This window comes from Massilia sp. Se16.2.3, assembly GCF_014171595.1.
In the GTDB taxonomy this organism is placed as follows: Bacteria; Pseudomonadota; Gammaproteobacteria; order Burkholderiales; family Burkholderiaceae_D; genus Telluria.
Map to the genome: position 1 here is coordinate 5,061,455 of NZ_CP050451.1, position 56,412 is coordinate 5,117,866.

Annotated in this window: 54 protein-coding genes, 2 tRNA genes and 4 pseudogenes (2 of these 60 only partly in view); 27 read left to right on the forward strand and 33 right to left on the reverse strand. The window is 63.0% G+C overall.

All coding sequences use genetic code 11. From position 1 onward, the window contains the following. The 3 genes from G4G31_RS23220 to G4G31_RS23230 all read right to left on the reverse strand — a co-directional run. Nucleotides 1–665 carry the 5' portion of a branched-chain amino acid ABC transporter permease gene (locus tag G4G31_RS23220; protein ID WP_182989577.1) on the reverse strand. The gene continues 271 nt to the left of window position 1, outside the view, so 665 of the gene's 936 nt are visible here — the first part of the coding sequence; it begins with the start codon at nt 663–665; the stop codon falls past the left edge of the window. A gap of 215 nt (nt 666–880) precedes the next feature. Next, the gene (gene ispH, locus G4G31_RS23225) at nt 881–1,828 is read right to left on the reverse strand and encodes a 4-hydroxy-3-methylbut-2-enyl diphosphate reductase (protein ID WP_182989578.1); all 948 of its coding nucleotides are present in this window, start codon (nt 1,826–1,828) and stop codon (nt 881–883) included. Between the two features lie 11 nt (nt 1,829–1,839). After that, nucleotides 1,840–2,295 carry a peptidylprolyl isomerase gene (locus G4G31_RS23230; protein ID WP_182989579.1) on the reverse strand — a complete coding sequence of 152 codons (456 nt, stop codon included), beginning with the start codon at nt 2,293–2,295 and terminating at the stop codon, nt 1,840–1,842. A gap of 243 nt (nt 2,296–2,538) precedes the next feature. Here G4G31_RS23230 and G4G31_RS23235 point away from each other — a divergent pair, with 243 nt between their 5' ends. The 5 genes from G4G31_RS23235 to G4G31_RS23255 all read left to right on the forward strand — a co-directional run bounded on the left by G4G31_RS23235 (nt 2,539) and on the right by G4G31_RS23255 (nt 5,542). Further along, nucleotides 2,539–3,015 (forward strand): RDD family protein, encoded by a 477-nt coding sequence (locus G4G31_RS23235; RefSeq protein WP_182989580.1) that lies wholly within the window; start codon nt 2,539–2,541, stop codon nt 3,013–3,015. A 114-nt stretch (nt 3,016–3,129) separates the two neighbouring features. Continuing rightward, nucleotides 3,130–3,801: a DNA repair protein RadC gene (gene radC / locus G4G31_RS23240; protein WP_182989581.1), complete on the forward strand. Its 672-nt coding sequence runs from the start codon at nt 3,130–3,132 to the stop codon at nt 3,799–3,801. Between the two features lie 173 nt (nt 3,802–3,974). After that, the gene (gene rpmB / locus G4G31_RS23245) at nt 3,975–4,211 is read left to right on the forward strand and encodes a 50S ribosomal protein L28 (protein WP_005665737.1); all 237 of its coding nucleotides are present in this window, start codon (nt 3,975–3,977) and stop codon (nt 4,209–4,211) included. Nucleotides 4,212–4,221: 10 nt separating this feature from the next. Continuing rightward, a complete protein-coding gene (rpmG, locus tag G4G31_RS23250; RefSeq protein WP_182991897.1) occupies nt 4,222–4,392 on the forward strand; it encodes a 50S ribosomal protein L33 in 171 nt (56 codons plus the stop codon). Between the two features lie 142 nt (nt 4,393–4,534). After that, complete coding sequence (locus G4G31_RS23255) at nt 4,535–5,542, forward strand: hypothetical protein (protein WP_182989582.1); 1,008 nt, start codon at nt 4,535–4,537, stop codon at nt 5,540–5,542. 105 nt (nt 5,543–5,647) lie between these two features. On the opposite strand, the gene G4G31_RS23260 is transcribed toward G4G31_RS23255, so the two are convergent. From G4G31_RS23260 to G4G31_RS23280, 5 genes are all read right to left on the reverse strand, one after another. Further along, complete coding sequence (locus tag G4G31_RS23260; protein ID WP_182989583.1) at nt 5,648–6,856, reverse strand: fatty acid desaturase; 1,209 nt, start codon at nt 6,854–6,856, stop codon at nt 5,648–5,650. A 226-nt stretch (nt 6,857–7,082) separates the two neighbouring features. Next, entirely contained in the window at nt 7,083–8,363 is a 1,281-nt protein-coding gene (locus tag G4G31_RS23265; RefSeq protein WP_182991898.1) for a mechanosensitive ion channel family protein, read from the reverse strand. Nucleotides 8,364–8,377: 14 nt separating this feature from the next. Further along, on the reverse strand, nt 8,378–9,679 hold the full coding sequence (locus G4G31_RS23270) for an RsmB/NOP family class I SAM-dependent RNA methyltransferase (protein WP_182989584.1): 1,302 nt from the start codon (nt 9,677–9,679) through the stop codon (nt 8,378–8,380). Nucleotides 9,680–9,694: 15 nt separating this feature from the next. Then, nucleotides 9,695–10,339 carry a phosphoribosylglycinamide formyltransferase gene (purN, locus tag G4G31_RS23275; RefSeq protein WP_182989585.1) on the reverse strand — a complete coding sequence of 215 codons (645 nt, stop codon included), beginning with the start codon at nt 10,337–10,339 and terminating at the stop codon, nt 9,695–9,697. A 78-nt stretch (nt 10,340–10,417) separates the two neighbouring features. Next, a complete protein-coding gene (locus G4G31_RS23280) occupies nt 10,418–10,816 on the reverse strand; it encodes a barstar family protein (protein WP_182991899.1) in 399 nt (132 codons plus the stop codon). 510 nt (nt 10,817–11,326) lie between these two features. On the opposite strand from G4G31_RS23280, the gene G4G31_RS23285 reads away from it, so the two are divergent. The 4 genes from G4G31_RS23285 (at nt 11,327) to G4G31_RS23300 (ending at nt 14,613) form a co-directional block, all read left to right on the forward strand. After that, nucleotides 11,327–11,698: a glycine zipper 2TM domain-containing protein gene (locus G4G31_RS23285; RefSeq protein WP_308621891.1), complete on the forward strand. Its 372-nt coding sequence runs from the start codon at nt 11,327–11,329 to the stop codon at nt 11,696–11,698. Between the two features lie 110 nt (nt 11,699–11,808). Then, on the forward strand, nt 11,809–12,615 hold the full coding sequence (locus G4G31_RS23290; protein WP_182989586.1) for a spermidine synthase: 807 nt from the start codon (nt 11,809–11,811) through the stop codon (nt 12,613–12,615). 24 nt (nt 12,616–12,639) lie between these two features. Next, on the forward strand, nt 12,640–14,466 hold the full coding sequence (locus G4G31_RS23295) for a GspE/PulE family protein (protein WP_182989587.1): 1,827 nt from the start codon (nt 12,640–12,642) through the stop codon (nt 14,464–14,466). A gap of 71 nt (nt 14,467–14,537) precedes the next feature. Then, a tRNA-Lys gene (locus tag G4G31_RS23300) sits at nt 14,538–14,613 on the forward strand. Between the two features lie 61 nt (nt 14,614–14,674). Here the strand turns inward: G4G31_RS23300 and G4G31_RS23305 are convergent. The 9 genes and pseudogenes from G4G31_RS23305 to G4G31_RS23345 all read right to left on the reverse strand — a co-directional run bounded on the left by G4G31_RS23305 (nt 14,675) and on the right by G4G31_RS23345 (nt 26,633). Then, the gene (locus tag G4G31_RS23305) at nt 14,675–16,666 is read right to left on the reverse strand and encodes a DUF2235 domain-containing protein (protein ID WP_210283921.1); all 1,992 of its coding nucleotides are present in this window, start codon (nt 16,664–16,666) and stop codon (nt 14,675–14,677) included. A 7-nt stretch (nt 16,667–16,673) separates the two neighbouring features. Then, nucleotides 16,674–17,246: a DUF3304 domain-containing protein gene (locus tag G4G31_RS23310; protein WP_182989589.1), complete on the reverse strand. Its 573-nt coding sequence runs from the start codon at nt 17,244–17,246 to the stop codon at nt 16,674–16,676. A 329-nt stretch (nt 17,247–17,575) separates the two neighbouring features. Next, nucleotides 17,576–17,827, reverse strand: coding sequence for a hypothetical protein (locus G4G31_RS23315; RefSeq protein WP_182989590.1), 252 nt, complete (start codon nt 17,825–17,827; stop codon nt 17,576–17,578). Between the two features lie 61 nt (nt 17,828–17,888). Then, a complete protein-coding gene (locus tag G4G31_RS23320; protein ID WP_182989591.1) occupies nt 17,889–18,770 on the reverse strand; it encodes a DUF4123 domain-containing protein in 882 nt (293 codons plus the stop codon). Beyond that, entirely contained in the window at nt 18,767–20,032 is a 1,266-nt protein-coding gene (locus G4G31_RS23325) for a type VI secretion system Vgr family protein (protein ID WP_182991900.1), read from the reverse strand. Before G4G31_RS23325 ends, G4G31_RS23320 begins: the two co-directional genes overlap by 4 nt. A 214-nt stretch (nt 20,033–20,246) precedes the next feature. Beyond that, nucleotides 20,247–22,214, reverse strand: coding sequence for a DUF2235 domain-containing protein (locus G4G31_RS23330; RefSeq protein WP_182989592.1), 1,968 nt, complete (start codon nt 22,212–22,214; stop codon nt 20,247–20,249). Next, nucleotides 22,174–22,692, reverse strand: a complete 519-nt coding sequence (locus G4G31_RS23335) for a DUF3304 domain-containing protein (RefSeq protein ID WP_182989593.1) — start codon at nt 22,690–22,692, stop codon at nt 22,174–22,176. Before G4G31_RS23335 ends, G4G31_RS23330 begins: the two co-directional genes overlap by 41 nt. A gap of 202 nt (nt 22,693–22,894) precedes the next feature. Continuing rightward, on the reverse strand, nt 22,895–23,773 hold the full coding sequence (locus G4G31_RS23340; RefSeq protein WP_182989594.1) for a DUF4123 domain-containing protein: 879 nt from the start codon (nt 23,771–23,773) through the stop codon (nt 22,895–22,897). Beyond that, nucleotides 23,770–26,633: pseudogene (locus tag G4G31_RS23345) on the reverse strand (type VI secretion system Vgr family protein). Before G4G31_RS23345 ends, G4G31_RS23340 begins: the two are co-directional and overlap by 4 nt. Here G4G31_RS23345 and G4G31_RS23350 point away from each other — a divergent pair. The 4 genes from G4G31_RS23350 to G4G31_RS23365 all read left to right on the forward strand — a co-directional run bounded on the left by G4G31_RS23350 (nt 26,575) and on the right by G4G31_RS23365 (nt 29,498). After that, nucleotides 26,575–27,378, forward strand: a complete 804-nt coding sequence (locus tag G4G31_RS23350) for a hypothetical protein (RefSeq protein WP_229425211.1) — start codon at nt 26,575–26,577, stop codon at nt 27,376–27,378. The pseudogene G4G31_RS23345 and the gene G4G31_RS23350 overlap by 59 nt on opposite strands. An 89-nt stretch (nt 27,379–27,467) precedes the next feature. Then, nucleotides 27,468–27,543 (forward strand) — tRNA-Lys (locus tag G4G31_RS23355). Between the two features lie 61 nt (nt 27,544–27,604). Then, nucleotides 27,605–28,201 carry a YigZ family protein gene (locus tag G4G31_RS23360; protein ID WP_182989595.1) on the forward strand — a complete coding sequence of 199 codons (597 nt, stop codon included), beginning with the start codon at nt 27,605–27,607 and terminating at the stop codon, nt 28,199–28,201. A gap of 124 nt (nt 28,202–28,325) precedes the next feature. Next, nucleotides 28,326–29,498, forward strand: a complete 1,173-nt coding sequence (locus G4G31_RS23365) for an MFS transporter (protein WP_182989596.1) — start codon at nt 28,326–28,328, stop codon at nt 29,496–29,498. A gap of 16 nt (nt 29,499–29,514) precedes the next feature. Here the strand turns inward: G4G31_RS23365 and G4G31_RS23370 are convergent, their stop codons facing one another. Both G4G31_RS23370 and G4G31_RS27220 read right to left on the reverse strand, forming a co-directional pair. Beyond that, nucleotides 29,515–30,324, reverse strand: a complete 810-nt coding sequence (locus G4G31_RS23370) for an HDOD domain-containing protein (protein ID WP_229425212.1) — start codon at nt 30,322–30,324, stop codon at nt 29,515–29,517. 178 nt (nt 30,325–30,502) lie between these two features. Continuing rightward, nucleotides 30,503–31,771, reverse strand: coding sequence for a BON domain-containing protein (locus G4G31_RS27220; protein ID WP_229425213.1), 1,269 nt, complete (start codon nt 31,769–31,771; stop codon nt 30,503–30,505). Nucleotides 31,772–32,053: 282 nt separating this feature from the next. Here G4G31_RS27220 and G4G31_RS23380 point away from each other — a divergent pair, with 282 nt between their 5' ends. Together G4G31_RS23380 and G4G31_RS24675 are read left to right on the forward strand one after the other, a co-directional pair. Then, entirely contained in the window at nt 32,054–32,773 is a 720-nt protein-coding gene (locus tag G4G31_RS23380; RefSeq protein WP_202033684.1) for an SDR family oxidoreductase, read from the forward strand. Continuing rightward, nucleotides 32,767–33,012 (forward strand): hypothetical protein, encoded by a 246-nt coding sequence (locus G4G31_RS24675; RefSeq protein ID WP_202033686.1) that lies wholly within the window; start codon nt 32,767–32,769, stop codon nt 33,010–33,012. The genes G4G31_RS23380 and G4G31_RS24675 overlap by 7 nt, the downstream gene beginning before the upstream one ends. Before the next feature lie 42 nt (nt 33,013–33,054). Here G4G31_RS24675 and G4G31_RS23385 read toward each other — a convergent pair whose 3' ends face one another. The 8 genes from G4G31_RS23385 to G4G31_RS28755 all read right to left on the reverse strand — a co-directional run bounded on the left by G4G31_RS23385 (nt 33,055) and on the right by G4G31_RS28755 (nt 41,752). Continuing rightward, nucleotides 33,055–33,738: a hypothetical protein gene (locus tag G4G31_RS23385; RefSeq protein WP_182989597.1), complete on the reverse strand. Its 684-nt coding sequence runs from the start codon at nt 33,736–33,738 to the stop codon at nt 33,055–33,057. Nucleotides 33,739–33,822: 84 nt separating this feature from the next. After that, nucleotides 33,823–35,451 (reverse strand): methyl-accepting chemotaxis protein, encoded by a 1,629-nt coding sequence (locus G4G31_RS23390; protein ID WP_182989598.1) that lies wholly within the window; start codon nt 35,449–35,451, stop codon nt 33,823–33,825. 162 nt (nt 35,452–35,613) lie between these two features. Beyond that, nucleotides 35,614–37,347, reverse strand: a complete 1,734-nt coding sequence (locus G4G31_RS23395; protein WP_182989599.1) for a hypothetical protein — start codon at nt 37,345–37,347, stop codon at nt 35,614–35,616. Nucleotides 37,348–37,457: 110 nt separating this feature from the next. Next, the gene (locus G4G31_RS28740) at nt 37,458–37,985 is read right to left on the reverse strand and encodes a TolC family protein (protein ID WP_308621898.1); all 528 of its coding nucleotides are present in this window, start codon (nt 37,983–37,985) and stop codon (nt 37,458–37,460) included. After that, a complete protein-coding gene (locus tag G4G31_RS28745) occupies nt 37,949–38,932 on the reverse strand; it encodes a TolC family protein (RefSeq protein WP_308621901.1) in 984 nt (327 codons plus the stop codon). The genes G4G31_RS28740 and G4G31_RS28745 overlap by 37 nt, the downstream gene beginning before the upstream one ends. Before the next feature lie 25 nt (nt 38,933–38,957). After that, entirely contained in the window at nt 38,958–40,562 is a 1,605-nt protein-coding gene (locus tag G4G31_RS23405; RefSeq protein ID WP_182989600.1) for a DHA2 family efflux MFS transporter permease subunit, read from the reverse strand. A 9-nt stretch (nt 40,563–40,571) separates the two neighbouring features. After that, nucleotides 40,572–41,234 (reverse strand): efflux RND transporter periplasmic adaptor subunit, encoded by a 663-nt coding sequence (locus G4G31_RS28750; RefSeq protein WP_308621904.1) that lies wholly within the window; start codon nt 41,232–41,234, stop codon nt 40,572–40,574. After that, nucleotides 41,231–41,752, reverse strand: a complete 522-nt coding sequence (locus G4G31_RS28755) for a biotin/lipoyl-binding protein (RefSeq protein ID WP_308621906.1) — start codon at nt 41,750–41,752, stop codon at nt 41,231–41,233. The genes G4G31_RS28750 and G4G31_RS28755 overlap by 4 nt, the downstream gene beginning before the upstream one ends. Before the next feature lie 129 nt (nt 41,753–41,881). On the opposite strand from G4G31_RS28755, the gene G4G31_RS23415 reads away from it, so the two are divergent. From G4G31_RS23415 to G4G31_RS23445, 11 genes and pseudogenes are all read left to right on the forward strand, one after another. Continuing rightward, the gene (locus tag G4G31_RS23415) at nt 41,882–42,538 is read left to right on the forward strand and encodes a TetR/AcrR family transcriptional regulator (RefSeq protein ID WP_182989601.1); all 657 of its coding nucleotides are present in this window, start codon (nt 41,882–41,884) and stop codon (nt 42,536–42,538) included. Nucleotides 42,539–42,666: 128 nt separating this feature from the next. Then, on the forward strand, nt 42,667–42,852 hold the full coding sequence (locus tag G4G31_RS23420) for a hypothetical protein (RefSeq protein ID WP_182989602.1): 186 nt from the start codon (nt 42,667–42,669) through the stop codon (nt 42,850–42,852). Nucleotides 42,853–43,247: 395 nt separating this feature from the next. Continuing rightward, a complete protein-coding gene (locus tag G4G31_RS27790) occupies nt 43,248–43,823 on the forward strand; it encodes a polyprenyl synthetase family protein (RefSeq protein WP_267873635.1) in 576 nt (191 codons plus the stop codon). Beyond that, nucleotides 43,756–44,217 carry a polyprenyl synthetase family protein gene (locus G4G31_RS27795; RefSeq protein ID WP_267873636.1) on the forward strand — a complete coding sequence of 154 codons (462 nt, stop codon included), beginning with the start codon at nt 43,756–43,758 and terminating at the stop codon, nt 44,215–44,217. The genes G4G31_RS27790 and G4G31_RS27795 overlap by 68 nt, the downstream gene beginning before the upstream one ends. A 629-nt stretch (nt 44,218–44,846) precedes the next feature. Further along, entirely contained in the window at nt 44,847–45,617 is a 771-nt protein-coding gene (locus G4G31_RS27225) for a glycosyltransferase (protein WP_229425214.1), read from the forward strand. Between the two features lie 14 nt (nt 45,618–45,631). Beyond that, nucleotides 45,632–45,796 carry a lycopene cyclase family protein gene (locus G4G31_RS27230; protein WP_229425703.1) on the forward strand — a complete coding sequence of 55 codons (165 nt, stop codon included), beginning with the start codon at nt 45,632–45,634 and terminating at the stop codon, nt 45,794–45,796. 20 nt (nt 45,797–45,816) lie between these two features. Continuing rightward, a complete protein-coding gene (locus G4G31_RS27800) occupies nt 45,817–46,299 on the forward strand; it encodes a lycopene cyclase family protein (protein WP_267873680.1) in 483 nt (160 codons plus the stop codon). 26 nt (nt 46,300–46,325) lie between these two features. Then, a complete protein-coding gene (locus G4G31_RS27805; protein WP_267873681.1) occupies nt 46,326–46,814 on the forward strand; it encodes a lycopene cyclase family protein in 489 nt (162 codons plus the stop codon). Next, nucleotides 46,807–47,961, forward strand: a pseudogene (locus tag G4G31_RS23440) (phytoene desaturase); the annotation flags it as partial. The gene G4G31_RS27805 and the pseudogene G4G31_RS23440, both read left to right, overlap by 8 nt. A 68-nt stretch (nt 47,962–48,029) precedes the next feature. Continuing rightward, on the forward strand, nt 48,030–48,296 hold the full coding sequence (locus G4G31_RS27235) for an FAD-dependent oxidoreductase (RefSeq protein WP_229425215.1): 267 nt from the start codon (nt 48,030–48,032) through the stop codon (nt 48,294–48,296). 103 nt (nt 48,297–48,399) lie between these two features. Then, the gene (locus tag G4G31_RS23445; protein ID WP_229425665.1) at nt 48,400–49,389 is read left to right on the forward strand and encodes a phytoene/squalene synthase family protein; all 990 of its coding nucleotides are present in this window, start codon (nt 48,400–48,402) and stop codon (nt 49,387–49,389) included. On the opposite strand, the pseudogene G4G31_RS27240 reads toward G4G31_RS23445, so the two are convergent. Continuing rightward, nucleotides 49,374–49,715 (reverse strand): annotated as a pseudogene (locus G4G31_RS27240) (beta-carotene hydroxylase); the annotation flags it as partial. The gene G4G31_RS23445 and the pseudogene G4G31_RS27240 sit on opposite strands and share 16 nt — an antisense overlap. A gap of 122 nt (nt 49,716–49,837) precedes the next feature. Between G4G31_RS27240 and G4G31_RS23455 the strand changes: the two are divergent. Continuing rightward, the gene (locus G4G31_RS23455) at nt 49,838–50,269 is read left to right on the forward strand and encodes a DUF2141 domain-containing protein (protein WP_229425216.1); all 432 of its coding nucleotides are present in this window, start codon (nt 49,838–49,840) and stop codon (nt 50,267–50,269) included. Between the two features lie 169 nt (nt 50,270–50,438). Here the strand turns inward: G4G31_RS23455 and G4G31_RS23460 are convergent, their stop codons facing one another. The 5 genes and pseudogenes from G4G31_RS23460 to aceF all read right to left on the reverse strand — a co-directional run. Next, on the reverse strand, nt 50,439–50,756 hold the full coding sequence (locus G4G31_RS23460) for a hypothetical protein (protein WP_182989603.1): 318 nt from the start codon (nt 50,754–50,756) through the stop codon (nt 50,439–50,441). Nucleotides 50,757–51,025: 269 nt separating this feature from the next. Further along, nucleotides 51,026–51,897: pseudogene (locus G4G31_RS23465) on the reverse strand (NAD(P)-dependent oxidoreductase). A 642-nt stretch (nt 51,898–52,539) separates the two neighbouring features. Continuing rightward, nucleotides 52,540–53,019 (reverse strand): DUF5063 domain-containing protein, encoded by a 480-nt coding sequence (locus G4G31_RS23470; protein WP_182989604.1) that lies wholly within the window; start codon nt 53,017–53,019, stop codon nt 52,540–52,542. A gap of 472 nt (nt 53,020–53,491) precedes the next feature. Further along, nucleotides 53,492–55,372, reverse strand: coding sequence for a dihydrolipoyl dehydrogenase (gene lpdA, locus G4G31_RS23475; RefSeq protein ID WP_182989605.1), 1,881 nt, complete (start codon nt 55,370–55,372; stop codon nt 53,492–53,494). 12 nt (nt 55,373–55,384) lie between these two features. After that, nucleotides 55,385–56,412, reverse strand: partial view of a dihydrolipoyllysine-residue acetyltransferase gene (gene aceF / locus G4G31_RS23480; RefSeq protein WP_182989606.1) — the 3' portion only. Its footprint extends 310 nt past the window's final position; only the last 1,028 of its 1,338 coding nucleotides appear in the window; the start codon falls outside the window, past its right edge; its stop codon occupies nt 55,385–55,387.

The window sequence follows — 56,412 nt, forward strand, 5'->3', positions numbered from 1 at the left end:
TAGTTGGCGCCCCACATGACCCCGGCCACGGCAGCCAGCGCCGCGCCGATGGCAAAGGTGGCGACGATGACGCTGTTCGAATCCACGCCCATCAAACCGGCCACGCGCGGGTTTTCGGCGACGGCGCGCATCGCACGGCCCATTTTCGTGCGTTCCACCAGCAGCACCAGGCCAACCATGGCAATTGTCGCCAGCGCCAGCAGCAGCACCTGGGTAGGCGAAATCATGGCCCCGGCAATCACGATCGGGTCGGACGGCAGCAATTGCGGAAACGGCAGCGGGCTGCGGCCCCAGAAGCGCATCGCCATCACGAAGGTCTGCAGCAGGATCGAGACACCGATGGCGGTGATCAGGGGCGCCAGGCGCGGGGCATTGCGCAGGCGCCGGTATGCCACGCGTTCGATCAGGATATTGACCAGCATTGCGACCGGAATCGCACCCAGCATGGCAATGGCCAGTTGCAAGTAGCCCGGCAGGCCGGGGAATGCGCCTTCCAGCAATTGCAGGATCGAAAAGGCGACCATGGCACCGATCATCATGACGTCGCCATGCGCGAAATTGATGAGGTTCAATACTCCGTAGACCATCGTATAGCCGAGCGCGACAAGGGCGTACATGCTCCCCGTCACCAGCCCGTTGAGTATCTGCTGGACAAAAGTCTCCATCGTTTCCGCTGCCTCTTTCTTTCGATAACAAAAACGGCACCACGGAAAGTCCGGGGTGCCGCTCCTTGAGGTCGTGACATACAAGTCTTGCAGTTGCTCACTGCAGTTAAACAGTTGCCACGACTAAAATCCTGAGCCTTGCCATCATAGCGAGGTTTTTGCCGAACCAACAACGTAAAAGTAGTCCACACGGCGCCACGCACGGGCGCCGTGTTTCAGGCAACTTCCACGCGGGCGCCGTCGAGGCCCTTTGGCAGCGGGAAGGTGACGTGTTCCTCGACGCCTTCGAGCGCACGCACGCTGGCCGCGCCCAGGGTTTTCAGGCGGTCGATCACGGCCTGCACCAGCACTTCCGGGGCCGAGGCGCCGGCGGTGACGCCAATGCGCTTCTTGCCGAGGATCCAGGCCGGATCGATGGCGGCGGCGTTGTCGACCATGTAGGCCGGGGTGCCCATCTTGTCGGCCACTTCGCGCAGGCGGTTCGAATTCGAGCTGTTCGGGCTGCCCACCACGACCACGACTTCCACCTGCGGTGCCATGAACTTCACCGCTTCCTGGCGGTTCGTGGTGGCGTAGCAGATGTCGCCCTTCTTCGGCTCCATGATGTTCGGGAAACGGCGCTTCAGCGCGGCGATGATCTCGGCCGTATCGTCGACCGACAGCGTGGTCTGCGATACGTAGGCGACATTGTCCGGGTTCACGACCTGCAAGGTCTCGACGTCGTCCACCGTCTCGACCAGGTGCATACCCTCTTCCGCCTGGCCCATCGTGCCTTCGACTTCGGGGTGGCCGTCGTGGCCGATCATGATGATCTCGGCGCCGCCCTTGCGCATCTTCGACACTTCCACGTGGACCTTGGTGACCAGCGGGCAGGTGGCATCGAAAATCTTCAGGCCGCGTGCTTCCGCTTCGGCGCGCACCGCCTTCGAGACGCCGTGGGCCGAGAACACCAAGGTATTGCCGGCCGGGACGTCGTCGAGCTCTTCGATGAAGATCGCGCCCTTGTTGCGCAGGTCTTCCACGACATAGGCGTTGTGGACGATCTCGTGGCGCACGTAGATCGGCGCGCCGAACTGCTGCAGGGCACGCTCGACGATCTCGATGGCGCGGTCGACGCCGGCGCAAAAACCGCGCGGCTGGGCAAGAAGGATCTCGTTTTCCATGTCGTTTCCTGTTACAGGACTGAAATCAGTTTGACTTCGAATTGCAGGGTCTGGCCGGCCAGCGGATGGTTGAAGTCGAACAATGCGGCATCCTCGCGCATTTCGCGCAGCACGCCGGCAAAGCGGCCGCCGCCGGGCGCGGCGAAATCGACCAGGTCGCCTGCCTTGTAGTCGGCATCGGGCACCGAGTTTTCGTCCAGCGTGGCTTTCGATACCCACTGCAGCAATTCCGGATTGCGCTCACCGAAACCTTCAGCCGCGCTCAGGGTGAAGGTCTTGTGTTCGCCTTCCGCCATGCCGAGCAGGCGCTCTTCCAGGAAAGGCGCGAGCTGGCCTTGGCCCAGCATCAGCGTCGCCGGGTTGGTGCCGAAGGTGGTGACGATGTCCTTGCCATCGAAACCGGCAAGACGGTAATGCAGGGTCAGGTAGGCCGATTCGGTGACGACGGCGGGGGAAGCAGTGGACATGTTCTGGCGTTCTTTGTTGAAACAGGCAAACCGCTATTGTAAGCCACCGCTGCCGTTCCCGTTTGCGGGCGCCGCTTTTTTTGGCAGCGCGAACGGCCCGACGCATCGCCCGCGCCATCGTTGTCGCATTGGCGCATCATCAGTCTTTCTACCGTGTGACATTGCGAGTTTGATTTCCCAAGTGAAACAATGCTATCGTCATCCTCCGTGTAAAAATGCAGTCACCTTTTTGAGGAGCATGTCGTGGATCGACAGGAAGCAGAGCTGGAATACGTGGGTTTCTGGTGGCGCGTCTGGGCCTCGCTCATCGACACGGTATTCGTTCTCCTGATTACGGTTCCGCCGATGATGGCCGTGTACGGCGCCAACTACTGGGACGCCGGGGACCAGCTCGTGCGCGGCCCGGCCGAATTCTTCTTCTCGTATGTGCTTCCCGCGGTGCTCTTCATCGTCCTGTGGCGCAAGCTGGGCGCGACGCCGGGCAAGATGGCGATCGGCGCCACGATCGTCGACGCGCGCACCGGCGCCGCGCCCAGCCTGACCCAGTGTATCGTCCGCTACGTCGGCTATTACGTGTCCTTGATTGGTCTTTTCATCGGCTACTTCTGGGTCGGCATCGATTCGCGCAAACAGGGGTGGCACGACAAGATGGCCGGCACCGTCGTCGTGCGCCGCCGCGGCGGCGGAACCAGACCGGTGCAGTTCGAACAAAAGCGCTGAACGCGCCGCCCCGCAGCGCTGCTGCGCACGTGTCGAATCGATCAGTACACGCCTGCGGCCGCCGCTGAATAATGCGGAGTCCGGCATGGGCTGGCAACTTCGATACGGGGCGACATGGGCATCAATCACTGGCCGGAGCAGGACCGGCCGCGCGAACGGCTGGCGCGCGAAGGCGCGGCGGCGCTGTCGAACGCCGAGCTGCTGGCGATCTTCCTGCGCGTGGGCGTGCGCGGGCGCAGCGCCGTGGAACTCGGCAGCCACATGCTCGACCACTTCGGCTCGCTGCAGCGCCTGCTGCATGCGACGCCGCAGGAGTTTTCAGAAGTGAACGGCCTGGGACCGGCGAAATATGCGCAGTTGCAGGCGGTGATGGAATTGTCGCGCCGCGCCATCGGCGAAGAATTCTTCCGACAGTCGCTGTGCTCGCCGGATGTGGTCAAGGCTTACCTGCGCGCCAAGTTCGGCCTGCAAACCTATGAATCCTTCGTCGTGCTGTTCGTCGACGTCAAGAACCGCCTGATCGATGTCCAGGAAATGTTTCGCGGCACCCTCACCCATGCCAGCGTCTATCCGCGCGAAGTCGTCGTGGCCGCGTTGCGGCGCAATGCCTCGGGCGTGCTGCTGGCGCACAACCACCCTTCGGGCGTGGCCGAACCGAGCGATGCCGACCTGGCGCTCACACAGGCGCTGCGCGAAGCGCTGGCGCTCGTCGACATTCGCGTGCTCGACCATTTTGTGGTGGCGGGAACACAGGTGCACTCGTTTGCCGAGCACGGGCAATTGTGATGCTGCCCGGGGTTAACTGCGTGAAAACAAGCCTTTAGCACCGATTGTACAATTGTGACTTTTATCCACATGAGCAGGACACAATTGTTTTTCGCAAGTGATTGATTCAGCGATGGTTTTCACGCTATACTCTCGTTTTTCCGAATTCGGAACTTATTCTTAAGGAGTGCGCTATGGCACGTGTCTGCCAAGTTACTGGCAAGGGAGTGATGGTTGGCAACAACGTCTCCCACGCAAACAACAAAACGAAACGCCGTTTCCTGCCTAACCTGCAGAACCGTCGCATCTACGTCGAATCCGAAAACCGTTGGGTCTCGCTGCGTTTGTCGAACGCCGGCCTGCGCGTCATCGACAAGCTGGGCATCGACGCCGTTCTGGCCGACATGCGCGCTCGTGGCGAAAAAGTCTAATTAGGGAGCTATCATGGCAAAAACTGGCCGCGACAAAATCAAGCTGGAATCGACCGCAGGTACCGGTCACTTCTACACCACCACCAAGAACAAGCGCACGATGCCGGCGAAGATGGAAATCATCAAGTTCGACCCGAAAGCTCGCAAGCACGTTCCGTACAAGGAAACCAAGATCAAGTAATCGATCCTGGAGCTGTACAAGAAAAGCCGCCCATGCAAATGTGCGGCTTTTTTGTATTGACGATCGTGTTGTGACAATCGGTGCATTTTTTACAAGCACCGTCGCGTATAGTGGCGGGGTTCCGAACGAGACGATTGTTCCCATGTATCGCCGCACCACCGTTTTACATCGCCCCGTCTTCGCCGCCCTGCTGTTCTGGGCCGCCGCAGCAACCGCCGAACCGGGTCCCGCTTATCCGAACACGGGCAGCTTCGGTGTTCCGTTCGAGACGAGCGAAGACTGGTATCGGGAGTGCATGCGCGTCGCGCAGGTGCAAACGCCACCGGTTCCGCCGGCGCAGGCCCAGCCGGCAAGCTGCAAGGCGACTGACCTCTACTATTCGAAACTCGACCAGGCGCAGACCTCCGACGCCGAGTGGCGCCAGGTGCGTGCCTGCGCCCAGGCCAGCGGCGACGACGCCGTCCTGATGATGTTGTATGCGAACGGCCTCGGCCAGCCGCGCGACCTCGACCGCGCCATCTTCCATGCCTGCCGCCTCGATACCGCCAAGGCCGAAATGGAGGCGCGGGTCGGCTACCTCGCCTCGGGCGCAGCCAATGCCGACGGCCAACCCTTCGACCTGTGCGACCACATCACCAGCGGCTACATGGGATCGGTCTGCGCCGGCCTCGGCGAAACGCGCAGCGAACGGTCGCGCGCGCTGCGCCTGGATCGCTTTGCTGCCACGCTGCCGGCGCGCGCCCGGCTTCCCTTCTCCCAGCTGCGCAAGGCGGCCGAGGCTTTTGCCCGGCAGTCGGCCTCCGAAGTCGACCTGAGCGGCACGGGCGGCGCCGGTTTTGCCATCGGCCGCGCCTCGCGCCGGCGCGACGAATTCGTGCAGGCCGTGTTCGACGCGGCCGCGGGCGAGATACCCCGTGCGACGCCGGCGCAACTGGCGCAGCTCGACCGTCAGTTGAACCTGCGCTACCGCAAGCTGATGGGCGGCGCATCGGATGCGGGGGCGACCATGCCCGCTTCAAGGGCAGCACCGTCACCCGCGCCGACGTGCGCATTACCGAACGCGCCTGGCTGGCCTACCGCGACGCCTGGGCGCCCTTCCCGGCGGCGGGCGCGACCCGTACCGACCTGGTCTCGATCCAGGCGCTGCTGACGCGCCAGCGGATCGCCCAGCTCGGCAAGCTCTGACGGCACGTCCAGAAACGAAAAAGGCTCCCCGAAGGGAGCCTTTTTCGTTTCCACCGCCGTGCGGCGAAGGTCAGGCGTAGCTGCGCAGGCGCAGCGAGAACTCCTGCAGCGACTTGATGCCCGACGCCTCGGCACGTGCGCACCAGTCCTGCAATTGCTGCAGCAGCTGGTCGCGCGTCGAATGCGAGCGTTCCCAGATCGCGGCCAGTTCCACGCGCATCTGGTGCATCGTTTCCAGTGCCTTGCTGTGCTTGAACAGCTCGATCAATTGCTGCTTTTGCGACAGTTCCAGCTTGGCCGGCTCGCGCTGCAGCAGCTTGCGCGAGGTTTTCAGGAAACGCTTCTCCAGCGCAGCCTGCGTTTTCAGGTGCTCGAGCTCTTCGCGGAAAGCGACCTTGACCGACTTCGCATACTTCGCCATCACGTCGTACCGGTTGGCGATGACCGATTGCAGGGTGTCGAGGTCGGCAACCTGCTTGTTCTTGGCGAACTTCGGCTCCGGCGCCACTTTCTTCACCTTGGCCAGGCCCAGCATTTCCAGGGCGCGGATATAGGCCCAGCCGATATCGAATTCGTACCACTTGCTCGACAGCTTGGCCGAGGTGGCGAAGGTGTGGTGGTTGTTGTGCAGTTCTTCGCCACCGATCAGGATACCGAACGGGAAGACGTTGGTGGCCGCATCGCTGCACTCGTAGTTGCGGTAGCCCCAGTAGTGGCCCAGGCCGTTGATGATGCCGGCCGCGGTAATCGGGATCCACAGCATCTGGATCGCCCAGATGGTGACGCCGATGACACCGAACAGCACAAAATTGATCACCAGCAGCGAAGCGACGCCCAGCATGCTGTACTTGGTGTACAGGTTGCGCTCGATCCAGTCGTCCGGCGTGCCGTGGCCATACTTGGCCAGGGTTTCCTGGTTCTTGCTCTCGGCGCGATAGAGCTCAGCGCCTTCGAGCAGCACTTTCTTGATGCCGCGGGTGACCGGGCTGTGGGGGTCTTCCTCGGTATCGCATTTGGCGTGGTGCTTGCGGTGGATCGCTGCCCATTCCTTGGTCACCTGACCCGTCGTCAGCCACAGCCAGAAGCGGAAAAAGTGGCTCGGGATGGCATGCAGTTCCAGCGCGCGGTGCGCCTGGTGGCGGTGCAGGTAGATGGTGACGCTGGCGATGGTGATGTGGGTGACCACCAGCGTGTAGAGCACGACTTCCCAACCGGACAGGCCGATCAGGCCGGTATTCAGAAATTCCAGGACGGAATGCAGGATGTTGCTAAAGCTCATTAAGGCTCCAAAAGAAAAACAGTCTGAGGCACGCCGACTTTCTGCGAGAGGGTCGCCCAGGCATGCAGCGCGAAACGCGCACACCACGACGATATTCTACGCACTTTCTCATGACGCACAGCACGATACCCGCAGGTAAATTGCGCCAGAGCTCAAAATGTGCGACACGAAGTTGCACGATATGCATGGAAAGCGCGTGACAACGCCTCAACAGCTTGAAGCGTCATCAAGCGCGCTCAACTTGCGGCATCGGTGGTGGCAGTCCCAGGCGGATCGTGCCGTCGCGCACCAGCGCATAGATATTCTTGTTCACGGCCGAGATCACGCTGCCGCTGCCCTTCTCCGCGTCGACGATCGAAAAGCCGAGTTCGAGCTCGTAGCCGGTGGGGCCGAAGGCGTTCAGTTGCACTGACGGCGCCGGATCCGCGACCACGCGCTCGACACCGTCGGCCTGGCGCAGCAGGGAATCCATCACCTCGTTCAGGTCGCTGTCGTACGCCACGGTGACTTTCGTGCTCAGGCGCACGGCCTTGTTGGTGGCCGCCTGGTTCAGCACGACGCCGGTGATCAGCATTTCGTTCGGCAATAAGGTTTGCGTACCGTCGAGCGCTTGCAGCACCGTGGTGCGCGTATTGATGCGTGCCACGCGGCCCGAATACTTGTCGACCGTGATCGGGTCGCCGATCGACAGGCTGCGTTCCAGCAGGATGATGAAGCCGGACACATAGTTGCTGGCAATGCGCTGCATGCCCAGACCGAGACCGACGCCGAGGGCGCCGCCGAAGACGGACAGGATGGTCAGGTCCAGGCCGACCAGGTTCAGGCTCACCAGCACCGACACCAGGATCAGGAGCGCGTTTGCCATACGTGCGAGCACCACGCGCGACGAAGTATGGAGGCTTTCCAGTCCCATCAGGCGCTCTTCGAGTGCGGCACCGGCCCACAGGGACACCATCATCAACACGACAACCGAGGCAATGGCCTGCAAAATGTCGAGTAAGGAGATTTGCTTGTTCTTCCCCAGCGTCACCACGTGCAGGTCGAGGAACTTGATGACGTCCGGCCACATGCCGGTGAGATACAGCGCAACGGCCACCCACACCACCAGCGCCAGGATCTTCTCGAAGGTCTGCAAGGCAGGACCCAGCTGCCCGTGGCGCGCAAACACGCGCCGCAGCATGTAGAAGACGATGCGGATCACCGCCATCGAAGTAAACAGCGGCAGCGCCACGCGCAGCAGGTGCACGCTTTGATGCTCCTGAAGAGCGAGCTTGGCGCTCCAGACCAGGCCGGCAATCAGGAGCGGCGCCAACACCCGGCCGAAGCCTTCGACGCCAAGGCGGCGAATGGCGTTCTGGCTGTCGTCCTCGTGCAGCCAGCTGCGCCGGATGAAGCGCGCCAGCAACAGGCCGACGAGGACCGCGCCGACGATGGCCAATGCCTGCCACAGGATGCGCGGATTGCTGATGTCCTCGAGCAAATCCTGCAACAGGTCGGTCAACGGCATCGCCGGCGCGGCCTTCACGCTTCGTCGGCCTCGTCAGCCGCCTTGGCAGCCTTCGCCGCCATTGGCTTACGCTCGAGCACGGCGGCAAAGAAGCCGTCGGTACCGTGCCTGTGCGGCATCAGCTTGAGGTATTTGTCCATGTCCAGGTCGATCTTTTGCTCAGCCAGGACTTTGCTCATCGGCACCAGTTCGAAATCCGGGTGCGATGCCAGGAATTGCTCGACGATGAAGTCGTTCTCTTCGTTCAGCAGCGAGCAGGTGGCATACACCAGGCGGCCGCCGCCCTTGAGCAGGCGCGCGGCGCCGTCGAGGATCGATGCCTGCTTTTCCTGCATCTCGCCCACGGCGCTCGGCTGCTGGCGCCATTTCACGTCCGGATTGCGGCGCAGCGTACCCAGGCCCGAGCATGGGGCGTCGACCAGCACGCGGTCGATCTTGCCGGCCAGGCGCTTGATCTTGGCATCGCGCTCGTGCGCGATCAGCACCGGGTGCACGTTCGACAGGCCGCTGCGGGCCAGGCGCGGTTTCAGTTTCGACAGGCGCTTTTCCGAGACGTCGAAGGCGTAGAGGCGACCGGTATTGCGCATCGTCGCGCCCAGGGCCAGGGTCTTGCCGCCGGCGCCGGCGCAGAAGTCGACCACCATCTCGCCACGGCGCGCGGCCACGATCTGGGCCAGCACCTGGCTGCCCTCGTCCTGGACCTCGATCGCACCATCCTTGAACAGGGGCAGGTTCTGCAGGGTCGGCTTCTTCCTGATGCGCAGGCCCAGCGGCGAATAAGGGGTCGGCTCGGCAAGGATAGGTGCCTCGGCCAGCGTGGCAATGACCTCGTCGCGATTGGCCTTGATCGAGTTGACGCGCAGGTCGAGCGGTGCCGGTGTGTTCAGCACGGCCGCCAGTTCCTTTGCTTCGGCCTCGCCATATTGGGCCACCAGCTTGTCGAACAGCCACTGCGGCATGTTCGCCTGCGCCAGTGGCGGCAGCAGCGCGCGGTCGATTTCCTTGATGCGGGTGAGGAACTCGGTCTCGTCCTCATGCAAGCCACTGAGCGATTCGATCCCGACGGTTTCCGCCAGTCCCATCAGGGCAAGACGGCGCATCGACGGCGTGCCGCCAGTACCGCCGAACTCGGTGAAGAAGGTCTTGTTGCGCAGTACCGCATACACGGCTTCGGCAACGACGCCGCGCTCGCGCGAACCGAGGCGCTGGTGATCCTTGAAGTAGCGCGACAGGGTGACGTCGGCTGGCGCTGTAAAGCGCAAGATCTCGCGCAATACCTCTTCGGTACTGCCGAGTATCGCTGGGGGCAATCTCATGTAAATCCTTGACTATTAAATACTGGTGGTTTCGGCGAGGGGCGTCGCGCGCTGTGTGTCGCTGACGATGACCTCGCCCTGTTCGATGCGCAGCCTGTCTTCGACGAACAGGCGCACGGCCATCGGGTAGAGCTTGTGTTCCTCGACCAGCACGCGTGCAGCCAGGCTGTCGGCCGTGTCGCCCGGCAGCACGGCGACCCGCGCCTGGGCGACGACCGGACCGTGGTCCAGCTCGGCGGTGACGAAGTGGACCGTGGCGCCATGCTCGCGCACGCCGGCCGCGAGGGCCTGCTCATGCGTGTCCAGCCCCGGGAAGGCCGGCAGCAGCGACGGGTGGATGTTGAGCATGCGGCCGGCGTAGTGCTCGACGAAGGGCGCCGTCAGGATGCGCATGAAGCCGGCCAGTACGACCAGGTCCGGTGCGAAACGGTCGATCTGGCGCTGCAGTGCGGCGTCGAACTCGGAACGGGTCGCAAACCCCTTGCTCGGCACGACAGCGGTCGCGATATCGCGGGCCTCGGCAAAGCCCAGGCCGGCCGCGTCAGGCCGATTGCTGATCACGGCCGCCACGCGCGCCGGCCATCCTTCCGCCTCCAGTGCGCGCACGATCGCTTCCATGTTGCTGCCGCGACCAGAAATGAGGATGACGATGTTTTTCATAGGGGGCATTGTACCGCATGCCCCTTCTGCAACCAGATAGGCTGGACCTGCGCGGAGGGGACTACGGTGAGCGCGAATCTATTCGAAAGAATAGAATACGCGGAACGGAACCTTCTTTTCGGCCCAGAATTCGGCGGCGTCGCGGAACACGTCGAGCAGGGTTTCGCGCGCTTCCTTGTCGAATTTCTGGGTATTCGGCAGCTGTTCGAGCACGACCAGGAAACCGGGCTGGGGACCTGCCTGATAAATCGTGTCGGTGAGGCAGGTGCGCAGTGCGTCGAAATTCTTGCTGCAGGGTTTAGGGAAGTAAAAGTTTTCGCCGATGCGGGCGCACACCTGTTGCTTGGTCAGCGTGTTGGCACAGTGGGCATACAGAAAATGGTGGCCCAGGCGCGCCGCCTCTTCCTGCAGTTCCGGCACACGATAGGCGCGAATGGACTGCACAAGATTGGACGGCACTCTCATCAACAAACTCATTTTTCCCTCAAGTCGACCTGGTGTGTGTATCGAAACGCCGGGGCCGCTCACCATGCATACCCGGGCGATAAGGCTGCTCTCCTAAATCGTTTCCACGCGCCAATAAACCCACATTTGTGTAAGGGTAACCTTTTTGTGGTAAGCGAAGCAACCCGAATGTGCGTTTCTGGCGGTATTTCGAAGAAACCTGCCGCTTTTTGGGTGTAAACAGGCCACATATGCCGCGTTTGGCATTCTGGCCATCGCGCGCCTGCCCGGCGTCGCCTGTTACAATTTGTTGCCACGAAGATTGATCAAACGGTCACTGGAGGATTAACATACATGTGTGCAGGAATACTCCTCCCATTCAGTGCCAACGACGAGGCCTAACATGAACATGCAAACCAGATTGATGCTTTCCGCCCTGGGCCTGTGCGCCCTGCCGCTCGCCGGGGCAGCCGAGTTCGAGGACTTCGGCCGTGTCGTGCGCGTCGAACCGCGCACCGAACAGATTCGCCAGCCGCGCCGGGAATGCCGCACCGAATACGTCCGGTGCCGGTGCAGCAGCAGCGCGGTGCCGGCGGCTCGGTGGTCGGCGGTATCGCCGGCGCCCTGCTCGGCAGCCAGGTCGGCGGCGGTAACGGCAAGGTCGCCGCCGCCGCGGCGGGCGCGATTGCCGGTGCCGTCGTCGGTGACCGCATCGAAAACAATGGTCGCCAGTACAACAACGGCGTGCAGGAACAGGCCGTGCGCCAGTGCCGCAATGTCGACTCGTTCGAGTCGCGCACGATCGGCTACGACGTGACTTACGAATACCGCGGCCAGAACTACACCTCGTTCATGAACCGCGACCCGGGCAACCGCATCCGCCTGCGCGTGTCGGTCGAGCCGGACCAGTATTAACAGGCGTTCCGGGAGCGCGAACGGGCATGCAGGCCGTTCGACGTTCCGACCCGTGCTTGCGCATGGGGAAGCCCTCCACCGATAATAGGGCGATTCAACCAGGTCGCCCTATGCTCATCAAACGCAAATCCATCGAACAAGCCGAATCCTCGCGCCGTCCCGCGCGCAAACCCAAGTTCGCGCCCGTGACCCTCTCCGAACAGGACGGCGTACGCTACCTGCACTTCGGTACCGAATGGGTGCAAGGCGCGATGCGCATTCGTAAGCCCGACTGGCCGGAACTGGAATACGCGCAGCAGATGATGGCCTGGATGCTGTTCCTGGAATCGCCGCGCCGCATCGTCCAGCTCGGCCTGGGCGCGGCCACGCTGACCAAGTACTGCTACCGCCAGTTTCCCGAGGCGCAGGTGAGCGCGGTGGAACTCAACCCTTCTGTGATTGCGATTTGCACCACCATGTTCAAGCTGCCGCCCGAGGATGAGCGCCTGAACGTGCTCGAGATGGATGCGCTCGACTTCGTCAACGACCCGGAGAACATCGGCGCCATCGACGTGCTGCAGTGCGACCTCTACGACGCCACCGCCAAGGGGCCGGTGCTCGACACGCCCGAGTTCTACGCCGCCTGCAACGCCTGCCTGACGGACGAGGGCGTCATGACGGTCAACCTGTTCGGCGACCACCCCAGCTTCAACAAGAACATCAAGGCGATGCGTTTCGCCTTCGACCACGTGATCTGCCTGCCGGAAGTCCATGATGGCAACGTGGTGGCGCTGTGCTTCAAGCGCAAACCCGAACTCGACAGCGGCGTGCTGGCGGCGCGTGCGGCGCAGATTGTTGCCGCCACCAAGCTGCCGGCCAAGTCCTGGGTCAAGGGTATCGAGGCCGCAGCCACTACCGCACGCACTACCTCGCGCTGAGCCGGCGCCTACCAGGAGGGACCCTTGAACGCCAACGCCCCACAGCCAGCCGCCCTCCCCGCGCGCACCGCGACCCGGCCGCGCCGTCTTGACTTGCAGACCATTTTCTCCTGGCTGCTGGCGGACGGCATCGTCGAGAAGGACAAGGTCAAGGCGCAGTTTGCCCAGGCCCAGGGCCTGCTCAAAAACGCCGTCGGCTCGATGCATCCGCTGACCGCCATCGCACAGTGCAAGCTGATATCGAACCAGCCGCCGCATCGCCTGCTGACCCTGGACGTCCTGTGCGAATGGTGCGCGGCCAAGGTCGGCCTGCCCTTCATTCGCATCGACCCCCTGAAGATCGACTTCACCAAGGTGGCGGACGTGATGTCGGCCAGTTATGCGGCGCGCTTCAATATCCTGCCGGTCGATATCGGCCCGGGCACGCTGACGGTGGCCACGGCCGACCCGTTCGCGCTCGAGTGGGAAAGCGAGATCGCCAAGGTGGCGCGGCGCCGCGTGGAACTGGTGCTGGCCAACCCGCTCGACATCGCGCAGTACATTTCGCAGTTCTTCAGCCTGGCCAAGTCGATCCGCGACGCCAACAAGAGCAATGCCCAGGACGTCGCCCTGCGCAACAACTTCGAGCAGCTGGTCGAACTGGGCAAGGCGAACAAGCAGTTCGACGCCAACGACCAGCACATCGTCAACATCGTCGACTGGCTGTGGGGCTACGCCTTCGAGCAACGGGCCTCGGACATCCACCTGGAACCGAAGCGCGAAGTCGCGGCCATTCGCTTCCGCATCGACGGCGTGCTGCACCAGGTCTACCAGGTACCTGCCGCCGTGATGCTGGCGATGACGGCGCGCATCAAGCTGCTGGGACGGATGGACGTCATCGAAAAGCGCCGCCCGCAGGATGGCCGCATCAAGACGCGCATGCAGAACGGCCAGGAAGTCGAACTGCGCCTGTCGACCATGCCGACCGCCTTCGGCGAAAAAATGGTGATGCGTATCTTCGACCCCGAAGTCGTGGTCAAGACGCTGCCCGAACTCGGCTTCCCGCCGCTCGACGCCCAGCGCTGGGACGCGCTGACAAACAAGCCGCACGGCATCATCCTTGTCACCGGACCGACCGGCTCCGGCAAGACGACGACGCTGTACACGACGCTCAAGGCGCTGGCGACGAGCGAGGTGAATGTGTGCACGGTGGAAGACCCGATCGAGATGGTCGAGGCCTCGTTCAACCAGATGCAGGTGCAGCCGGGTATCGACCTGTCGTTTGCCGACGGCGTACGCGCGCTGATGCGCCAGGACCCGGACATCATCATGGTCGGCGAGATCCGCGACCTGGCCACGGCCGAAATGGCGATCCAGGCCGCCCTCACGGGCCACCTGGTGCTGTCGACCCTGCACACGAATGACGCGCCTGCCGCCATCATGCGCTTGCTGGAACTGGGCGTACCGGACTACCTGCTGGAAGCGACGCTGATCGGCGTGATGGCCCAGCGCCTGGTGCGCACGCTGTGCCCGGACTGCAAGGCGCCGGACGGCGAACTGGCGGACGATGTCTGGGAGGGTCTTGGCGGCGCCTGGAAGTTGCCGAAACCGGCGCCGGTGTATCGCCCGATCGGCTGCCCTGAATGCCGCCAGACCGGCTACCGCGGCCGCACGGGCTTGTACGAGCTGCTGACGGTAACGGAGCAGTTCACCCACCTGATCGGCAACTCCGCCGACCTGGCCGCCCTGCGCCAGCAAAGCGTCGCCGACGGCATGACGCCGCTGCGCATCGCCGGGGCGATGAAGATCATCGAGGGGGTGACGACGGCGGAGGAAGTATTGAAGGTAACGGCGGCCTTGTCTGCCGGTTGAGACCCGCCCTACGTGTTCGCGTGTTGGCACTAGCGCAAACCTGAATGGCCGGCTATAATGCTGCCTCTTTCGGGTCGTTAGCTCAGCTGGTAGAGCAGCGGACTTTTAATCCGTTGGTCGCAGGTTCGAATCCCGCACGGCCTACCACGAATTTAGCAGCAACAATGAAGGCGTTACGAGTGATCGTGACGCCTTTTTTGTTTTTGGCCTATGCCAATGCTTCTGACCAGTCCGCATTCGACTGTTCACTCGACTTGTTTGTATCCAGACGTGCGTACTTAAGTTTCACGTCCCCGCCGATGTAGACTACCCTGGGGTCAGATGGTAACGTTGCATCCTTGCCAAATCCAGAAAGCGAATCGTGAATACAGTTGTCAAATAGCCAAAGTATTTTTTCATCTCGCAGACCTCGCCCTTTATCGAACTCGTTTTCGAACGCATCTAGCAAAAATTTATAGTGGGGCCGTAGAGCATCCCGATTACGCGGTTTTTCACTTGTTTTCTTTCCGCTCAACTTGTCACGAATGCGGCGGACATCTATCAAAAGCTGCTGATCATAAAACGCCATTAATTCATTGGATCTTTCCATGTTCGGCAGCGCATCTAAGCGAGCCTTGGAGCGTAAATATTGATCCCGCTTAAAATTATACTCTTGCCTAGCATTTTGCAATTGCAGATCAGTTCTATTTTGCGCCGAATCACCTTCGTCACCGCCACGAGAAATCGAAGCTTGAATTTCACGAAGCTCCATCAAGTTACTCAACGCGATTTGTGCATCTGTACTTTTTTTTGAGAGGATGTTTACCTCTTTTGACTTTACCTCCTTAATATTTTGAAACTTTTCATCAGCTGATCTTATCCGGCTCATCATACCCACATCGCCTTCGAGCCGTTTCCGGATGGCATAAAAACGCCATGCGTAATACATCGCCATGTGTCGATTTATACCTTCTCCCAGTGTGGAGAAAGACCCAATGGCTTTAACGTAGTGATTATAAGCATCGCCAACTTTAGCATCAAGATTGAAATCCGATCTGGTTCTTTCGCTCTTTTCTAGAGACATTGGAACACCGCTTTTTAGGGCAAAGTTGTACATGTGCTGTAACGCGATTAGGCACAAATTCTGCGATGGCCGGCTTGCTCGAGCACCCTCACCTGGGGTATAGCCGCCGCCCACATCTGAGTGCACTCCTGGATAGATGATCTCGTGAAAATGAGCCACTTCAGGAATTCCAGTTGATGAAGAAAAACGAATACTATCAAGAGGAAAGGAATTTCTATATTCGTGCGCAGCAACTAGATGCCTTACTTCCTCTACCGTTTCGTGGATGTGTAATCGAGCGCCCCACTCAGTATGACCTGCATACTTTCCCGGGGCGGGGTCTGCTCCAGCTTCGCCAGCCCTTGAAAACGCCAATGTTTCCGGACGTGTATTTTCGTAATCATCCAGACGTTCTGCGATCATGCCGGGCACATCCGATCTAACCGAATCGTATATTCCGGTATTATTGGTGCTCATTGGAAGTCCTACTGACGCAACGGTATCGAATAAACCAGCAAATCTGAATCGCACAGGCCAATTACCCTGGCGCAGCCTCCATTTCTCACTCTCTAAACGGCAATAGCGTTTCATAAGCAAGTTGAGGAATGCACGCGCAAGTGCAGCACCACGGCTAAAACCAAAGACAGCGATGTTTATCTCTTTTATCGCATTTCCGGGTGCCTTCGCTAAAGCAAGTGGACGACGAAGGAATCCTTCAAATTCACGAGCAGCAAATTCCAGCCTTGCTTCGCCCATCGCACCAAACGCATTGCCAGAAGTACTACCACCGTCATCACCAATCTCTCGGAAATAGGTACCTACCCCCGGAATGTAAACCGAGCTTATCCCCTCATCTATATTCGTCTCTTTGTGAGCCCGATACAAACGAGCAATGTTGCTATGTTTCAGTAACTCTAGGTCCGCGTCTCGGTTATTCCCAGTGCCATCAAAGAAGAACGAAAACCAGATAACCTGCTTACAACTTGCCGCATCGCCACGTTGTGCTCCAGCGGTTTTTACTGCCGCGGCAACATTCCCGGCCTTAACGCCCGTCGAGGTGTTCCCACTCGGCTCTACTGCGATTTCACGGCTTTGATCCACAGCGTTTCGCAGTGCACTCCCAGTTGCTTTTAAGGCTGGCGTTTTCGCGTCGCCCACGACACCGCTATTCTGGCTTGACGTCATTTTTGCACCTTGGGAAACGGGAGTCGTCGAGTCGGCTTTTAAGCAATTGCAATTTCGGCCTCGAAATAGCTGATGTCAGCATTGCTTTTACTTCACCACTCGGGTAAAAATGCGTCTCCAAATACTCCGGCCCGCCTGACGCCAAGTCTTCTAGCGGCACAAGTCTTTCTTTATAAAAGTAATGCACAACCTCATCGGTAGCGTCAGTATAATCGTCTTTTATAAGATAAACGCATCCGCCAGCCTGCCATCGAATATGTACCTGCATGGGCACTGTCGCGTTCCGCAGTATACGAACACAACATGCGGTACCACTTCCCCCACTGGACGGCGAGCTCAATCGAATATACCCTCCACCCGCGCCGTCGACTGTGTAGCTCTCAATTTCCCTGTTTGTATAGTTGTAGCCTATGAGTCCTAGCGAAATATATCTCCCCTCATTGATGTGGTGCCTCTGCATAGTTGATGCCGAAACACAAGAAGAAATCACCATGGCGGCGATGAATGCGCCCCTACTTGGACGCTCTTGGAATAATTTCTTACGCATTTTCATTGGCGACTCGATATAGAATAGAATAGCTCGCCATTCAGTGTTCTGGCATGCAAATTAAGCGTCCGAGTTGTATTGCTGGATTTTTAAGCCAATATCGACTTTGTAATATGCAGTCGAGGGGGGGATGATAGCCAAAGGACTGCTTGCATGAAGTTCGCAGGCCTTTTTGCTGGTTTGCAGCCTTCCAGAAACTTGCAAGATTTCCAACTGCCGAAGCTCCTCCTGATGAGCTTGGCGTCTCTGCAGCGATGTGTCTTGCCTGGTTAGTCCCCGCTCGCAGACCCGACTCGGTCGCTTGCAACGCAGAGGCCTTGGTAATCCCCACCCGGTCATTGTTCTGGCTTTTCATCGTTTTCGGACCGTGGGAAGAAAGACTGATCAATGCGCTTCCGATCAAGCGCAAAATGTGGGTCGGAAAAGTTGTCCGTTGTTACCACATGTATCGAACTGTCTGGATAAAAACGTGTTTCGATATAGCTCGGGACGCTACTGTCGGCGCGCTTTACTTCGACTTCTGCCTCTTTATAGCCATAGGCCGACTTTTCTGCACACGCATGGCTCACCGTAAAGATCGGGAGCATAAGCAGTAGAAGGAAAGTCCGTAGACCTAAACGGAGGTAAGGCTTGCATTTCTTGCAGCACTCATGCTTCACTCCATGTCTCATCGAGGTCGAATTCTTCCAGCCTGTCGAGCAAGTCAGATTCGTCTTTCTTTAGCTCATCTATAAGACGAACGCCTTCCAAGCTCTTCATAAATTTTTCGCCCTGTGAAAGGCTTATGGTTGCGAAAACTGAGAGTTTGAAAACCGAACTGATCCCATGTTGTCGCGCCGTTTCAATAACGTTGCAGACAAAAGTAGATTGATCAGCCAAAGGCAACGTCGCGAGCAGCTTGGGCATGTTTCGGCGCAGCAGATCCAGTACTTGGTCGATCTCGCATGCTTCAAACAGCTTGAATTCTTGCTCTTCGCCCAATACGAGGGGAGCGCTGAAGTCATCTATTGCATCGAAGACGGTGACGACACTCGCCAGCTTTCCAGTACGGTCGACATAGCGCCAGCAATCTGCCGGGCTGAAAAATGTCCTGGCCTGCGCGGCGGGGAGAATTGTTAGTAGGCTTTCCAATACGCGCGGATCGAAAAAGCGCAGCATCGCCTCCATGTTTTCCGAAAGGCGTATATCGAGGCGCGCTGCCAACCTGTCGCGCAGCGTTGTCATACCCAAGGGCGAGGTTAATATCACGACAGCGGACGAGTAGGTACCGTGCTCCCGTATCCAGCTGAACAGCGAGCGCGGCACCTGTAACTCGCCTTCGCTACCGGCCAATACGAGAATAGGAGCGACTTGAAGCGCGTTGGCTTCCCGGCTGCAATCGAACAGACTCGCCCACTGAGCGGAACTTCTTGTGAGCTGGCGGTGCAAACCAGGCAAAGCGGCGTGATCAAGCAGGAAGTACAGGTTCGCGTCCGGATGGGCCGCTGCGATCTCTTGAGCAAGCGCGCGAAAATCGATAGAAGTGCTCATTGAGACCTCAGGACAAAAGGTGAGCCGGCTTTGCGTGCCTTCAACAGGCACTCGACACAAATACTCGTCGGTAGCGCCGGAAGCGGATAGTCCAACTTCGCAGGTCCGACAAAACTCTTCTTCCCCGCATGCACCTTGATCTTCCCAGGACACTGCACCGTAATATTCCCTCCTTCGATCGTGATATTCGCCCCACCCGCAGTCGACAAACTGATCCGCTTAGCCGCCGCCCAATCGACGTGCGCATTCGCGCTGATGACATCGACGGAATCACGCGCCTGCACTCTGAGTTCATCGGCCTGCGCCTGGATATCGACCGCGTCCTTGGCCGTGATGACCTGCAGCCCGACACCGCCCTCGCCCGCTTTCACCGCTCCGCCGAGCACGCCAATCGCCTGGCCCGAGTGAACGCGTATCTGCCCACCTGTGACGAACTGCGTATCCTGGCCGCTCATCAAGCTCACGGTCTCGCCATTAGCCAGTTGCAGACTTTGCCCGGCATTCGCGCCGAAGCCGTCTTTCGCGGCAATGGCGATCAGTGGATCGGTGAAGTGCGGCAGCTTGCCGTCGCCGGCTGTGTTCTTGGCGGCGGCATCACCGAACGCAGCGTCGACACTGTTTGAACCGACCATGCCCGACAGGCCCGTCAGCATCGCCTTCAAAGGCGCAGCCTTGTCATCGAGCAGGCTGGCATTGGCTTTGGCGGCGCCAGCATGGGCGGCCAAAGTGACGGTCTGGTGCGTCCTCGCGGCCGTGCTGAGGCTGTCGGCCAGCCTGGCGGCCTGCGCCAGCATCGCGGCTGCGCCGGCAGCTTCGCCCGCGGCATCGCGCGCGTCTGCACTGTGCTGGATGCGGTAGCTCGACACCAGCAGGCAGGCGCCGGCGCGCACTGCGCCGCAGGCATCCGTACGTAACTCCGCGCCGACGCCGCGGAAGCTGCCGCGGTAGTTGTCGGCGGCATGGATCAGGTGGCCCAGGTTCAGCTCGGTAGCCCCATGGGTGCTTTTGAGCTGGACACGTCCTTGCCCATCCGTGTCGTCGAACAGCAGCTGGTTGTAGCCCGATCCGCCGAACTCTTTGCTGCGCAGGCCCCACTGGGCGGCTCCGTTGCGGTGGCCGACGCTGTCGCCCGATGCGCCATGCCTGACCGGGCTGTTGCCGCCTGCGAGATTGCCCAGGCTTGAAGCGGCATGGTAGTTGACGGACGCAAAGTCGTGCCTGCCCTCGTCCCCGCTAACATTTCCCTCCGGCGTAGGCGCGATCCCCGCTTACTCCATTTGTCGCAGGATCGAATCCCGCACGGCCTACCACGAATTTGGCAGCAGCAATGAAGGCGTTACGAGCGATAGTGACGCCCCTTCTTTGTTGAACTATAGTCCCGCAAATTTGCTCGCCGGAAGAGGCTTTCACAGAGCTGCCAAGACATGAGAGCGACTAACACGTCTGCAGTGCATCAAACTTTTGAGCCACAAGATACTACTGCTCGCGCCGCTGGCGCTTCTGATTACTGCTGGCTGTCAGAGCGAAATTATCGGCTGCAATTTTTTCCTTTAGCATAGCGTCCCCTCTATTACCCCAATAAACTCGGCGGAATTTTACGAGCCCAATTCCGTTGATGAGGAATTCATTAACGTTATCGAAAGCCAAACCGGCCATAGAATCATGGACCCAATAGTCAAAGAACTTGACGATGCTGCCATTCTGTGGGACATCTTTAATAGTCTTCACTACGTTTAGCACATCGCGCTCTGGTGTTTCAGCATCATGCAAAAATGGGTAGTTATTGCTTGACAACCACTTGCGCCAGTCATCCAATTTCTTAGTTATATTATCAATAACTCTGTCGCAATCTGGCTTCGTAAATGAATCCTGGATAGCTAAGATGCGCTTAGCCATAAGCCATGCAAATCGCTGACTGGGGAACGAAGTGTACTTCATGATTTGGTCTTGATAAGGCTGAGCCAGATAACTATCAACACTGGAGCCGCTTTGCTTGCTATGCTCCATCGTCTCAACAACAGCAGCGAGAACAGCAACGAAATGTTCTTGTGTATCCTGTAAATGGACACGCTCTGCTGACGTCTTTCTAAAGAACTCCCGGGTGCGGTACTCCCCCGCTTGTGGGTGACTGTAAGGATCTCGTCTGCCTTGATACCGGTATGTAAAATAAGCTCCCATGTGTGCGCGCATCATTGCCTCCACGGGTCCCTCCTGGATCCCCGCACTCTGCATATAACTCTTAAATGCCGCGAGAGCATTTTCTGATGGAGCAAGCTCGTTCCGCGTCTTAGGGTCGAGTTCAGTAAATGAGAGGAACGGCACGCCGGCAGCCAATGCTGCACAATACATTTCGAATCCGGCAATGCGTGCTAGTGCATCTGTCTTACCTTGCGCATTACTTGAGTAACCGCCACCAACGTCGGAGTGCGCGCCTGGATAAACGTATTCCTTTACATTAGGAGGATATTTTCCCTCAACTCGAACTGAATCCAATGGAAACGTAGCCCTTACCTCGTGAGCAGCAACAATATGCAAGCAACTTTCCACATTGGGATGAATTTGCATGTTGTCGCTGGCCCAAGATTGCCGACCTTCTGATCCAAGCACACCTGTAGCAAAAGCACCAGCTATACCCACCGATGCAACAGTGTCGAAGATGCCCAAAAAATCCAGGCGCAAGGGTATACCGGCTAGTGTATAACCCCCACCATCGCTCTTACATATTTCATGTAACCAATTCACAAATGCACGAGCCTCTGCAGCGCCTCGCGAAAAGCCAAAAACTGACACGTTGATTTGCTCAGGATACGGTTTGTTCCTATTGCGAGACGAAACCATAGCTTCGAGGCGCTTGGCCCAAAATGTGCCAAATACGTGATTTCGATGAACTGCGGTAGATCCTACGCCACCGGTGCCGTTCGCGATCCGTCCGGCTTGGTCAGCCGGAATGATTTCGCTGTCGGAAACGAAGTCACTTACGGCATTGAATATGCGAGTAATTCCCCAAATTAAGCGAGGTTCACCATTCCATGACATACCAGTCCCAAGCGTACCTCCGTTATCGCCAATTTCCGGGAACGCAGTACCGACGCCTGGCACATAAAATCGGTAATATCGCGTCGTTCCACGCTGCTGTCCGTCTGGGTAAGTGTGAAACAGTCGCACAACGTTGCTGTGTTTATGTTTTCCTGGTTCACCTTTGACTGAAACATAATCCACCTCACGATTATTCCCTGTACCGTCAAAAAATATCCCAACAAAAATTTGGCCGCTGCAGGCTGTAGGGGACGTTTTTGAACTAAGGGTCGCAAGTGCCTTTGCACGCCTCATATTTTCACGCGCAGACAAGGGACGCAACGTTGATCGTGTTTCGTTTACGCTCGGACTGTGAGCAAAATCGATATTAGCAGTCAACAGTTCCTCCACCATGCCGAGCAGTTTCACGCATGTCTTCTTTAGTTGTAAATGGCTGCCATGGAGCCAGCTCAGCAGCGCTCAATGGATAGAACGGATGTTCCGGAGAGCAAGGAGAAACGATCATCCTTACTTTATGACCATTGTAAAAGTGTACCTGCAGAGAACCGGCAGACCGGTAATGTGGGATCTCGATCTCCATCGTTTTATTTGCGGGTAATGGATGTGACGCATTTTCCTTTTGATCATATTCCCACGACACATTCGCTTTCAAACCGGGCCTCCATGCCTTTGGTAAGGTAACGCAACAGGTTTCCCCGCCACCGGATTCGGGTCGAATATTAGGCCCGCTTACTCCATTTACAGAAAAAATATGGATTGACAAATCTTTCATGTGATTGTAGCCGCGCAAGCTAGTCGGCGACGTTGCTTCTGAGCAGGCTGATGTCATAGCAACACATATAGCTGTCGTCATAATATAGTAGAGGAATATTTTAGATATTTTCATCTCAATAATACCCGCATTGACAATTTTCGACCTTCGAACCCGTCGCCCCGCTGATAGTAACAACTGGGCTCGCCAATACTTTCATTTGGTTATAGCATCGCAAAATAACTTCAGTTATTGAATCGGCGCACGCCCATCATCACAGACACGCAAAATTATCGACCGGATGATGCGCAGGCACGTTTTTGTTAGTTTCTTCATCTCAGACAATCCCCGCATCAACAATCGCATCCCCTAAAGACTTGGTAGGCCACGCACGTTCCTGAAGAAGCAACTCAAGCTTTTTGTCAAAGTTACTTCTACCCGCAGTAAGGTATGCCGCCACAGCTAGCGCAAGAACATCGGCGCCGTCGTTTACCTTACATCTTTTTGCCAATTCACAAGCACCTTTAATCATGCGATATCGCTCCGAAGCCAAACTATGCGGCGGCAAGATATCGCACATGGATTCTGCAATTAAATTCATCAGCGCATCAGGATGCGATGCATCGAGAAACTCCTCGAGCTGTTCTTTTTTGATCGATGCTTTTTCTTGACCGTAGTGCAGTTCAGGAATATCACACGTTACAGAACGGCCTGACCTGTCGAAATACATCCAAACGGACACAGGACCGCAAAACGTCGCCCATTGATATGGGGTCAGCACGTGCGGCAAATACGATAAAACCCTTGTGTCTGCGAAACGCAACAGCATCTCGTGGGCGTCTATGACGGATACCATGTGCATTGCACGCCATCTTGTGTTGATTTCATCTAAGCTTTCCGTTGCACCAATGAAGCTAAGCATCGGTCGGCCTTGACAGTGTCTAATCAAGCCAGTGATTTTTGCACGAAGGTCGTCGCCGGAAGAAAGAGCGTATAGGCATGGCGCAGCGGCTTTCAAACCCTCTAATTCAGGAAAATCGTAACAATTGATGGCTGGTCGGAAATTCAGTCCCGTTGTGTGCTGACCGTAGTCGAATGCGGTATCAATCAATGCCGCCCAGTTCAACTGCGGCATTCCAGTTATAGTTTTAATTATTTCGTCAACGCTGCGAACGACGGGGACTTCATCGACAGAATGATAAATAGAGTTTTTCATGAAGAGACCATTGCAAGGGGCGAACCAGAACGTAAGGCCTTGAGCATGCACTCAATACAGACTGGCTCACTCGATGGCATTTTTGGTAGCGGGTAATTTGACGACACAGGGCCGCTAAAACTCTTCTTCCCCGCATGCACCTTGATCTTCCCCGGACACTGCACCGTAATATTCCCGCCCTCGATCGTGATATTCGCCCCGCCCGCGGTCGATAAGCTGATCCGCTTAGCCGCCGCCCAATCGATATGCGCGTTTGCACTGATGACATCGACGGAATCACGCGCCTGCACTTTCAATTCATCCGCCTGCGCCTGGATATCGACGGCGTCCTTGGCCGTGATCACCTGCAGCCCGACACCGCCCTCGCCCGCTTTCACCGCTCCGCCGAGCACGCCAATCGCCTGGCCCGAGTGAACGCGTATCTGCCCACCTGTGACGAACTGCGTATCCTGGCCGCTCATCAAGCTCACGGTCTCGCCATTAGCCAGTTGCAGACTTTGCCCGGCATTCGCGCCGAAGCCGTCTTTCGCGGCAATGGCGATCAGTGGATCGGCGAAGTGCGGCAGCTTGCCGTCGCCGGCTGTGTTCTTGGCGGCGGCATCACCGAACGCAGCGTCGACACTGTTTGAACCGACCAGGCCCGACAGGGCCGTCAGCATCGCCTTCAAGGGCGCAGCCTTGTCATCGAGCAGGCTGGCATTGGCTTTGGCGGCGCCAGAATGGGACGCCAACGCCACCGTCTGGTGCGTCCGCGCGGCCGCGCTGAAGCTGTCGGCCAGCCTGGCCGCCTGTGCCAGCATCTCCGCCGCGCCGGCAGCTTCGCCGGCGGCATCGCGCGCGTCTGCGCCGTGCTGGATGCGGTAGCTCGACACCAGCAGGCCGGCGCCGGCGCGCACTGCGCCGCAGGCATCCGTACGCAGCTCCACGCCGACGCCGCGGAAGCTGCCGCGGTAGTTGTCGGCGGCATGGATCAGGTGGCCCAGGTTCAGCTCGGTAGCCCCATGGGTGCATTTGAGCTGGACACGTCCTGCCCATCGGTGTCGTCGAACAGCAGCTGGTTGTAGCCCGATCCGCCGAGCTCTTTGCTACGCAGGCCCCACTGGGCGGCGGCGTTGCGGTGGCCGGCGTTGTCGCCCGATGCGCCGTGCCAGGCCGGGCTGTTGCCGCCTGCGAGATTGCCCTGGCCTGAGGCGACATGGTCGTTGGCGGAGGCGAAAACATCCGCCCCCTTGTCACCGCGCACCCTTCCGCCCGGCGTCGGGGCGATTCCCCCTTCGCCCTGGCCGTTGTACAAGGCACCGACGACAATTGGACGATCGATGTCGTTCTCAAGAAATTGCACCAGTACTTCCTGGCCGATGCGCGGCAGGAATTGTGCGCCCATCCCGCCGCCGGCCGATCGCTGCGCCACGCGTACCCAGCAGCTGGCACGGGTGTTCTCCTGCCAGTGAAAGCGGATGCGCACGCGGTCGAGGCGGTCGCAGTAGAGCTCGTCGGCGCCGTTCGGGCTGTCGTTACCGTCGGCGCCGATCACGATGGCGCTCTGCGCACCACGGGCCGTCGGTTTTGCGCCTGCACTGCCCTCGCCTGCCCGCTCGGGACGCCAGGGCATCTCCGCCGGTACCGCGTCGAAACAATTGGCGTAGCCGCTTTCACGCGCGTGGGCGATCACGAGTGCCAGCTCGTCGGAGACAGCGCCTGCCATCTCTTCCAACAGCTCCGGGATCGGCCCGAACAGCTCAGAGAGCGCCTGTTGCGCCTGTGGTGGCAGGTTGTTGACGCCGACACTGGTCACGCGCGATACCATCAATACCGGCGCCTCGCCCCACTGGCGCACCGGTACGCCCGTGACCGTGATCCGGGTACCGGCCCGCAGGGTGCGCACGCTCGAGCGGCCGTGCCAGACCTGGGCGCGCGCCTCGATCGCCTGCATCCGCAAGTCGGCATGGCGCTGCGCCTGTTCGCGGTTGGCGTAGGCATATTGGCCATCGGTGTCATACGATTCCAGATAGGGGATCTTGCCGCCCGTTTGCACCCGTGAGGGCGAACTTGCGGCGATCACTTGCCGGGCCTTGTAGTCGACACTCAGAACCGTCGTGAGCGAAGCGTGCAGGCGCCGCGCCAGCGTCAGCGACTGCACCGCGTCCTGGCGCTCGACCGCGCCGACGCGGTGAAAGCGGATGCCCCCGTCCTGCGCGCTGGTCGCGTCCTCCGGCATGGCGCGCGGATGGCTGCTGTCAGCGAAGAAAACAGCGCAGGACCCCTCTTCGCCATCGGCATCCTCGAAGCGCCAGGCCAGCCCCTCCTCGGCCAATAAGCGGCGGATGAAGTCGAGGTCGGATTCGCGGTATTGGCAGCAATAGCTGCGCGGCACTGCATCGCGCATGAAAGCGACAGCGTCGTCGCTCCAGCGCCATGTCGCCAGCGGCAGGTAGGCGCCGAGCACCTCGTCGACGATTTCGATGACGGACCTGTCTTGCCATACGCGGCTGTTGCGCACTTGGCCGAGCCGCCACAACCAGGGGCGCAGACGCAGGCGGTAGCGGGCGAAGCCGCCGTCGCTGCCCAGCATTGCGACCTCGGCGACGTCACCGTGAAAATAGTAGCGCGTGCCGTCGGCCAAGCTGATCGCCAAAGCGGCAGCGTGTCCCAGCAGGCCCGCGATGTCGATATGCGCACTGGTCGACAGCACGATCACGTCGCGCGCGCCGGTAACTTGCAAGGCATCGGTGGCGACAAACGCCTCGACCAGCAATGCTTCCGTACCGAAGCCATCGCCCATATGCAACTCATACAACCTGGTGCTGCTGGAAAACGCCGCCAGCGCGGTCGCGACTTGCTGCGTCAGCGAGATGCTCATGGATGGTAGTGCTCCGGGGTGGTGGCCTGCGATTGATCAGCCGTCTGAAAATCTCGGGATTACCGTTGCGCGCAACGAAAAATTGTCACGATACAAGCAGTCCTACTGGGAAATTTTGCGAAAAATCAATACGGGAACCCCTGTCCACGGAGCGCAACAGCATCAGCTGAACGCTGCATTTTTGACAACGATGCTAGAGTTCCCACAAACACGCTCTGAAGGTCTTTCCGTGAAATACCTGCAAAAAATCGGCTCCATTGGCTACGTCCTGGTGGCCCTGCTGTTCTTTGTCTGCGGCTTCTCGCTGATCGTGCTGGCCGCGATGGAAATCTGGTCGGCATTGCATCCGGGCGATGGCAAGTCGATCCAGGACCGCTTCCGGCTCGTCCTCGAATGCGTGGGCCTCCTGACGATCGCGGTGGCCGCGCTCGAGCTGGGCCAGACGGTGCTGGAGGAAGAGGTGCAGCGCGCCGTGCACGTCAGTTCGCCGACACGGCTGCGGCGCTTCCTGTCGCGCTTCATGATCGTGGTCGTGGTCTCGCTCGGCGTCGAGTGCCTGGTCGGCGTCTTCCAGTTCCTGCATACGAAGCCGGAACTGCTGCCGCATGTGGCGTCGATCGGGGTGGCGGCAGCCATTCTGCTGGCGAGCTGGGGCGTCTTCGTGCGCATGAACGTCGAGGCCGAAAAGCTCGAACCGGAAGCCATGCGTGAGGCGCAGGCGGAAGACCGGCATGTCGAGACCTGATTCCATCCGTTACGGAATCGCTTATTAAACAGCTTGTTTACGAAGTCCTTGGACTTTCGCAAGAGTCCGGCTATAATCTTGCCTTCTTCGGGTCGTTAGCTCAGCTGGTAGAGCAGCGGACTTTTAATCCGTTGGTCGCAGGTTCGAATCCCGCACGGCCTACCAAAGATTCAGAGAAAACGCCAACCTCCGGGTTGGCGTTTTTGTTTCCAGCGCCGGCGCATCCATGCCCCACACCCTCTCCTCTCCCGTGCATCACGAGCTCGTCATCAAGAAGAGCCGCTTCATCGCCTGCGTGCAGGCCATAAGCGACCGGAGCGCGGCGCAGCAGGTCGTGGCCGGCCTGCGCGCCCAGCATCCGGGCGCCGCGCATGTCTGCTGGGCGCTGCTGGCGGGCGGACAATCGGCAGCCGTCGACGACGGCGAACCGAGCGGCACCGCCGGGCGCCCGATGCTGGACGTGCTGCGCCACCAGGACCTGGAAGGCGTGCTCGCCACCGTCGTGCGTTACTTCGGCGGGGTCAAGCTGGGCGCCGGTGGCCTGGTACGAGCTTACACCGACAGCGTGGCCCGGGCACTGCTGGGCGCAGAGAAAATCGCCATCGTGCGCCACGCCACCCTGCGCTGTAGCGCGCCCTACGCCATGGAAGGCATGGTCCGGCGGGAGATCGACGCATCCGGCGCGAGCCTGCTGGAGGTGGCACACGGCGACGACGTCGTCTTCGCGTTCAGCCTGCCGGAGGGAGCCGCCGCCGCTTGCGTGGCGCGCCTGAACGAAGCCGGTCACGGGCGCATCGCCTGGCTGCGCGATGATGCGCCCTGAGCGCCATCAGCCACACGAATACCCGACATCACGACTCGAAAGCTGACCAAGCCCGCCAGGCGGGCTATAGTGGTCGGTTCCTCCGGCGCAGTCCGCCATCATCACGATTGTAAAGACACCTGTTTTGATCAAGAAAAGCCTGCTCCCACTGGCCCTCGGCGGCTTCGGCATCGGCATGACCGAATTCGTCATGATGGGTCTCCTGCCCGATATCGCGAGCGGCCTGGCGGTCAGCATCCCGCAGGCCGGCTACCTGATCACCGCCTACGCGATCGGCGTGGTGGTGGGCGCGCCGACCCTGGTCAGCCTGATGGCCAAGCGCCCGCCGCGTAATGTGCTGATCTGGTTCATGCTGATGTTCGCCCTGTTCAACGCGCTGTCGGCGCTGGCCCCGAATTTCGGCCTGATGCTGGTATCGCGCTTCCTCGCCGGCCTGCCGCACGGCGCCTTCTTCGGCGTCGGCGCGGTCGTGGCCAGCCGCCTGGCGGACGAAGGCAAGGTGGCCGCCGCGATGGCGACCATGTTCACGGGCCTGACGCTGGCCAACGTGGTGGGGGTGCCGCTGGGTACCTGGCTGGGCCACAACATGAGCTGGCGACTGGTCTTCCTGATCGTGGCCGCGATCGGCCTCGTCACCGCCTTCAGCCTGAAGCAGCTGGTGCCCTTTTTTGGTGCCAACCCGAGCGGCGGCTTCCGCAAGGACCTGAAGATTTTCCGCAGCCGCGCCCTCTGGCTGGCGCTGGCGATTACCTCGATCGGCACCGGCGGCTTCTTCGCCTGGTTCAGCTATATCGCGCCGTTGCTGACGGACGTGTCGCGTTTCGCGCCAGGGCAGATTCCGCTGATCATGACGGTGGTCGGGGTTGGCATGACGGTGGGCGTGAACGTGGGCGGACGCCTGGCGGACCGCTTTGCGCCGATCCGCGCGATTGTCATCCTGCTGGCCAGCATGACCGCCCTGCTCCTGCTGAACGGCTTGCTGGCCGCGTCGCAGCCGACCATGCTGGTACTGGCTTTCGCCACCGGCGCCAACGCACTGGCGCTCGGCCCGCCGATCCAGATGCTGCTGATCGACCACTCGCGCGAAGCCGAGATGCTGGGCTCCTCGCTCGGCCAGTCCGGTTTTAATATCGGCAACGCCACCGGTGCCTTCCTTGGCGGCATTCCGCTGACGCTGGGGTATTCCTACGCCTCGCCGCAATGGGTGGCGGCGGGCCTGGCGGTGACGGGGATGGTGCTGTCGCTGGCCATGCTGATGCTGCGGCGCCCGCCGGCGCTGGCGCGCCGGGGACGCTGACGACGCTGCGGGCGCTTCAGACCAGCGACGGTCCGCCGAGGGCGGCGCAGGTTTCCAGCGCTTCAGCGCGGATGGTGTCGAGCATCTCTTCGTCGAGCACGAAGTCGAGCGCGCTCTCGCCGTGCTCGGGCAGCGGTGCCGGTGCCGTGCCCAGCGGCGACGGGATCGGGGCGAAATGGTTCGCCAGCAGCAGCGTGTCGAGCAGGGTCGACGGCGGCATGCTGACCCAGCTGCGGCGCAGTTCGCCAACCGCTTCGGCCACGGGCTCGGGTACCGCCAATTTCTTGAGCACCTCGAGGCCGACCACGTCCTCGCACAACTCTCCCCACTTTTCCGGATCGTCGTCCAGCAAGCCAGGGAATTCGTCGGCGCGCGAGAGCAGGTAGAAGCCACCCATCTCGTGGATGATGCCGGCAAACAGGGCGGTATCGACATTCACGCCGGTGACGTGGCGTGCCATCGATGCGGCCAGCGCCGCCACGTGCGTGGTGTGCTGCCAGAGCTGCTCGGCCTTGGCACGCAGGCCGGGGTCATTGATGCGCGCGCCGAACTGGCGCACCACCAGGCTGGCAACGAGCGCCTGCAGGCGGCGGTAGCCGATGCGGGTGACGGCCGCGCGCACGTTGGTGACCGGCGGGCCGCCGCTGCCGCCAAAGGCCGCGGAATTGGCCAGGGCCACGGTACGGGCGGCAAGCTGCGGTTCGGCCAGCACGAGGCGGATCGTCTCGTCGAGCGGGCAATCGGGATCGTCGAGCGCGCGCTGCAGACGCAGCACGGCGTTCACGCTGGTAGGGAAGGAAATTTCACCGCGGGCCGCCTGGGCCACGATGTATCAAAGGCTTCGAGTTTATTCACCCGAAAATTATACTCGCCTGCCGGCCGGGCTGGTGAGTATGCATTACGGATAGCCTGGAAGACCGGCGTCGGCGCGCAAGACGATAACGCGCGCAGGCCGGGAGGCCGCGCGCGTCGAAAGTGCGGCCGGCACGCATGCCGGCGCCGGCTTACTTGACCTTGATCGCGCTCTTCACGCTGGTCACGCCTTCGACCGCCTTGGCCGCCTTGACGGCCTTGTCGGCTTCGGCCTTCGATTCGACGAAGCCGCTCAGCATGACCACGCCTTTTTCGGTCTCGACGTGGATCGCCAGCGATTTCAGCTCCGGCTCCTTGAAGATGCTGGCTTTTACCTTGGTGGTGATGGCCGTGTCCGACGCCGCCACGGCCGTGCTGCGGCCGGCGTCGCGGGTCTTGTCGGCAGCGGTGTCCGTCGCCTTGTCGGTCTTGTCGGCAGCGGTGGCCGCGGCCTGGCGCGTCTTGTCGCCGGTGGCATCGACGGCTTCCTTCGTGTTTTCCTTGGCATTCGAGGCGGCCTGGCGGGTCTTGTCGCCGACGTTCTCGACGGCGCTGCCGGTCTTGTCGGCGATCGTCGCGCCAGCGGCACGGGTACGCTCGCCCGCGCCTTCGAGCGCGTTCTCGGTCTTCTGCGCCACGGTCGAAGCGACCTGCTTGGTCTTGTCGACCGCGGTGGAAGCGACGTCCTTGGTTTTTTCTCGGCAACGGTCGCCGCTACCGTCTTGGTCTTGTCGACGGCGGTCGATGCGGCGTCCTTGGTCTTGTCGGCGGCGGTCGATGCGGCGTCCTTGGTCTTGTCGGCGGCGCGCTCGGTCGCGTTGTCGGCCTTGTTCACCAGCGCGGTGGCGTTGCCCTTGCTGTCGACCAGGCAGCCGGTTTCGGCGGCGCCGGCGACCTTCTCGCATTTCGCCACTGCCGCGGCCTTGACCGGATCCCCCGGTGTCGGTGCTGGCGATCAGGCCGGCGCTGCCGCTGGCGCCCACAGCGGTGCTACCGGCGCTGGCCTGGGCTTTGGTCGTGGCCTTGGCGTCGGCCAGCGCGGCGGTGCGCACCGACTTGGCGTTGTCGATGCAGCTGTCCTTCTCGGCGCCGTTCTTGGCGTCGCACTTGGTCTTGGCCACTTCATATTCGGCTTCGGCGACCTTGCTGCGTGCGCTGGCACGGCCCGCTTCCGAGTTGTTGTACTTCGCAATTGCCTGGGATTCGGTGCGGGCGCGCATCGCCTTGGCCTCGGCCATGCAGACGTCCTTGTCGTTGCCGCTCTTGGCATCGCACTTGGCCGTAGCCGCCTTGTATTCGGTCGCCGCCTTCTGGGTTACGTTGCGGTAGGTCGCAGGATCGTGGTTGAGGGCGGCAGTGGGAGCGGCAGCAAAGCTGGCGCCGGCCGCGGTAGCCAGCAGGGTTGCGAGCAACGTTTTCATGGTGGTGTCCCTCTAGTTGAATGTTGTGATAACACCATTAAACGCCCCGCCCCGCCCATCATCTGTGCGACAACGAACACTTGCATGAAAAACCACATGGTGAGACGAACCGGCATCCATGCCTGCGGCGCGAGCGGCCGTCCACGTCCCCCGCGCAAAGCGGATCCGAAGGACGCGCCTGCCACTTCCAGAAGCAGGCACCATAGTCGTTCCATCCACGCCAGGCTCTGCCGGAAGGTCCGCGCGAGCGGCCGTGTTAACGTTCACAGAAAGGCCCATACCATGCAGCCAAGGAAACTCCGCGTCGTCATCACGGGCGCCTCGAGCGGCATCGGCGCCGCCACCGCGGTCGCGTTCGCCAGGCAGGGCGCGCAACTGGTGCTGGGCGCGCGCGGCAAAGAGGGACTGGAAGATGTCGCCGCCCGCTGCCGCGCGGCCGGCGGCAACGCCCACACGGGCATCGTCGACGTCACCGACGCCGACGCGGTCGTGGACTTCGCCGCGGCGGCACGCCGCGCGCTGGGCGGCATCGACCTCTGGTTCAGCGATGTCGGCATCGGCGTGGTCGGCAAGTACCACGACGTGCCGATCGCCGACCACCGGCGCGTGGTCGAGGCCAACCTGGTCGGCCACATGAACGACGCCCACGCCGTGCTGCCGATCTTCCTCGAGCAGGACCACGGCATCTGGGTCAACATGATTTCGGTCGGCGGCTACGTCACCACGCCCTATGCGGCAGCCTACGCGGCCAGCAAATTCGGCCTGCGGGGATTCAGCGCTGCCCTGCGCGGCGAACTGCACGGCAAGCCGCGCATCCACGTCTGCGACGTGTATCCGACCTTTGTCGACACGCCGGCGATCTACCACGCGGGGAATTACACGGGTGCGAAGCTGGGTTATCCGCCGGGCATGCTGGCGCCGGAGACGGTGGCCGATGCAGTCGTCGCGCTGGCACGGCGGCCGCGCGCCACCACCGTGCTGGGCGTGCCCTCCCCGTGCTGAAGTTGGGCGAAGCGGCCAACCCGCTGCTGGCGACGCTGATGAATGGTTTCATGGAGAAGTGGAGCCAACGGGCGGACCGGGTACCCGATACGACGGGCTCTCTGTATGCGCCGCCGCCCGGCGCCAGCGGCATCGGTGGCGGCCAGCGCCGGCCCGGCGAACGCAAGACGGCCCTGGCGCTGGGTGCGGCCGCGCTGGCCGTCGCGGTCGGCATGGGGCTGGCGCGGCGGCGAAGCTGATGGAAGAGCCAGGCGGGCGAACAGCCCTGCCCGACGCTGCGCTCAGTCCTTCAGCAAGCCTTCGCGCCACAGCGGCGCGGCATCCTCGAAAGGCTGGGCGGCGGCGCCGAAGCGCTCGCCATCGCGTGCCAGCTCGACCCAGACCCGGGTGTCGTGGCCGCCACGGGCCACCGGCCGCACGCGCCGCACGGTTTCGAACCAGCCGTGCACGCGCCCATAGGCCTCGGGATTGCGGTGGCGGGTCCAGGCCAGCGCGGCCAGGTCGGCATAGGCTTCCTCGCGGCGCGACTCGCGCATCGCTTTCGAGGCCGCCAGCAGCTCCGGATCGTCCGCGCTCTCTTCCCCGGTTTCGACAAAGCCGGCTGGCAGCGCACGCCAGGCGCCCCGGGCATGACGCCAGCAATGGGCGATCTCGTGCGCCGCCATTGCCTCGATCAGCTCACCGCGGCGCTCGGCCGGGACGCTTTCCGGGATCGTTTCCGCCTGCGGGTTACCGCGCAGCGACAGCACCAGCTTGCAACGTCCGCCGGCATAGCCCATCGCCAGCGGCACGTCGTTCTCGCGCGCCTGCGGCTGCACCACGATGTCGATCGGCAGCGCCAGCGATCGCGAGTAGGAGAGGACGGGAGCCGCCGCCTGCAGCCAGCGCTGCTCGAGTGCGGTCAGTTCGGCCGCCTGGGCGGTGGCAGCGCTGGCCAGGACGCCAGCAAGGAGAAGTTTGAACATGGGAGAGTTCCAGGTTTTTGAAATGCCTCAAGGCAATTCTAGAACCGAGAATATCTTCCCATGTAGAAATATTTTTGCGCCTGTTCAAACCGACAATGCCAGAGCCCGCTTCACGGGTGGCTTTGCCCCGTTTTGACTCTCGACCTGTGTCATTTTGAAGACACTGACGACCTGGGCCAGGGTGGCCGCCTCGTCCTGCAGCGATGCTGCCGCACCGCCGGCCAGTTCCACCAGGTCGGCATTCTGGCGCGTAGCCTCGTCCATGCGCCCGATCGCGGCATTGACCTGTTCGATGCCCGCGCTCTGCTCGACGCTGGCGGCGCTGATCTCGGCCATGATGTCGGTAACCCGCTTCACGCTGTCGACGATTTCTTCCATCGTGCTGCCGGCGGCGTCGACCAGCTTCGCGCCGGCGTCGACACGCTCGACCGAACTGCCGATCAGGGCCTTGATTTCCTTGGCGGCCGCCGCCGAGCGCTGGGCCAGGTTGCGCACTTCGGTGGCGACGACGGCAAAGCCACGTCCCTGCTCGCCAGCGCGTGCAGCCTCGACGGCCGCATTCAGCGCCGGGATATTGGTCTGGAAAGCGATGCCATCGATGACGCCGATGATGTCGACTACCTGCTTCGACGAGGCATTGATCGACGCCATCGTCTCCACGACTTGCGCCACCACCTCGCCGCCGCGCACGGCCACGGCGGAGGCCGACTCTGCGAGCGTATTCGCCTGGCGTGCGTTGTCGGCGTTCTGGCGCACCGTGCCGGTCAGCTCGAGCATCGCGGTGGCCGTGTCCCGCAGAGTGTGGGCCTGGCTTTCCGTGCGCCCCGACAAGTCCTGGTTGCCTGCAGCGATGCCGGTCGAGGCATTCGCGATATTGAGCGTGCCATTACGCACCTGCGACACGATCGCCACCAGGCTGTCGCGCATGCCGCGCATGGCAAACAGCAGGCTCGCGGTATCGCCCGGCAGCGTATCGATCTGGACGCCCAGGTTGCCGGCGGCAATGCTGCCGACGATGCGGGCGGCGTAGTCCGGCTGGCCGCCCAGCTGGCGCAGCAGGCCGCGGCTGATGAACCAGGCGCCGAGGGCACCGGCGGCCACCGCGATCGTGCACAGCACGCCCATCCAGGCCAGGAAGCTGCCCGTCAGCGCGCGTGCTTCGGCGGCCGAGTCCTTGTTCAGCTGCTCTTCGAGGTCGATCAGGCGGTTCACGCTGGCCAGCCAGGAAACGAAGGCAGGTCCGGCCTGGGCGCCGAGCAGCGTGCGCGCGCCGTCGACGTCGCCGGCCAGGCGCAGTTCGACCACCTTCGCAATCAGGGGCTGGGTCTTGCGCTCGTCTTCCTTGATGGCGGCCAGCGCGCTTTTCTCGTCGGCGAGGATGTCGTCGCGGCCGGCAAACAGGGCGTCGAGCGCCGTGCCCGCGCGCTCGTAGTTCGCCGCGAGCGCGCCGATCCTGTCGATCGACGGCTGGGCGCCGGCATTGTCCGTGGCCAGCACGACATCGCGCAGGGCAATCGCACGATCGTGCACACTGCCGCGGAAATTGATGGCGTGACGTTGCTTGACGTTGTTCACGTCATTGATGCGGTTGAGGGTGGCATCGATGTGGCCGACGCGGCTCACCGCCAGCGCCGTCAACACCATCATCAGCGCCAGCACGGCGCCAAAACCCAGCGCCAGTCGGGCGCCGATCGTCATTTTCGAAGAAAACATGGAAGCTCGCTATAGGTCAGCCGGACACGCGCCGGATGCGCCACACCCAGTTATTGCCGTGTGGAAATGTGGCGACTATAACAGAACAGCCATGGAATTCGTCAAATTACAACGCTATTTTTTACTCATCTGTTGTAAATCATCGGATTTATCGAAAAAATACTAGCGCTGGGAAGCGTCAGTAAGGGAAGCCGCGGTGACGAAGCCGGGACGGATATCGTTCGGCACCGCCTTCATCCGGTCGAGCGCCTTCTGCACGCTCGGGCGGATGACGACGTACTTCGCCATCATCGCCCTGGCGCGCGCGTAGTCTCCGGTTGCCTCGATGGTCAGGAACTCGCGGTCGAGGTCGGCCACGGCCGCCTTGATCTTCTTGAAGTCGACCGAGAACCTGCCGTCGCCGTGGGCAACGAAAGCGCCCTTGTCGAGCAGGTAGTTGACCTGGATCGCCATGCCGCGCGCGTGCGAATCGGTCAGGCCGAAGTGCAGCGTGCGAAAGCACGAAGCGAGGAAAGTGTTGTACAGCTTGCGCTCCGCTGCCGCGCCCTGCCCCAGCGTGTCCTTCAACTGGCCCTTGTCCATCATGTAGCCCAGCGCCCACAGGCCGGTGACGTCGGCCTTGGCTTCCTCGATGGTGGAATAGGTTTCCTTCAGGTCCTGGCGCGGGGTCGATTCCTGCTCGCCCCCCTTCGTGTGGTGCGGACCCAGGCCGTGGGTGATTTCGTGGGCCAGGATGTGGGTGAAGAAGGAATCGAAATCGAGGTCCTTCTGGTCTTGTGGGCGGAGCACCAGCTTCGTGATCGGTTTCAGGGTCGACTCGAACTTCGCTTCCTGCACGTTCTTGAGCATGACCCGTTTCGAGCCGCGCTCGCGGATGATGCGTTCGTCGTTCGGCAGGTTGTAGGCGGCCGTCTGCACGCTCATGTTGCCGTCGCCCGCGCCATACACCTGGTTGACCACCACCATCGGCGCCAGCGCCCCTACCTTCGGATTGCGGTATTTCGGGTCGACGGGCAGGTTGTCTTCCAGCTCCTGCATGTGCTTGCCGAAGAAGTCGAGCTTCCGCGTCTCCTTCGCGTCGCGCACGCTGACATAGGCCTCGAAGGCAGCCTTGTAGCCGAACAGCTCGTCGTTATAGGTTTCATACGGGCCGATGGTGATGTCGACCGGCGAATCGAGGTCCATCCAGGCGAAGTCCGAAGCGAGATAGTCGTTCGACAGGAAGGCGTCGGCGCGCAGGCTCAGGAATTTCTTCAGCGAGGCGTTGTCGGTGCTGGCGGCGGCTTCGCGCAGCAGCTTTGCCAGCTGTTCCAGTTCGGGCTTGTATTCCTCGGAGTACGGCACCGTGCGGAACTTTCCGTCCGCGCCGTTACGGATCACGGTGAAGTACCACTGGGCCGCTTCCTTCTCCTTCGGCGGCAGGGTGTTCATCCACGCTTCCAGTGCTTCCTTGCTGGCAGCGGCCGGATAGAAATTCGCCCCGTCGGGTTTGTGCGCGGGAATGGCGATGCCGGCATACTCGGCCGGCATGAAGGAGGCGTTGCCGTCGATGATGGACCAGGGTCCCTTGTTCAGCCAGAAGGCGTCGCGCCGGGCGCGGCCCAGCGGCGTGGTGTCCTTCTGCAGCGCGGCCCACAGCGCTTCGTTGCCGGCCCAGCGCTGGCGCAGCTGCAGGGTGTCGATGATCTTTGCCGCCTCCACCAGCTTGGCAATCGCTGCGCGGTCGCCTTTCGACAGGGCGGCGATATCGGCGCGCAGTTCGATCGGGGCGAAGCGCTTGGCCATCGCGTTCAGTTCGGCGGCGCTGGCGGCATGCGGCTTGACGGCGGGTGCCTCGGCGGCGCAGACGGTGCCGGCGGCGAGGGCCAGCACGATGGGTGCGAGAAGGTGTTTCATGGGTCCCCTGGTTGTTGTAGGTGCAATCAGGGGATTGTAATACGGTGGGGAGAAGACCAGGCGCGGATGCGGCCGGCGGGCGCAGGGTGGGCACCCGTGCCCACCCCGTGTTATTTCGACAGCACCGTCGCTTCCGCCGGCTTCTGTTCCCAGCCGCCGCCAAGCGCGCGCGCCACCGCCACCGAGGCCAGCAAACGCTGGGTACGGATCTGGGCCGCGGCGCGGTCCGCCGCCAGTGCGCTGCGCTGGGCGTCGGTGACGTCGAGATAGGTCGAGATGCCGCGCTCGTAGCGTGCCCGGGCCACCAGCAGCGCGCGGCTGGCCGCCTGCTGTGCCTGCGCCTGCACGTCGCCCTGCTTCTGGCGCTGCTGCGCGTCCGACAGCGCGTCTTCCACTTCGCGCAGGGCCGTCAGCAGACGGCTCTCGTGGTTCGCCACCGCTTCCTCGTAGCGCGCGCGGTACAAGGCCAGGTTGGCGCGGTTGCGGCCGCCGTCGAAGACCGGCAAGGTCAAGGCCAGCGGCCCGATCGAGAACTGGCGCGCGCCGCTGTTGCTGATGTCGCGCAGCGCTTCCGAGGCATAGCCGAAGTTGCTGGTCAGGGTCAGCGCCGGGTAGAAGGCGCCTTCCGCCACGCCCACCGGGCGTTTGCCGAACGCAGGTTGGCCACGCTCGCGGCCAGGTCCGGACGCTGCGACAGCAGGCTGGCCGGCAGGCCGACCGGGATCGTTGGCGGCAGCGGCAGCGCCGGCTTGGCCGCGGGCGCAAGCAGCGGCGCGCTCGGCGAGGTGCCGACCAGGATGGCCAGCGCGTGCTCGACCAGGTTGCGCTGGCGCTCGACCTCATGCAGGTCCGCTTCGGCGTTGGCGCGTTCGATGCGGGTGCGCGACACATCGAGTTCGTTCGACAGGCCGGCATCGAAGCGGGCCTCGATCAGTTCCTGCGCCTCGCGCCGCGCCGCCAGCGCATTGGCCAGGATGGCGCGTTCGGCGTCGAGCCCGCGCAGCTGCCAGTAGCTCTGCGCCACCTGGCCGGTCAGCATCAGGAGCACGCCGTCGCGGTCGTTCTGCGCGGCCAGCGCGCCGGCATCGGCCGCTTCCACCACACGGCGCACGCGGCCCCACAGATCGAGTTCATAGGACAGCGAAGCGCCCACCGAGAAGTTGTTGCCCTCGATCGAGCGGTGGCCCAGCGCCAGGCCCTGCGAGGTCTCGGACGAGGTGCGCGAGTTGGACACGCCGGCACTCACCGACACGCTCGGCGCCTGGCCGGCGCGCACCACGCCCAGCTGGGCCTGCGCCTGCAGCAGGCGCTGCGCGGCGGCTTTCGCGCCCGGGCTGTCGCTCAGTGCGCGTTCCTCGAGCGTGTTCAGCGTCGCGTCGTTGAAAGCGGTCCACCAGGTCGACGGCAGGCGTGCGCTGTCGGCAGCGGTGTTGTCCAGGTGGCGGTAGGCAGCGGTTTCCTGGACCTTCGGCTCGGCGAAGTCGGGACCGATGGTCATGCAGCCGGAGACCAGCGTGGCGGCGGCCACGGCCAGCAGCGCGCGGCGCGGGAGGGAGTTGAACGATGTGGCGTAGGAAGCGAACATGTTTTTCATCTTTTAAATGGGGGGCTCAATGCGCGCCGCCGCCGGCGCCGCCGGGGGACTTGACCTTGTCGGCGAGCCAGACCATGGCAATGCAGCTCACCAGGATGACGCCGACGATCCAGAAGCCGTCGTTGTAAGCCATCACATAGGCTTCGCGGCGGACGATGCGGTCGAGCGCGGCCAGTGCCTGGTTGGCGGCCGTCGCCGGATCGATGCCGGAGGCGACGAAAGCCTGGGTCATCGCATCGAGGCGCTCCTGGGTCGGCGCCGCGTAGCTCGAGATCGACTCGCCCAGGCGCGCCGAGTGGAAGTGCTCGCGGTTGGTGAGCGAGGTCGCCAGCATGGCGATGCCGACCGAGCCGCCCAGGTTGCGGGTCATGTTGAACAGGCTCGCGGCCGACGGCATGTCCTTCTGGGCGATGCCGTTCATCGCGAAATTCGACAGCGTCAGCATCACGAAAGGCTGGCCGATGGCGCGCACGATCTGCGTCACCATCAGCTGGTCGTAGCCGGTGGAAGCGTCCATGAAGGCATTCATCAGGCAGGAGCCGCCGAACATCAAGAGGCCGAAACTGCACATGATGCGGTTGTCGACTTTCGAGGACATGGCCGCCGCGAATGGCATCACGATCAGCTGCGGCAGGCCGACCCAGGCGATGACTTCGCCGATCTGCATCGGCGTGTAGCCGGCGATCTGGCCCAGGTACAGCGGCAGCAGGTAGGACGAGCCATACAGGCCCATGCCGGTGACGGCCGACAGCACGGTGGCGATCAGGAAGTTACGCTGGCCGTACAGGCGCAGGTTCACGAAGGTCTGCTGGCGCGTGAAGCTGGTGACGATCCAGCCGAGGATGCCGATCAGCGCCAGCGCCGCGAAGTTGATGATGAACTGCGAATCGAACCAGTCCTTCGAGTTGCCCTCTTCCAGGAAGATCGTCAGGCAGCCCAGCCCGAGGGCCATGAAGCCGATGCCGAGCCAGTCGGCATTGAGCAGCTGCTTGAGCTGCGCAGGCTCCTTGTCGAGGCCATAGATCATGCCGGCGATGAGCAGCACGCCCGGCACCCAGTTGATGTAGAAGATCGAGGGCCAGCCGTAGAGCTCGGACAGGTAGCCGCCCAGGGTCGGGCCCATGGCCGGCGCCAGCGTCGCGGTGAGGCCGAAGATCGCCATGCCGACCGCGCGCTTGGTGGTGGGCAGGCGCGTCATCACGAGCGTCATCGCCATCGGGATCAGCGCGCCGCCGGTGAAGCCCTGCAGCATGCGGAAGACGATCATGCTTTCCAGGTTCCAGGCCGCGCCGCACAGGGTCGAGAACAGCAGGAACAGCGCGGTGGTGCCGATCATGTAGCGGCGCACGCCGAAGGCGCGCGCGAACAGCGCCGTCATCGGAATGACGACGATCTCGGCGCACAGGTAGGCGGTCGAGATCCAGGACCCCTCTTCCTGGGTCGCCGACAGCGTGCCCAGGATGTCCCGCAGCGAGGAGTTGGTGATCTGGATGTCGAGCACCGCCATGAAGGCGCCCAGCATGCCGGCGGCGACCGCGATCCAGGTGCGGGCATCGACGCGCGCACCGGCGGCGGGCGCGCCGGGAAACCCCGCCTGCGCAGGCTTGGTCGTACTCGTCATGAAGCGTCCTTATTTGGCCGCAGCCGTGCGCGCGGTCTCGCGCTGTTGCTCGTTATTCGATTCGTGCTTCTGGCGCAGGTCGACTTCCGCCACCACCGACATGCCCGGCACCAGCCGGCCCGCCAGGCGCTGCACGTCGGCGGGCGCCAGCGTGACCTTCACCGGCACGCGCTGCACGATCTTGGTGAAATTGCCGGTGGCGTTATCGGCCGGCAGCAGCGCGAACTGGTTGCCCGAGGCCGGCGAGAAGCTGTCGACGCGGCCGACCAGGTGCTCGTCCGGCAGTGCGTCGACTTCGAGGTCCACCACCTGGCCGGGCTTGAGGCCTGCCAGCTGGGTTTCCTTGAAGTTGGCGTTGACCCAGACCTTGTCCTCGACCACGGCGACCAGTTGTTGGCCCGGCTGCACGCGCGCGCCGACTTCGACGCTGCGGCGGCCGATGCGGCCGTCCACCGGGGCCACGATGCGGCTGTAGCCGACCTGCTGCTTCGCGTCCTTCAGCTGCGCCTGCAGCACCTTGATCTGCGCCTTGAGCACGTCGCGCGCCGACGAGGCGGCGTTGATCTGGGCCTGCGCGGCGGCGGCGTTGTCCCGGCGTGCATTCACGTCGGCGGCGGCGGCCGTGCGGGCGGCGTTGGCGGCATCGACTTCGGCCTTCGAGACAGCCTTCATCTGCTTGTTGTACAGCTGGCCGAAACGCTCGGCGTCCTGGCGCGCGCGCAGCGCCAGCGCCTGGCCTGGCCGACTTGCGCCTGGGCCGCCTGGGCCTGGGCGCGTACTTGCGCAACCTGGGCATCGGCCTGGATTACCTGCTGCCGGGCGCTGGCGATCTGCGCCTCGATCTGCTCGACGCGCACGTGCTGGTCGCTCGGATCGAGTTCGGCGATGACGTCGCCCGTCTTCACATGCTGGTTGTCCTCGACCAGCACGCGCGTGACGACACCGGCGATGCGCGCCGAGACCGGGTGCACGTGGCCGGCGACATACGCGTTCTCGGTGTCGACGAAATAATGACTGCGGTACCACATGCGGCCGCCGGCGCCGAGCGCAGCCAGCGCGATCACGCCGACCACGAACAGCACGCGCTTGTTGGGCGGAGTCTTGCCGGCGGCAGCCGCGGCATTCACCGGAGTAGCGGGAGGAACGGTGCCGAGCGGCTTGTGCTCGCTCGAAGGCTGCGTTTGGGACATGAAACGACTCCGATAGGAAGTAGGAACAGAATTCTGGAATAACAATTCCGGACATTATTCTTCATCCGGGCCGAGCCGTCAAGAAATGAAACGGTTGCATTTCATTTGTCGCTGCTTTACAGTGGTGCCATGAGCAAACCATCGCAAGCGGCTGCCGGCGCGAGCCTGCGCAGCGCGGGCAGGCCCAAGGCCAGCGACGTCGAGGCCCGCATCCAGGACCTGATCGACGTTGCCGCCCAACTGTTCCTGAGCAACGGCTATACCCGCACCAGCCTCGAGTCCATCGCCCGCGCCGCCCGCGTGGCGGTGCGTACCATCTATGTGAAGTTCGGCGGCAAGGCCGGGCTGCTCAATGCCGTCCTGATGTCGCGCCGCGACCAGTTCTTCCGCATGCGCGACATGGACAAGGACACGCGTCCGTTCCGCGAGGTGGTGGACGACTTCGCGCACCAGTTCTTCGACTTGCTGGCGAAAGAACAATTGATCGCGATGCAGCGCGTGGTGATCGCCGAAGCGCCGGGCAATCCCGAGCTGGCCGAAATCTTCTACGGCGCCGGCCCGCGCCTGACGCGCGAGATGCTCGAGCGCTATTTCGCGCGGCCCGACGTGCGTGCCCAGTTGCGCGAGGACTTGCCCTTTGCCCAGCTGCCGACCATCCTCACCAGCACCATCGCCGGCGACTCCGTGCAGCGCTTCGTGTTCCCGCACAAGCAGCCGCCGCGCGACGAGGCACATCGCCTGCTCGACGGGCGCCTGGCCCTGTTCTACCGGGCCGTACTACGCTAATCGAGCTGGGAGAATGTGCGGGAACGCACCGACCTGGTGCGTCCATTGTGCGAAGCTGAACCCCTTATCAAGGAGGATGTCATGGATCTCAACAAGAACATCACGGCGGTACACCGCAAGGGGGCAGCATGAGCAAGACCTCCCGCTACGAATGGCGCGACCAGCAGGCTGCATTGCATGAGCGCGTAAAGGGTTTCCTCCAGAACCCCGGCAACGAACAGCTTGAAGCTGTGGTCGCCGAAATGCGCGCCTATGCCGATGCGGCCAAGTCCGGCCATATCGAAATCCCGCAGACCTGGACCAGTTACAGCTGACCGATCTGCACGGGCGCCCTGCGCCCATAAAAATGCCGCCGGGCTTGCACCCTGCGGCATTTTTTTTGCCTGTCGCGAGGGCCGCGCACAACGGCGGCATCGTATTCAACGGACGGAAACGCGATTTAATCATTTACAAACATTGCATAACGTCCCGGTTTGATTGCCCTTCTGCTCAGCCTGCGCCCTTGCCCCGGAGGGACGCCGATGAATATCCGGACTTTGCTTCCAAAATGCAACTAAACTGCGCCAAAAGCACGTAAATACCGGATGCGGTTCCGTGCGCACGGTTGACGGCGTTAATCATTTTGTCATTGCATTTCCGGTATCATGAACAATAAATTCATCAATTTTTTATTCACGACTTTGTTCAAGATCTTGGCGGGAGAACGCGCATGACTACGCAGGCACGACGGTTCGCCAGGCTCGAGCTGGAAAATCCGGGAGATATCGCGGGCGCGGAACTCGAGCGCGTGCGCGAGGAACTGGAAGACCGCCTCGCTTTCCTGCTCTCCGACAGCGGCCCGAACTCGGACCGCCTGGCGGCCGCCATGCGCGCCGGCGCGCTGGGCTCGGGCAAGCGCATGCGCCCGCTCCTGCTGATGCTCGTCGCCCGCGACCTCGGCTGCGATTCGCCGGCCCTGATCGACGTCGCCTGCGCCGTCGAACTGGTGCATGCGGCCTCGCTCATCCTCGACGACATGCCCTGCATGGACGACGCCCGCTTGCGCCGCGGCAAGCCGACCATCCACGTGCAGTTCGGCGAAGATGTCGCCATCCTGTCCTCGATCGCCCTGCTCAGCCGCGCCTTCGGCATCCCGGCATCCGCGCAGGACATCCCGCCCGCGGTCCGCGCGCGCCTGGTGGCACGGCTGTCGGAAACCATCGGCGCGCAGGGGCCTGGTGCGCGGCCAGTTCCTCGACCTGCAGGGCGGCGCCCGCTCGGCCGAGGACATCGCCACCACGAATGAACTCAAAACGGGCGTGCTGCTCGGCGCGGCCGTCGATATGGCGGCCATCATTGCCGAAACTGACGATTGCGTCTCGCAGTCGCTGCGCGCCTTCGCGCTGGCGGCCGGTCACGCCTTCCAGATCCGCGACGATTTCCAGGACGGCCCGGACATGGACCCGAGCGTCACCGGCAAGGACATCGGCAAGGATGTCGGCAAGTCCACCTTCATCAACACGCTCGGCTTCGACGAGGCGCGGCGCCGCCTGATGGACCACCTGCACGAGGCCGACCGTTGCCTGACCGACGCCATCGGCAGCAAGCAGGGTACGCGCCGCTTCGTCGGCAGCCTGTTCGGCCAGGGCATGGCACCGGTGTCCGCGCCGCGCCAGCCCGACTACGCCGTGCACCATTGAAGGGATGCCAGGCACGCTCGCTGCGTGCCACGCCCATATCGACCCGTCTGGACAAAGGATTTCGTGCATGGCCCACTTCGGCGTGGTGACACCCGCCTTTTATAGTCACTTCCGGGCCATGGCCGCCCTCGGCCTCGAACTGGTGGCACGCGGCCACCGTGTCACCTTCCTGCACCAGCTCGACGCCGCGGCCTACCTGGAGGACATGCCGCCGGGCGCGCTGCAATTTCACGCGCTCGGCGCGGACACCCACCCGGCCGGTTCGCTCGCCGGCAACCTGCGCCGCGCCGCCAGCCCGGGTGGCCCGCTGGGCCTGCGCCGCGTCATCCGGGACCTGGCGCGCACCACCGACATGCTGTGCAAGGAACTGCCGGCCGCGATTGCGGCGCTCGGCATCGACGCCCTGCTGACCGACCAGATGGAAGCGGCCGGCGGCCTGGTCGCGGAAGGGTTGGGCCTGCCGTTCGTGTCGGTGGCCTGTGCCCTGCCGGTCAACCGCGAGAGCGGCATTCCGCTGCCGGTGATGCCTTTCGCCTTTGATGCCAGCGAACGCGGGCGCCATATGGTTGAGGGCAGCACGCGCGTCTACGACTGGCTGATGTCGCCCCACGCGAAAGTCATCGAAGCGCATGCGCGGCGCGCCGGGGCTGGAGCCGCGCCACGCGCTGCACGAGTGCCTCTCGCCCTCGGTGCAGGTCAGCCAGACGATTGCTTCGTTCGAATTCCCGCGCAAGGCATTGCCGCCGCAGTTTCACCATGTCGGTCCGCTGCGCTTCTCACGCAAGAGCGCCGGCGCGGCAGCTGGCGCGGTCGGCATACCCCGGTCGATCCCGCTCGCCCTTTTGTGTTCGCTTCGCTCGGCACCATGCAGGGCGGCCGCCTGGCGCTCTTCAAGCGCATCGCCCGTGCCTGCCGCCAGGAGGGGTGTGCAGCTGCTCGTCGCCCATTGTGGGGGCCTGAACGCGCAACAGGAAGAAGCCCTGCGCCGCGCGGGCGCCGATTGGGTCTGTGCGTTCGCGCCGCAGCAGGAAGTGCTGGCGCGTGCAGACGCCGTGGTCTCGCACGCGGGCTGGAACACGGTGATGGATGCCATCGCCACGCGCACGCCCATCCTGGCCATGCCCATCGCCTTTGACCAGCCCGGCGCGGCGGCCGCGCGCATCGTTCACGCCGGCATCGGCCTGCGCCTGTCGCCGCGTTTCGCCAGCGCCGGGCAGATCGCCGGCGCCCTGCGCCGGCTGCTGGACGATCCCGCTTTCGCCGAACGCATGGCGCCGCTGGCCGACGACCTGGCACGGGCCGGCGGCACGGCGCGCGCGGCCGACCTCATCGAGGACGCCCTCGGCCTGGCCCCCGCTGCCCATGCCGGCGCGGAAGCAGGAGTGGCCAGCCTTGGATAAGCCGCACGCTCCCGGTGGCGCAGCCGCCACGGGACCTGATCCTCGTCGGCGGCGGCCTGGCCAATGGCTTGATCGCCTGGCGCCTGCGCACGCTGCGCCCTGCCCTGCGCATCCTGCTGCTGGAAGCGTCCGGCGGGATCGGCGGCAACCACACCGGTCCTTCCACGACGGCGACCTGAGCGACGCGCAGCGCACGTGGCTGGCGCCGCTCGTCTCCGCGCAGTGGCCGCGTTACGACGTGGTATTCCCGGACCATGCGCGCACGATGGACAGTGGCTACGCCAGCGTGATGTCGCACGACTTCGCGCGCGTGATCGAAGCGGCGCTCGGACCGGCCTTACGCCTCGATACCCCGGTCGATACGCTCACGCCGACCAGCGTCACCCTGGCCGGTGGCGAAACCCTGCACGCGCACGCCGTCATCGATGGCCGCGGCGTGCGCGCGACGCCGCGCCTGGCGCTGGGCTACCAGACCTTCCTCGGCCAGGAGCTGCGGCTCGATGCGCCCCATGGCCTCACGGCGCCGATCATCATGGACGCCAGGGTCGCGCAGCAAGGCGGCTACCGTTTCGTGTACGTACTGCCCTTCGACGAGCGGCGGCTGCTCATCGAAGACACCCATTACGTCGATGGCACGGGTGGGAACCGGAGCGCCTGCGCGCAAACATCGCGGACTATGTAGCATCCCACGGCTGGCGCGTCGCCGAGCTGCTGCGCGAGGAGCACGGCTCGCTGCCCATCGTGCTGGCGGGCGACTTCGACGCCTACTGGAAGGACCTCGCCGGCCAGCCCTGCGCCGGATTGCGCGCGGGCCTGTTCCACTCGACCACCGGCTATTCGCTGCCGCACGCGGTGCGCCTGGCCGAGCGGGTCGCGACGTTTTCGGATTTCAGCGCGCCGCGCCTGTTCGACGCCATCCGCGACGAGGCGCGCAGCGAGTGGCGCCGCCAGCGCTTTTTCCGGCTGCTCAACCGCATGCTCTTCCCGGCGGGCAGTCCGGATGCGCGCTGGCGCGTGATGCAGCGTTTTTACCGCCTGCCGGCGCCCCTGATCACACACTTCTACGCCGGCCGCCTGCGCCTGCGCGACAAGCTGCGCCTGCTCAGCGGCAAACCACCCGTGCCGGTGCGCGCGGCCATTGCGGCCGCGTGCAAGATCCACCCTCACCAGATCAGATCGGAAATGCAGAATGATTGATGCGAAAAAGGCGGTCGTCGTCGGCGCCGGTTTCGGCGGCCTGGCCCTGGCCATCCGCCTGCAGGCCAGCGGCATGCAGACTACCCTGCTGGAAAAGCGCGACAAGCCGGGCGGACGCGCCTATGTCTACGAGGACCAGGGCTTCGTGTTCGATGCCGGCCCCACCGTCATCACGGATCCGTCCTGCATCGAGGAGCTGTTCGCGGCGGCCGGCAAGCGCATCGAGGATTACGTCGAGATGCTGCCGGTCGCGCCCTTCTACCGCCTGTGCTGGGAAGACGGCAGCCACTTCGACTATGCCAACGACCAGGAGGCGCTCGACCGGCAAATCCATGCGCGCAACCCGCTTGATGTCGCCGGCTACCAGCGCTTCCTCGCCTACTCGAAAGCCGTGTTCGACGAGGGCTACCTGAAACTCGGCGCCGTGCCCTTCCTGTCCTTCCGCGACATGATCTCCGCCGGCCCGCAGCTGGCCAAGCTGCAGGCCTGGCGCAGCGTCTACGGCATGGTGTCGAAATTCGTCCAGGACGAGCACCTGCGCCAGGCGTTTTCCTTCCACTCGCTGCTGGTCGGCGGCAATCCGTTTGCGACATCCTCGATCTACACCCTGATCCACGCGCTGGAACGGCGCTGGGGCGTGTGGTTCCCGCGTGGCGGCACCGGCGCCCCGGTGCGCGGCCTGGTGCGCCTGTTCGAGGACATCGGCGGACGCATCGAACTGAACGCCGCCGTGGCGCGCATCGAAACGCAAGGCGAACGCGCCAGCGGCGTGCGCCTGGAAGACGGCCGCCTGTTCCCGGCCGACGCGGTGGCGTCCAACGCCGACGTCGTCCACACCTATGCCGACCTCCTTGGCGGGCACGCGCGCGGCCCCGCGCAGGCGCAGGCGCTGCGCAAGAAGCGCTTCAGTAATTCGCTGTTCGTGCTGTACTTCGGCCTGGACCACCATCACAGCCAGCTGCAGCACCACACGGTGTGCTTCGGCCCGCGCTACCGCGGACTGATCGACGAGATTTTCACGGGCAAGGAGCTGGCGGACGACTTCTCGCTCTACCTGCACGCGCCCTGCGTGACCGACCCCTCGCTCGCGCCCCCGGGCTGCGGCAGCCACTACGTGCTGGCGCCCGTGCCGCACCTCGGCAATGCGCCGATCGACTGGTCGGTCGAAGGTCCGCGCTACCGCGACCGCATCTTCGACTACCGGAAAAGCGCTACATGCCGGGACTGCGCAGCCAGCTCGTCACCAGCCGCATCTTCACGCCCTTCGATTTCCGCGACGAGCTCAATGCCCACGTCGGCTCGGCCTTCTCGCTCGAACCGATCCTCACGCAGAGCGCCTGGTTCCGGCCGCACAACCGCGACAGCGCCCTGCACAACCTCTACCTGGTCGGTGCCGGCACCCATCCGGGCGCGGGCGTGCCGGGCGTGATCGGCTCGGCCAAGGCCACCGCCGGCCTGATGCTGGAAGAGGCGCGGGCATGAGCGAGGCGTTGTTTGAACACGCAACCCGCACCATCGCGGTCGGGTCGAAGAGTTTTGCGCGGCAGCAACCCTGTTCGACCCGGCCACCCGGCGCAGCGTGCTGATGCTCTACGCCTGGTGCCGCCACTGCGACGACGTCGTCGACGGCCAGGAGCTGGGCTCCAGCACCGTCGCGCCCGCGGGCCACGACGCCACGCGCGAACTGGAGAAGCTCTACGAGCAGACGCGCCGTGCCTATGCAGGCGAAGCGATGCAGGACCCGGCATTTGCCGCCTTCCAGGAAGTCGCGCTGAAACACGCCATTGCGCCGCGCTACGCGTTCGACCACCTGGCGGGATTCGCGATGGATGTCGAGGGCGCGCGCTACCAGACGATCGACGACACCCTGCGCTACTGCTACCACGTGGCAGGCGTGGTCGGCCTGATGATGGCCTCGATCATGGGGGCGAAAGATCCTGCGGTGCTCGACCGCGCCTGCGACCTCGGGCTGGCCTTCCAGCTGACAAACATCGCGCGCGACATCGTCGACGACGCCAGGAACGGGCGCTGCTACCTGCCCGCCGAGTGGCTGCAGGAAGCGGGCATTCCGCCGGCGGACCTGGCACTGCCGCGCTACCGCGTGGCGCTGTCGCGCGTGGCGGCGCGCCTGGTGGATCATGCCGAACCCTATTACGACTCGGCCGCGGCCGGCATCCCTGCGCTGCCGCTGCGCTCGGCCTGGGCTATCGCCACCGCGCGCAACGTCTACCGCCAGATCGGCATCGAAGTGAAGCGGCGCGGCGCGCACGCCTGGGACGAACGCGTCGGCACTTCGAAGACCATGAAACTGTGGCTGCTGGCGAAAGGCGGCGTAACGGCGCTTACTTCGCGGCTGGCGTCGGCGCAGCCGCGTCCCGCGCATCTGTGGCAGCGTCCGCCCGAGGGGACGCCCGAGGGGACGCCCGAGGGGGGAAGCGCACCTCCGTGCAGCGCCTGCAACTGCCGCTTGAGGGTGGCGGCCGAGGGCGCGTACAGGAAGCCGAAGGAGACGGCGCCATCCTTGCCGGCCACCGCATGGTGCATGCGGTGGGCCTGGTACAGCCGCTTCAGGTAGCCACTGCGCGGCACGTAGCGAAACGGCCAGCGCCCATGTACCAGGCCGTCGTGGGCGACGAAGTACAGCAGGCCATACGCCGTCATGCCGGCACCGATCCATTGCAGGGGCCAGGCGCCCTCGGTGCCGAACCAGATCAGGGCGATGGCCACGCCGGCGAACACGACGGCATACAGGTCGTTCTTCTCGAACCAGCCGGTACGCGGCTCGTGGTGCGAGCGGTGCCAGCCCCAACCGAAACCATGCATCACGTACTTGTGCGCGACAATGGAAAACACTTCCATCAGCACGACGGTGGCAAGAAGGACGAGCGAATTGAGCAGCATGGTGGTGAGCAGAATGGGTCGGAAAAACGGGTGAACCGGAATGACGACAGCCTACCACGGCGCCCGCTCGCACGGCTGGGATTTGCGGCCACGCACTTCAACACATCAACAGAGGATTGCCCATGCTTTTTCGTAGCGCACTGACCTGGTTTCTTTCCTGCGGCCTGCTTGCCAACGCCATGGCCGGCAACGTCGAAGTCCGCGTCTCCGGCATCAAGGGCGCCAGGGGCAAGGTGAATGTCGCGGTCTGCGACAAGGAACGCTTCCTGAAACAGTGCGGCTACAGCGCCTCGGCCCCGGCCGGCGACGGCGAGACCATCGTCACCCTGAAGGATGTGCCCGCCGGCGCCTACGCCGTGCTGGCCTACCAGGACGCCAACGACAACGACCGGCTCGACCGCAACCCGCTCGGCATGCCGAGCGAGCGCTGGCTTCAGCCGCGAGGCACGCGGCAAGTTCGGTCCGCCCACCTTCGAGAAGGCGGCGATCGAGGTCGGCGAGGCGCTGACCGTCGCCCCGGTAAAGCTGCGTTAACACCGCGCCGCTGCCCGTAGGGTGGACGGCTCCGCCCGGCTGCGTGCATGCACGCGTCGCAGGCGCCGTCCACGCGTCCAACGGGCGCATGCATCGTCGCGAGGTATCAAGAGCCGGTTGAACGCGTGGACGGCGGGCGGCCGCGCCGCGTCGAAGCCTCCTTGGCGGTCCAGCCGTCCACCTTACGCCTTATCCGGCCGCGCCCGCGAAACCGGCCTGGACACCGCCGTCGAGCACCCGCATCAGGAAATGCACCTTGCGCGGTGCCCGGTGGCGCTCGTGGATTTCGCGCGTCAGCACCTCGACCCGGCGCGGCTCGAGCGCCAGCCGGCGCACATCGACCTGCTCGCCCGCTGCCGCGTTGCCGGCAAAGCGCGCCGCCAGCTGCTGAACCACGGTGCCCGTCAGCGTGACCGGCGCGCCATGCACGGTCGTGTTCAGCTCGAAGCAGCGCGATTCGGGCAGGACGAACAGCGTCCCGACATATTCAGTAGCGTGCTCTTCCATATCCGTCTCCTGTGGCAGTCAGCCACTGTACCGGCGCCAAGCCGCGCCGTCCGCTTGCACTTTCATCATAGGCAAGGCCGCGCCGGGGCACAACCGAAACACAGTGCAGACGGCACTCACGGCACGGTCCTCGTGGGGTTGCAGCTTCGCTGCCGATGCGGCGATTGTTACCGGCAACAATCCCGCGAATCTGCTGCCCTCGGAAGCACCCGGACCGCATCGGCAACGCCACAAACCCCTTCGCGCCGCTGCACAGCCAGTCGACCAGCCTACTGACGATCCACCTTCGACATCTTCGCCAGCGCCGCCAGGTCCAGTTCCCCGTCGCCGCGCCTGACGGCTTCCTGCAAGGTCTCGCGCAACACTTCCCCGAAGCGCAGGCGCACGCCCTGCGCTTGCGCCGCATCGTTGGCCAGCCCGACATCCTTCCAGCCCAGCGCCAGCTTGAATCCCGCTGGACTGTAGCGCTCCTGCGCGATCATGCCGCCATACCCCTTGTAGACGGGCGAGCCGGCAAACAGCGTACTGCTGAGCAGGTCGAGAAAGCCGCCCGCGTCGATGCCGTGCGCCCCCGCCAGCGCGACCGACTCGCCCATCGCCTCGATTGCGCAGGCCAGCGTCAGGTTGGCGCCGAGCTTGACGGCGTTCGCCTGCTCGGGCGCATCGCCGAAGCGCCAGGTCTTCTGGCCCATCAGGTCGAACAGGGGCTGCACGCGTTGGATGAGTTCCGCCGGCCCGGCCGCGACGATATTGAGCTTGCCGGCCGCCGCCACGTCGACCCGTCCCAGCACCGGCGCGGCGACGTAGCCGATGCCCTGCTCGCGGTGCAGTGCCGCCATCTCGCGCGCAAAGGCAACCGAGACGGTGGCCATGTTGACGTGCACGCTACCCGGCTTCATGGCCGCCAGCGCCCCGCCCTCGACCAGGACCCGCGCGTGGAGGCGTCGTCGGCCAGCATCGAAAACAGCACGTCCACCGCCCCTGCCTCGGCCGGGGTGTCCATCGCATGCGCGCCCTGCACAGCCAGCTCCTGCGCGGGCGCCACACTGCGGTTCCAGACGCGCAGCAGGTGGCCTGACCTGAGCAGGTTGGCTGCCATCCCGCGCCCCATGGCGCCCAGGCCGACGAATCCGATTTCCATGTGCTCTTCCTCCCTATGCATGCCGCACGGCTGTCGCTCCATTGAATCAGCATTCCGAAAACAAGGGCGCAGAGAGCGCCACCGATAGACCCAAGCTGAAGAACAATTGCCATATAGCACGACAATTGTTACGCTCTTCGCGCTGCCGGCTGCGGTATGCGGGGCGCTTGCGGCGAAGAAACGTGAGACAAGGGAAAGGGCAAGCCGCCACAGGCACGCTTTCCGGCCTGCCCCCCTGAACCCTGGACGAAAAAATACCGGAACCTCACGGCCCCAGCTTCGGTCCTTCCAGCAACGACGCCAATCAGCGCGTGCGCGGCGGCGGCAAATTTCGCACTACTGGGGTCACACTACTGGGGTCGGTCACACTACTGGGGTCAGGTCTGACAAACGGACACGAGCTCTGCCGTCAAACGCCAGCAATCATGAACAGCGTCGGGGTCAGGTCTGGCATATGGACACAAGCTCCGCATTCGAAGCGCCAAGGGATGGTTTATGGCTGAGCTCGTGTCCGAATGTCAGACCTGACCCCAGCCCTGCGCAGGCGGGCCCTTCCTCGCACGACGAATGAAGACGATGGATTTCGACAAGCCGGGCTCGTGTCCGAATGTCAGACCTAACCCTGGCTTTCGTTTCCAGGGACTAGTCTGGCCATCTGTTCCGTGCGAGCCAATAATGGATGACGCCCAAGGCATTCACGGCGTGTTCGCCCCAATGCGTATCGAACGACTCCTGCCAGACAGCGACGCCGGCCTCGCGATGGCCGTCGTCGAACACCAGCAACCCCTCCTTCAGGTCGCGCCAGATATCCGCAAGATCGTCTGCCAGATCGCCTAGCGCAGCCTCTCCGGCGGGCACCTCCAAGGGGTCGCAGACGCTACCGTAATAACCGACGGGTAGCGTGCCGAATCGCTTGAACACGATCGACCATTCCTCGTGGGAGAGCGGCCGCTCGACCCATTCGCATTCGCAGCGCGGCAGGTCCACCGCCATGGCATAGAGTACAGAGAGATGACGCCGTGCGGCCAGCATCTCCGACTTGGGCGTCCCCAAAGGTGACGCGTCCTGCGCCCAGTCGCACAACTGGCGCACCGCGAGGGTGAAGTCATCAAGTGTTGGCATATATGGGTAGGCACTTCAGCGGTAGGCTCTTCAGCCTAGAGGGTCATACGGTGGGTCACATACGGTGGGGTCACACATACGGTGGGGTCACACACATACGGTGGGGTCACACATACGGTGGGGTCAGGTCTGACAAACGGACACGAGCTCTGCATTCGTTTGGTTTTATTAAGTGCATTGCATACAAACTTGATCAGATTACGCGCATGCTGTTGCCCACATGCAGCCAGGAATAAAGGCGACGATGAAGTGCGCAACGCAAGACCAGACACCAATCAAGGCGATCTGCAGGAATTTCGTCCCCCATCGATTTGGCAAATAACCCGCCATCAGGACGATTGATATACGCAGTCTACGAGCTTATTGTTTCGATAACAAGGCGGAGCGTTCTCCTCAATGACCAATTTGCCGAGCCTATAAAAAAACCGGAACCTCACGGTCCCGGTTTCGTCGCTACCTATCCCGGCAAGAATCAGCGCTTGCGCGGCGGCGGCAAGTCCGTGCAGACGCCTTCGTAGGCTTCCGCCGCCATGCCGATCGACTCGCCCAGCGTCGGGTGCGGGTGGATCGTCTTGCCGATGTCGACGCCATCGGCGCCCATTTCGATGGCCAGCGCGATTTCGCCGATCATGTCGCCGGCATTCGTGCCGACAATCGTCCCGCCGATGATGCGGTGGGTCTCGGCGTCGAAGAGCAGCTTGGTGAAGCCTTCGTCGCGGCCGTTGGCGACCGCGCGGCCGCTGGCGTTCCACGGGAAATGGCCCTTCTCGACCTTGATGCCCTTCTGCTTGGCTTCGTCCTCGGTCAGGCCGGCCCACGCCACTTCCGGATCGGTGTAGGCCACCGACGGAATCACTTTCGCGTCAAAATAAGCCTTCTCGCCATGCGCCGCTTCCGCCGCCACGTGCGCTTCGTGCACTGCCTTGTGCGCCAGCATCGGCTGGCCGACCAGGTCGCCGATAGCGAAGATGTGCGGCACGTTGGTGCGCATCTGGCCGTCCACGCCGATGAAGCCGCGGTCGGTCACGGCCACGCCGGCCTTGTCCGCGGCGATCTTCTTGCCATTCGGGCTGCGGCCGACGGCGACGAGCACCAGGTCGTACAGCTGCGGTTCCGGTGCGGCAACGCCCGCCTCGGCCGATTCGAACGTCACGCGAATGCCTTCAGGGAGGGCTTCCACGCCGACGGTCTTCGTCTTGAGCATGATGTTGTCGAAGCGGTGGGCGTTGTACTTCTGCCAGACTTTCACCGCCTCGCGGTCGGCGCCCTGCATCAGGCCATCCATCATTTCGACGACGTCGATGCGCGCACCGAGGGTGCTGTAGACGGTCGCCATCTCCAGGCCGATGATGCCGCCGCCGATGACCAGCATCTTCTTCGGCACCTGGCGCAGTTCGAGCGCGCCGGTGGAGTCGACGATGCGCGGGTCTTCCGGCACGAAGGGCAGCTTCACGACCGAGGAACCGGCGGCGATGATCGCCTTGGCGAACTTCACGACCTTCTTCGCGCCATCCGGGCTTGTTACTTCGATGTGGTTCGGGCTAAGGAACTGGCCCACGCCCTGCACGATATTGACCTTGCGCGCCTTGGCCATGAAGGCGAGACCCCCGGTCATCTTCTTGATGACGCCGTCCTTGTAGCCGCGCAGCTTGTCGATGTCGATCTCGGGCGCGGCGAAGGTCACGCCATTGGCCGCCATGTGCGCGGTCTCGTCGATGATGTGCGCCATGTGCAGCAGCGCTTTCGACGGGATGCAACCGACGTTCAGGCAGACGCCGCCCAGGGTCGCGTACTTCTCGACCAGCACGGTATTCATGCCCAGGTCGGCGGCGCGGAAGGCGGCCGAGTAGCCGCCAGGGCCGGCGCCGAGCACCATCATTTCGCATTCGATGTCGACCTGGCCGCTGTAGCTGGCGGCGTTCGGTGCCGGCACGGCGTTCGGCGCGGCGGCGTCGGCTTTGTGGGCCGGCGCGTAGGAATCCGTCGGGCCGGCGGCGGCGGTCGGCGCGACGGCCTGGGTGCCGATCTGCGCATCCGGCTTGGACGACGCGGCAGGAGCAGCAGCCGGAGCAGCAGGCGCAGCGCCTGCGCCCGCACCAGCGGAATCGGCGTGCGCCGATTCCTCCAGCATCAAGAGCAGCGACCCTTCATTGACCTTGTCGCCAACCTTGACCGACAGCTCCTTGACCACGCCCGCATGGGTCGACGGAATCTCCATCGAGGCTTTATCGGACTCCACGGTGACGAGCGACTGGTCGACCTTGATCGTGTCGCCCGGTTTCACCATCAGCTCGATGATTTCGACATCCTTGAAGTCGCCGATGTTCGGGACCTTTACTTCAACAGTACTCATGCTCGGCGCTCCTTACAGAAGGGTCTTGCGCAGGTCGGCCAGCACTTCGGCCAGGTAGGCGGCGAAGCGTGCGGCACCGGCACCGTCGATGACGCGGTGGTCGTAGGACAGCGACAGCGGCAGCATCAGGCGCGGCTGGAAGGCCGAGCCATCCCACACCGGCTTCATGGCCGACTTCGACAGGCCGAGGATCGCCACTTCCGGCGCATTGATGATCGGCGTGAAGGCCGTGCCGCCAATGCCGCCCAGCGAGGAGATGGTGAAGGTCGCGCCCTGCATGTTCGCCGGGCTCAATTTGCCGTCGCGTGCCTGCGCCGAGAGTTCGCCCATTTCGGTGGCTATCTGCGACACCGTCTTCTTGTCGGCATCCTTCACCACCGGCACCACCAGGCCGTTCGGCGTGTCGGCCGCGAAGCCGATGTTGTAGTACTGCTTCAGGATCAGGTTCGCGCCGGTCTCGTCGATCGAGGCATTGAACTGCGGGTATTTTTTCAGTGCCGCGACCGAGGCCTTGATGACGAAGGCAAGCATGGTCAGTTTGACCGTCGACTTCTGCTTGGCCAGCGCCGCGTTCGAATCGACGCGGAACTGTTCGAGGTCCGTCACGTCCGCTTCGTCGAACTGCGTCACGTGCGGGATCATCACCCAGTTGCGGTGCAGGTTCGGGCCGCTGATCTTCTTGATGCGCGACAGCGGCAGCAGCTCGGTCGGGCCGAACCTCGAGAAGTCGAGCGACGGCCATGGCAGCAAGTCCAGGCCGACGCCGGAACCGCCCTTGGCAGGTGTTGCAGCGGTCGGGCCGGCAGCCATCACGCCCTTGACGAAGTTCTGCACGTCGAGCTGGGTGATGCGGTTCTTCGGGCCGGTGCCGGGCACGCGCGACAGGTCGACGCCGAGTTCGCGCGCGAACTTGCGGATCGATGGGGAGGCGTGGGCTTTCGATGCGTCGCCGGCTGGGGCAGCGGCCGGAGCGGGCGCAGGCGCAGGCGCAGGTGCAGGTGCAGGCGCGGCAGCCGGCGCAGGAGCGGCAGCTGGTGCGG

What these genes read in the sequence shown, in the direction of transcription:
- G4G31_RS23255 (WP_182989582.1), top strand. Translation starts at nt 4,535, where the DNA reads ATGTATCGCCGCACCACCGTTTTACATCGCCCCGTCTTCGCCGCCCTG.
- lpdA (WP_182989605.1), bottom strand. Translation starts at nt 55,372, where the DNA reads ATGAGTACTGTTGAAGTAAAGGTCCCGAACATCGGCGACTTCAAGGAT.
- G4G31_RS28755 (WP_308621906.1), bottom strand. Translation starts at nt 41,752, where the DNA reads ATGTCCCAAACGCAGCCTTCGAGCGAGCACAAGCCGCTCGGCACCGTT.
- G4G31_RS23455 (WP_229425216.1), top strand. Translation starts at nt 49,838, where the DNA reads ATGCTTTTTCGTAGCGCACTGACCTGGTTTCTTTCCTGCGGCCTGCTT.
- purN (WP_182989585.1), bottom strand. Translation starts at nt 10,339, where the DNA reads ATGAAAAACATCGTCATCCTCATTTCTGGTCGCGGCAGCAACATGGAA.
- G4G31_RS23310 (WP_182989589.1), bottom strand. Translation starts at nt 17,246, where the DNA reads ATGAAAATGCGTAAGAAATTATTCCAAGAGCGTCCAAGTAGGGGCGCA.
- G4G31_RS23260 (WP_182989583.1), bottom strand. Translation starts at nt 6,856, where the DNA reads ATGAGCTTTAGCAACATCCTGCATTCCGTCCTGGAATTTCTGAATACC.
- G4G31_RS23290 (WP_182989586.1), top strand. Translation starts at nt 11,809, where the DNA reads ATGCTCATCAAACGCAAATCCATCGAACAAGCCGAATCCTCGCGCCGT.
- G4G31_RS23335 (WP_182989593.1), bottom strand. Translation starts at nt 22,692, where the DNA reads ATGAAAATATCTAAAATATTCCTCTACTATATTATGACGACAGCTATA.
- G4G31_RS28750 (WP_308621904.1), bottom strand. Translation starts at nt 41,234, where the DNA reads ATGAAGGCTGTCTCGAAGGCCGAAGTCGATGCCGCCAACGCCGCCCGC.
- G4G31_RS23280 (WP_182991899.1), bottom strand. Translation starts at nt 10,816, where the DNA reads ATGAGTTTGTTGATGAGAGTGCCGTCCAATCTTGTGCAGTCCATTCGC.
- G4G31_RS23415 (WP_182989601.1), top strand. Translation starts at nt 41,882, where the DNA reads ATGAGCAAACCATCGCAAGCGGCTGCCGGCGCGAGCCTGCGCAGCGCG.
- G4G31_RS23470 (WP_182989604.1), bottom strand. Translation starts at nt 53,019, where the DNA reads ATGCCAACACTTGATGACTTCACCCTCGCGGTGCGCCAGTTGTGCGAC.
- G4G31_RS27225 (WP_229425214.1), top strand. Translation starts at nt 44,847, where the DNA reads ATGCGCGGCGCGCCGGGGCTGGAGCCGCGCCACGCGCTGCACGAGTGC.
- G4G31_RS23460 (WP_182989603.1), bottom strand. Translation starts at nt 50,756, where the DNA reads ATGGAAGAGCACGCTACTGAATATGTCGGGACGCTGTTCGTCCTGCCC.
- G4G31_RS27220 (WP_229425213.1), bottom strand. Translation starts at nt 31,771, where the DNA reads ATGAAAACGTTGCTCGCAACCCTGCTGGCTACCGCGGCCGGCGCCAGC.
- ispH (WP_182989578.1), bottom strand. Translation starts at nt 1,828, where the DNA reads ATGGAAAACGAGATCCTTCTTGCCCAGCCGCGCGGTTTTTGCGCCGGC.
- G4G31_RS23315 (WP_182989590.1), bottom strand. Translation starts at nt 17,827, where the DNA reads ATGCTCCCGATCTTTACGGTGAGCCATGCGTGTGCAGAAAAGTCGGCC.
- G4G31_RS23360 (WP_182989595.1), top strand. Translation starts at nt 27,605, where the DNA reads ATGCCCCACACCCTCTCCTCTCCCGTGCATCACGAGCTCGTCATCAAG.
- G4G31_RS23320 (WP_182989591.1), bottom strand. Translation starts at nt 18,770, where the DNA reads ATGAGCACTTCTATCGATTTTCGCGCGCTTGCTCAAGAGATCGCAGCG.
- G4G31_RS27235 (WP_229425215.1), top strand. Translation starts at nt 48,030, where the DNA reads ATGCCGGGACTGCGCAGCCAGCTCGTCACCAGCCGCATCTTCACGCCC.
- G4G31_RS23285 (WP_308621891.1), top strand. Translation starts at nt 11,327, where the DNA reads ATGCCGCACCGAATACGTCCGGTGCCGGTGCAGCAGCAGCGCGGTGCC.
- G4G31_RS23445 (WP_229425665.1), top strand. Translation starts at nt 48,400, where the DNA reads ATGCTCTACGCCTGGTGCCGCCACTGCGACGACGTCGTCGACGGCCAG.
- G4G31_RS23265 (WP_182991898.1), bottom strand. Translation starts at nt 8,363, where the DNA reads ATGCCGTTGACCGACCTGTTGCAGGATTTGCTCGAGGACATCAGCAAT.
- G4G31_RS23395 (WP_182989599.1), bottom strand. Translation starts at nt 37,347, where the DNA reads ATGAAACACCTTCTCGCACCCATCGTGCTGGCCCTCGCCGCCGGCACC.
- G4G31_RS23385 (WP_182989597.1), bottom strand. Translation starts at nt 33,738, where the DNA reads ATGTTCAAACTTCTCCTTGCTGGCGTCCTGGCCAGCGCTGCCACCGCC.
- G4G31_RS23270 (WP_182989584.1), bottom strand. Translation starts at nt 9,679, where the DNA reads ATGAGATTGCCCCCAGCGATACTCGGCAGTACCGAAGAGGTATTGCGC.
- G4G31_RS23390 (WP_182989598.1), bottom strand. Translation starts at nt 35,451, where the DNA reads ATGTTTTCTTCGAAAATGACGATCGGCGCCCGACTGGCGCTGGGTTTT.
- G4G31_RS23380 (WP_202033684.1), top strand. Translation starts at nt 32,054, where the DNA reads ATGCAGCCAAGGAAACTCCGCGTCGTCATCACGGGCGCCTCGAGCGGC.
- G4G31_RS23420 (WP_182989602.1), top strand. Translation starts at nt 42,667, where the DNA reads ATGAGCAAGACCTCCCGCTACGAATGGCGCGACCAGCAGGCTGCATTG.
- G4G31_RS23405 (WP_182989600.1), bottom strand. Translation starts at nt 40,562, where the DNA reads ATGACGAGTACGACCAAGCCTGCGCAGGCGGGGTTTCCCGGCGCGCCC.
- radC (WP_182989581.1), top strand. Translation starts at nt 3,130, where the DNA reads ATGGGCATCAATCACTGGCCGGAGCAGGACCGGCCGCGCGAACGGCTG.
- G4G31_RS28745 (WP_308621901.1), bottom strand. Translation starts at nt 38,932, where the DNA reads ATGTTCGCTTCCTACGCCACATCGTTCAACTCCCTCCCGCGCCGCGCG.
- G4G31_RS23230 (WP_182989579.1), bottom strand. Translation starts at nt 2,295, where the DNA reads ATGTCCACTGCTTCCCCCGCCGTCGTCACCGAATCGGCCTACCTGACC.
- rpmB (WP_005665737.1), top strand. Translation starts at nt 3,975, where the DNA reads ATGGCACGTGTCTGCCAAGTTACTGGCAAGGGAGTGATGGTTGGCAAC.
- G4G31_RS27790 (WP_267873635.1), top strand. Translation starts at nt 43,248, where the DNA reads ATGACTACGCAGGCACGACGGTTCGCCAGGCTCGAGCTGGAAAATCCG.
- G4G31_RS23340 (WP_182989594.1), bottom strand. Translation starts at nt 23,773, where the DNA reads ATGAAAAACTCTATTTATCATTCTGTCGATGAAGTCCCCGTCGTTCGC.